This is a genomic window from Citreimonas salinaria (assembly GCF_900107235.1).
In the GTDB taxonomy this organism is placed as follows: domain Bacteria; phylum Pseudomonadota; class Alphaproteobacteria; order Rhodobacterales; family Rhodobacteraceae; genus Citreimonas; species Citreimonas salinaria.
In genome coordinates, this window is record NZ_FNPF01000020.1 from 1 (window position 1) to 53,757 (window position 53,757).

General features: G+C 68.2%; 40 protein-coding genes and 2 pseudogenes. 24 read left to right on the forward strand and 18 right to left on the reverse strand.

The annotated features are described in order from the left end of the window. Positions 1-144: pseudogene (locus BLW27_RS20905) on the reverse strand (IS5/IS1182 family transposase); the annotation flags it as partial. A gap of 228 nt (positions 145-372) precedes the next feature. Between BLW27_RS20905 and pelF the strand changes: the two are divergent. Next, a complete protein-coding gene (pelF, locus tag BLW27_RS17985; protein ID WP_218141149.1) occupies positions 373-1,899 on the forward strand; it encodes a GT4 family glycosyltransferase PelF in 1,527 nt (508 codons plus the stop codon). Between the two features lies 1 nt (position 1,900). Next, a complete protein-coding gene (gene pelG, locus BLW27_RS17990; protein ID WP_177177986.1) occupies positions 1,901-3,319 on the forward strand; it encodes an exopolysaccharide Pel transporter PelG in 1,419 nt (472 codons plus the stop codon). Here pelG and BLW27_RS17995 read toward each other — a convergent pair. The 7 genes from BLW27_RS17995 to BLW27_RS18025 form a co-directional block, all read right to left on the reverse strand. Then, positions 3,289-4,263, reverse strand: coding sequence for an MJ1477/TM1410 family putative glycoside hydrolase (locus BLW27_RS17995; RefSeq protein WP_089885539.1), 975 nt, complete (start codon positions 4,261-4,263; stop codon positions 3,289-3,291). The genes pelG and BLW27_RS17995 overlap by 31 nt on opposite strands. A gap of 323 nt (positions 4,264-4,586) precedes the next feature. After that, positions 4,587-5,246 (reverse strand): tetratricopeptide repeat protein, encoded by a 660-nt coding sequence (locus BLW27_RS18000; protein WP_143042339.1) that lies wholly within the window; start codon positions 5,244-5,246, stop codon positions 4,587-4,589. Positions 5,247-5,260: 14 nt separating this feature from the next. Continuing rightward, on the reverse strand, positions 5,261-7,531 hold the full coding sequence (locus tag BLW27_RS18005; RefSeq protein ID WP_143042340.1) for a polysaccharide deacetylase family protein: 2,271 nt from the start codon (positions 7,529-7,531) through the stop codon (positions 5,261-5,263). Further along, positions 7,528-8,163: a hypothetical protein gene (locus tag BLW27_RS18010; RefSeq protein WP_089885545.1), complete on the reverse strand. Its 636-nt coding sequence runs from the start codon at positions 8,161-8,163 to the stop codon at positions 7,528-7,530. The genes BLW27_RS18005 and BLW27_RS18010 overlap by 4 nt, the downstream gene beginning before the upstream one ends. Further along, on the reverse strand, positions 8,160-8,900 hold the full coding sequence (locus tag BLW27_RS18015) for a hypothetical protein (protein WP_143042341.1): 741 nt from the start codon (positions 8,898-8,900) through the stop codon (positions 8,160-8,162). The genes BLW27_RS18010 and BLW27_RS18015 overlap by 4 nt, the downstream gene beginning before the upstream one ends. Before the next feature lie 182 nt (positions 8,901-9,082). After that, a complete protein-coding gene (galE, locus tag BLW27_RS18020; RefSeq protein ID WP_089885549.1) occupies positions 9,083-10,180 on the reverse strand; it encodes a UDP-glucose 4-epimerase GalE in 1,098 nt (365 codons plus the stop codon). A gap of 794 nt (positions 10,181-10,974) precedes the next feature. After that, the gene (locus tag BLW27_RS18025; RefSeq protein WP_089885551.1) at positions 10,975-11,967 is read right to left on the reverse strand and encodes an IS30 family transposase; all 993 of its coding nucleotides are present in this window, start codon (positions 11,965-11,967) and stop codon (positions 10,975-10,977) included. Positions 11,968-12,216: 249 nt separating this feature from the next. Here BLW27_RS18025 and BLW27_RS18030 point away from each other — a divergent pair, with 249 nt between their 5' ends. Both BLW27_RS18030 and BLW27_RS18035 read left to right on the forward strand, forming a co-directional pair. Then, positions 12,217-15,621 carry a glycosyltransferase family 2 protein gene (locus tag BLW27_RS18030; protein ID WP_089885553.1) on the forward strand — a complete coding sequence of 1,135 codons (3,405 nt, stop codon included), beginning with the start codon at positions 12,217-12,219 and terminating at the stop codon, positions 15,619-15,621. Next, on the forward strand, positions 15,618-16,628 hold the full coding sequence (locus tag BLW27_RS18035; protein WP_089885555.1) for a glycosyltransferase: 1,011 nt from the start codon (positions 15,618-15,620) through the stop codon (positions 16,626-16,628). The genes BLW27_RS18030 and BLW27_RS18035 overlap by 4 nt, the downstream gene beginning before the upstream one ends. 43 nt (positions 16,629-16,671) lie before the next feature. Here the strand turns inward: BLW27_RS18035 and BLW27_RS18040 are convergent, their stop codons facing one another. Beyond that, entirely contained in the window at positions 16,672-17,526 is an 855-nt protein-coding gene (locus BLW27_RS18040; protein ID WP_245710940.1) for an ABC transporter permease, read from the reverse strand. A 371-nt stretch (positions 17,527-17,897) separates the two neighbouring features. Here BLW27_RS18040 and BLW27_RS18045 point away from each other — a divergent pair, with 371 nt between their 5' ends. From BLW27_RS18045 to BLW27_RS18060, 4 genes are all read left to right on the forward strand, one after another. Beyond that, positions 17,898-19,034 (forward strand): KpsE/RkpR family capsule polysaccharide export protein, encoded by a 1,137-nt coding sequence (locus BLW27_RS18045; protein WP_177177987.1) that lies wholly within the window; start codon positions 17,898-17,900, stop codon positions 19,032-19,034. 11 nt (positions 19,035-19,045) lie between these two features. Continuing rightward, the gene (locus tag BLW27_RS18050) at positions 19,046-19,759 is read left to right on the forward strand and encodes an ABC transporter ATP-binding protein (RefSeq protein WP_089885559.1); all 714 of its coding nucleotides are present in this window, start codon (positions 19,046-19,048) and stop codon (positions 19,757-19,759) included. A 133-nt stretch (positions 19,760-19,892) separates the two neighbouring features. Then, on the forward strand, positions 19,893-20,618 hold the full coding sequence (locus tag BLW27_RS18055) for a sulfotransferase (RefSeq protein WP_089885561.1): 726 nt from the start codon (positions 19,893-19,895) through the stop codon (positions 20,616-20,618). 1 nt (position 20,619) lies between these two features. Further along, positions 20,620-22,065 carry a glycosyltransferase gene (locus tag BLW27_RS18060; protein ID WP_089885563.1) on the forward strand — a complete coding sequence of 482 codons (1,446 nt, stop codon included), beginning with the start codon at positions 20,620-20,622 and terminating at the stop codon, positions 22,063-22,065. A gap of 87 nt (positions 22,066-22,152) precedes the next feature. Here BLW27_RS18060 and BLW27_RS18065 read toward each other — a convergent pair whose 3' ends face one another. Both BLW27_RS18065 and BLW27_RS18070 read right to left on the reverse strand, forming a co-directional pair. Then, on the reverse strand, positions 22,153-23,178 hold the full coding sequence (locus BLW27_RS18065) for a ParB/RepB/Spo0J family partition protein (protein WP_089885565.1): 1,026 nt from the start codon (positions 23,176-23,178) through the stop codon (positions 22,153-22,155). Positions 23,179-23,401: 223 nt separating this feature from the next. Next, on the reverse strand, positions 23,402-24,769 hold the full coding sequence (locus BLW27_RS18070) for an AAA family ATPase (protein ID WP_089885633.1): 1,368 nt from the start codon (positions 24,767-24,769) through the stop codon (positions 23,402-23,404). A gap of 661 nt (positions 24,770-25,430) precedes the next feature. Between BLW27_RS18070 and BLW27_RS18075 the strand changes: the two genes are divergently transcribed. The 9 genes from BLW27_RS18075 to BLW27_RS21350 all read left to right on the forward strand — a co-directional run bounded on the left by BLW27_RS18075 (position 25,431) and on the right by BLW27_RS21350 (position 38,074). Further along, positions 25,431-26,483 (forward strand): replication initiator protein A, encoded by a 1,053-nt coding sequence (locus BLW27_RS18075; RefSeq protein WP_089885568.1) that lies wholly within the window; start codon positions 25,431-25,433, stop codon positions 26,481-26,483. A gap of 128 nt (positions 26,484-26,611) precedes the next feature. Beyond that, positions 26,612-27,136, forward strand: coding sequence for a hypothetical protein (locus BLW27_RS18080; protein WP_089885570.1), 525 nt, complete (start codon positions 26,612-26,614; stop codon positions 27,134-27,136). A gap of 151 nt (positions 27,137-27,287) precedes the next feature. Then, complete coding sequence (locus tag BLW27_RS18085) at positions 27,288-29,669, forward strand: M10 family metallopeptidase C-terminal domain-containing protein (protein WP_089885573.1); 2,382 nt, start codon at positions 27,288-27,290, stop codon at positions 29,667-29,669. Positions 29,670-29,783: 114 nt separating this feature from the next. Beyond that, on the forward strand, positions 29,784-31,106 hold the full coding sequence (locus BLW27_RS18090) for a hypothetical protein (RefSeq protein ID WP_089885575.1): 1,323 nt from the start codon (positions 29,784-29,786) through the stop codon (positions 31,104-31,106). Continuing rightward, the gene (locus BLW27_RS18095) at positions 31,103-32,038 is read left to right on the forward strand and encodes a sulfotransferase (RefSeq protein WP_089885577.1); all 936 of its coding nucleotides are present in this window, start codon (positions 31,103-31,105) and stop codon (positions 32,036-32,038) included. The genes BLW27_RS18090 and BLW27_RS18095 overlap by 4 nt, the downstream gene beginning before the upstream one ends. Further along, a complete protein-coding gene (locus BLW27_RS18100) occupies positions 32,031-32,849 on the forward strand; it encodes a hypothetical protein (protein ID WP_089885579.1) in 819 nt (272 codons plus the stop codon). The genes BLW27_RS18095 and BLW27_RS18100 overlap by 8 nt, the downstream gene beginning before the upstream one ends. After that, the gene (locus tag BLW27_RS18105) at positions 32,849-35,002 is read left to right on the forward strand and encodes a glycosyltransferase (RefSeq protein ID WP_089885582.1); all 2,154 of its coding nucleotides are present in this window, start codon (positions 32,849-32,851) and stop codon (positions 35,000-35,002) included. Before BLW27_RS18100 ends, BLW27_RS18105 begins: the two co-directional genes overlap by 1 nt. A 3-nt stretch (positions 35,003-35,005) precedes the next feature. Next, complete coding sequence (locus BLW27_RS18110; RefSeq protein WP_089885584.1) at positions 35,006-36,820, forward strand: sulfotransferase family 2 domain-containing protein; 1,815 nt, start codon at positions 35,006-35,008, stop codon at positions 36,818-36,820. Continuing rightward, complete coding sequence (locus tag BLW27_RS21350) at positions 36,821-38,074, forward strand: hypothetical protein (RefSeq protein ID WP_089885587.1); 1,254 nt, start codon at positions 36,821-36,823, stop codon at positions 38,072-38,074. Positions 38,075-38,138: 64 nt separating this feature from the next. On the opposite strand, the gene BLW27_RS18120 is transcribed toward BLW27_RS21350, so the two are convergent. Together BLW27_RS18120 and BLW27_RS18125 are read right to left on the reverse strand one after the other, a co-directional pair. Beyond that, positions 38,139-39,455 carry a DUF2793 domain-containing protein gene (locus BLW27_RS18120; protein ID WP_089885590.1) on the reverse strand — a complete coding sequence of 439 codons (1,317 nt, stop codon included), beginning with the start codon at positions 39,453-39,455 and terminating at the stop codon, positions 38,139-38,141. 192 nt (positions 39,456-39,647) lie between these two features. Beyond that, complete coding sequence (locus BLW27_RS18125) at positions 39,648-40,745, reverse strand: UDP-galactopyranose/dTDP-fucopyranose mutase family protein (RefSeq protein ID WP_089885593.1); 1,098 nt, start codon at positions 40,743-40,745, stop codon at positions 39,648-39,650. 224 nt (positions 40,746-40,969) lie between these two features. Here BLW27_RS18125 and BLW27_RS20920 point away from each other — a divergent pair, with 224 nt between their 5' ends. Further along, a complete protein-coding gene (locus tag BLW27_RS20920) occupies positions 40,970-43,711 on the forward strand; it encodes a calcium-binding protein (protein ID WP_143042344.1) in 2,742 nt (913 codons plus the stop codon). Positions 43,712-43,767: 56 nt separating this feature from the next. Here the strand turns inward: BLW27_RS20920 and BLW27_RS18135 are convergent, their stop codons facing one another. From BLW27_RS18135 to BLW27_RS18145, 3 genes are read right to left on the reverse strand one after another with little or no spacing between them, the layout of a single operon-like run. Further along, positions 43,768-44,511 (reverse strand): site-specific integrase, encoded by a 744-nt coding sequence (locus tag BLW27_RS18135; RefSeq protein ID WP_089885596.1) that lies wholly within the window; start codon positions 44,509-44,511, stop codon positions 43,768-43,770. Further along, positions 44,460-46,637: a phage integrase family protein gene (locus BLW27_RS18140; protein ID WP_143042346.1), complete on the reverse strand. Its 2,178-nt coding sequence runs from the start codon at positions 46,635-46,637 to the stop codon at positions 44,460-44,462. Before BLW27_RS18140 ends, BLW27_RS18135 begins: the two co-directional genes overlap by 52 nt. A 12-nt stretch (positions 46,638-46,649) precedes the next feature. Continuing rightward, positions 46,650-46,958: a hypothetical protein gene (locus tag BLW27_RS18145; protein ID WP_218141150.1), complete on the reverse strand. Its 309-nt coding sequence runs from the start codon at positions 46,956-46,958 to the stop codon at positions 46,650-46,652. A gap of 532 nt (positions 46,959-47,490) precedes the next feature. On the opposite strand from BLW27_RS18145, the pseudogene BLW27_RS22025 reads away from it, so the two are divergent. Then, positions 47,491-47,679: pseudogene (locus tag BLW27_RS22025) on the forward strand (helix-turn-helix domain-containing protein); the annotation flags it as partial. A gap of 63 nt (positions 47,680-47,742) precedes the next feature. On the opposite strand, the gene BLW27_RS21500 reads toward BLW27_RS22025, so the two are convergent. Then, positions 47,743-48,243, reverse strand: a complete 501-nt coding sequence (locus BLW27_RS21500) for a UbiA prenyltransferase family protein (RefSeq protein ID WP_218141151.1) — start codon at positions 48,241-48,243, stop codon at positions 47,743-47,745. A gap of 33 nt (positions 48,244-48,276) precedes the next feature. After that, positions 48,277-48,816, reverse strand: coding sequence for an EF-hand domain-containing protein (locus BLW27_RS18155; RefSeq protein WP_089885608.1), 540 nt, complete (start codon positions 48,814-48,816; stop codon positions 48,277-48,279). Positions 48,817-49,261: 445 nt separating this feature from the next. Here BLW27_RS18155 and BLW27_RS18160 point away from each other — a divergent pair, with 445 nt between their 5' ends. The 5 genes from BLW27_RS18160 (at position 49,262) to BLW27_RS18180 (ending at position 53,465) form a co-directional block, all read left to right on the forward strand. Then, on the forward strand, positions 49,262-49,612 hold the full coding sequence (locus BLW27_RS18160) for a hypothetical protein (RefSeq protein WP_089885611.1): 351 nt from the start codon (positions 49,262-49,264) through the stop codon (positions 49,610-49,612). 140 nt (positions 49,613-49,752) lie between these two features. Beyond that, positions 49,753-50,121, forward strand: a complete 369-nt coding sequence (locus BLW27_RS18165) for a hypothetical protein (RefSeq protein WP_218141152.1) — start codon at positions 49,753-49,755, stop codon at positions 50,119-50,121. A gap of 151 nt (positions 50,122-50,272) precedes the next feature. Continuing rightward, the gene (csgH, locus tag BLW27_RS18170; protein ID WP_089885619.1) at positions 50,273-50,563 is read left to right on the forward strand and encodes a curli-like amyloid fiber formation chaperone CsgH; all 291 of its coding nucleotides are present in this window, start codon (positions 50,273-50,275) and stop codon (positions 50,561-50,563) included. Between the two features lie 290 nt (positions 50,564-50,853). Continuing rightward, on the forward strand, positions 50,854-52,017 hold the full coding sequence (locus BLW27_RS18175) for a helix-turn-helix transcriptional regulator (protein WP_218141153.1): 1,164 nt from the start codon (positions 50,854-50,856) through the stop codon (positions 52,015-52,017). Between the two features lie 239 nt (positions 52,018-52,256). Continuing rightward, positions 52,257-53,465, forward strand: coding sequence for a hypothetical protein (locus BLW27_RS18180; RefSeq protein WP_089885626.1), 1,209 nt, complete (start codon positions 52,257-52,259; stop codon positions 53,463-53,465). Positions 53,466-53,757: the final 292 nt, after the last annotated feature.

Here is a 53,757-nt window from a genome sequence, read left to right on the forward strand (position 1 = left end):
AGGGCGGCCGAGCCGACCTTCATGCGGCGCCAGCCAGGCCATTTCCTTGTCTACCCAGATCAGCATCGAGCCGCGCTTGCGCAACGCGGCGTTATAGCTGGACCAGTTCGTCGTGCGGTAGCGGGCGGGAGGAGGCTTGCTCATGCGACCCGTCTAACCGCATGGATTCGCGATGTGAATCGCCCGCAGTCAGAGTTACGCAACAACGCCATCCTATTGGGGTGGAAGCCCACTCGACCTGCCGAATCGCCAGCGGCCCTTGCCGATGGTGCGTTTTGTTTGGGCAGCAGCGCATAATGTGCAAATATGGGCTGTCCAGGCGTTGTCTGCGGCGCCTGGCAGGTTGGCTCGGCTTCGATGCGGGCGTTTTTTATGCGAGAGATTGTCCTGTCGTTTAACGATTTGCAGCGGAACGGCGTCGATGATGTGCAGCGAGATGTCGCTGACGTGTGCCTCATTCTTGAAGGTTGCTATCCGTTCGTTTTCGGAGGCGTAAGCAGTTGGAGCCACTCGCTGATCAAGTCGCTCCCGGAGACGACATTCCATATCATCTCCATCCAGCCAGGCGGCGTGGAACTGAAATCGAGATACGATCCCTTGCCGAACATCACCGGATACACAACGGTGGTCTTGGCAGGAGAGAAACGTCTTCCGAAAGCGACCTTCCGGGGCGACAAGCGGCCGGCGGAATTGCTGCGCAAGTCCCTGTTTGATGCATCAAAGGAGGATTTCGACCATCTAGTCGAGCTGCTTTCGCCAAATGGTCGCAAGAGCGCGGCCAGCGAGAGGGACTACTGGAATCTTACGCGTGACATGTATACAAGTCTCGCGCCGGCGACCTCTTTCCAGCAATTCTTCTGGGTCTGGCACACGCTGCTGAACAGCGTCGCGGAGGTTCTCAGTTGTGAGGCCCCGCATGCACGCGTTTATCACGCAATCTCCACCGGATACGCGGGATTGCTCGGAGCTGCTGCCCAAAAGCGCACGGGACGGCCTCTGCTTTTGACCGAGCACGGCATCTACACGAACGAACGCACGGTCGAGCTTATGGCGGCCAGCGCCCTTCACGACAGCTTCGAGAACGATCCCTACCTCTCTGATCCGCGGGGCGATGCGCGGGATGTCTGGGTTCGGGCCTTTGAGTGCATGGGCATACTCTGCTATGAAAGGAGTGACCGTATCATCAGCCTTTCTTGCAGCGGACGAACAGCACAGATCCGCCTTGGGGCTCCCGCCGAGAAGACGCAGGTGATCGCAAACGGAATCGACCTGCACCGGTTCAAGCGCATAGAGCTGAAGCCACCCGACGACCGCCAGATTGTCGCCTTTATCGGCCGCGTGGTGGCCATCAAGGACGTCGAGACGTTCATCCGCGCGATGGACATCGTCCTCAAATCTGATCCTGACGTCAGCGGATGGATTGTGGGCCCAGAGGACGAGGAGCCGCATTATGCCGAAAAATGCCGCCAACTGGTGTCCTCGCTCGGAATCGGAGATCGGCTCAAGTTTCTCGGGATGCGCGATGTGGTGCAGATCATCGGGCAGGTCGACATGGTTGTTTTGACAAGCCTGAGCGAAGCGCAACCGCTCACTCTTCTTGAGGCGGGCGCGGCCGGATTGCCGTGCGTAGCCAGCGATGTCGGAAGCTGTCGGGAAATCCTCCATGGCGACGAGGGGGACCCACCGGGGGGCTACGTGACCGAACTGATGTCGCCCACGGAAACCGCGACGGCGATCAGGAAACTGCTCGCTGATCCCGCGGAGGCCCGCGCGATGGGTGCCACGCTTCAGGCCCGGATATGCGCGAACTACGGGCTTCACATGATGCGCGAAGCCTATTCCGGTCTTTACCGAGCCCATGCCAGCGCCTCGACCGCGCAAGACCCGTCGGAGGCTTGACATGGCGGGAATCGGATTCCGGCTTGAACGGCTGGCGGTCGAAGGCGGACTGGCGGGCGGCATCATTGCCGTCTTCACCGGCGCCCTCCTTGCGTCCGGGTACTACCTCCTGACCATCTTCGGCGTTGGCGTCAGCGGCGCGGTCTCGCGCGCCGTCGGAGACCCGGCCGTGGCGGAGGATTTCCGCCTCATGACGATCTACGCTTTCGCCATCGCATCAATCGCAAGCGCGGCCGCGCTTCTGCCCGCGACTCGGCAATTCGCGGACGCGCTCTATGAGCGGAAGCCCGGGGTTGCGCCAGCTCTTCTGTTCGCCAGCTTCGTGGTCACCGGTGCGGCTGCAGCGCTTCTGGCCGCCATCGTCTTCGGTGCAGTCCTTCGCCAGCCGCCGGAAGTCACGGTCACCGGAGCCCTCTACGCTGCGCTGATCGCGATGATCTGGGCGGTCTCGACCTATTGCAGCGCCGTGTTCGCAATCCGCGCTGTGCTCATGAGCTACTTCGTAGGAACGCTGGCAGGCGTGCTCGGAACCATCGTCGTCAGTCTTATGGAAGGTGGGGCTCCTGCCATGGCGCTGGCCTATGCCGCCGGGCTCTCGATTAGCCTCGGCGCGCTCGTCTCGGTCTTTCTCGGCGCCTTCCCGTTTCCGATCAAGTCGGTCAGGACAGCGGTCGCGACTCTGCTTGGTAGCGTGTCTCAATTCCGGTTCCTGTCCGTTGGAGCCTTCATGGGCACCCTCGCGATCTGGGCGAGCACGCTGATGATCTGGCTGTCGGAGGATGGCGAGACCAATGCTTCTGGATTCCGGGCCGCCGAACTCTACGACACGCCCCATTTCTTCGGTCTCCTGTCGCTGGTCCCGGGCTTCGCGCTTCTGCTCGTCTTCTTCGAGACCTCGGTGTTCCGGTCGCTGAGGCGCCATCACGACCTGATCGAGAGCCATGCTGCCCTTGAGGAACTGGAGACGTCGGCGGAAGAGCTGCATTCGACGACGTTGCGGGGCATCACGATACTGACCGCCATTCAGGTCGTGATCGCGATCGTGTTCGTTTTCGCGGCTCCGATCGCGGCAGAGGCAAACTTCATCCAGTTGCGCCAGGTCTCGGTCATGCAGATCACCGCGCTGGGATCGGTGATGCACCTGCTCATCATCCTGTCGTCCATGGTGCTCATCTATCTGGACGCAAGCCGGCTGTTCTGTTTCGTGCAGGCGGTGTTCCTGTTCGGGACGATCACTGCGTCAGGTCTCGCGTTGCCGCTGGGTGAGCGCTTTTTTGGCATCGGCTATCTCGCCGGCGCGTCGGCGGGAGCGTTGGCAGGGCTGCTGTCGGCCCAGCATGTCCTCGGCCAGCTCAACGCGCACATCTTCATGGGCGCCGCGCGGCGCGTTCACTCGGCCTTGGGAAGGCTGCGGAGCTGATTCACGGCATTGGCGTCCGCCAGCACCGGGAGCGTCAGGCTCGCCAGGTCGCTCCGGCCGAAGGTTCCCAGCATACGGTTCTCCCTCAAGCGCTGAACGACAAGGCTCCTCTGCCCGGGATCCGTGACGTATTCGATCACGAGCACCGGAAGGCCGTCGTTCGTCGCAAGCCTGAGTTGCCGGAGTGACCAGCTCACCATGCCGGGGTCGTTCGGCTGCCCCTCGCCGGGGACGCCGAAGAAGAGATCCTCCTTCACGATGGCGTCGATGGTCGAGCGGTATCTGGCGCTGTCGAGGAGGTTCTCGGCATTATTGGGAATGATCAGGAAGCCCGGCGTACGCGCCCGCGCGTAGCTCGCGATCCGTTCCACCAGCGCATACATGTCCGACTGCGCCCGGGCCCCACGGCCCGGCCAGTCCATGTACTTGTCGACGCCGTCCATGAACACGCCATCGAAACCTGCCGCAAGAATGCGGTCGAGTTTGGCGCGCGGCGTCCCGAACAGGATGGCCTGCCATTCGGATGTCCAATACGCCGTGTAGAAGTGGTTTGCCCAGTTTGGGTTCGCGGGGCCTACCCAGCTCGGGGGATTGCTATTCCATTCGCTACGCCAGTAGTCGCGATAGGTCTCGGCCTCGCCGATGTTGATGTAGGCCACCACCGCCCGGCGCGACCCGTCTGGCTGGGTCCTGAGGCGCTCGACGTCCCTCCGGTCGACCCCTGTCGGGTCGATGATGACCAGATCCGTGTCCGACCGATTAATCGCCGCTAGGTTGGTACTGGTCAACTTGACCGAGAACCGCTGGATCTGAAGGGTCATGCTTTCAGCGTCCGTCGAGACGGCTTCGGCCGTCGGCTGCGCCGCCTGATTTCCCGAGACCTCGGATGCGCCCGGTGCGCTGACGCAGCCCGCGACGACGGCGACGGCAACGGCGGCGGGCATGCATCCCACCGGGATGCGCCTCCTTGCCCAGATGCGCTGGACTGAACTAACGGCATGCTTGTTCCAAGGCACGGGCGTGGCTCCTCTCGTTGTGGTAAGCGCGCTGCCCGGCCAAGGCGTGTCATCACGTGAGGACACTCTACGCGGGGAACATACGGGTTGCAGGCGTTCGTGCCAACGCTGTTCCCGTCGCAGAGGTCATCACGGCGGCCAATTCCGCGGGGCGCGGCTTCGACCAATGAGCGGCTCAATCCGCCGCGAGGCTTGGCGCAAGGTCGTCTCGACGGGGCGCCGCGCGACCCTATACCTTGCCATCCTGTAGCCTATCGCCACTCTGCCACCCTTCTGGCGGCTTCCTCAGTATGGCCGGCCTGCTGAAGAAGTGTCTGGAATTGCAGCCGCGCGACCGGGTCGAGCAGTGCGCCGTTGCCATCCAGCGTCCGATAGACGCTCACGCTCGTGCTGCGATCTCCGCTTGCGGCAAGAAGCGCCGCGTAACGATGCGCGCCGGCGCTGTCGAGGCCACCCTCCCTCCACAACTCTGAGAGGAAACCGAGTTCGCCGGCCACGTCCCTGTTCGCACGCAGCCAGCCTGCGACATACAGTTGCTCGTCGGGCGACAGGCTTATCGCGGGCAGCGTCAGAAACAGCTCGATCGCCTCGCGGGGCCTTCCCATCGAAACATGGTGCCGTGCGAGCTCATGGATCGCCCCAGGCGCGCCGCCCGAAATCTCCACCCGTTCCCGCAATGTCGACCCGGCGGCATCCATGTCGCCCAGGTGCATCTGGATCAGCGCCAGCACCCGCGCCGCCCGCTCATCCGATGGCGCCTCGGCGCGTGCCGCCTCCGCCGCAGAAAGGGCAGCCATGGGGTTGACATCGCGCATCAGGAACCATGCCTGATCGCTGCGGCTCGGCACCAGCATTACGGCGGCCACCGCGAGCACCACCGCGAGAGCCGCAACCGGATATCCGCTGCCCAAGCGCATTTCCGCCTCTAGTCCCAGCAGCTTATGTCGAGCGTGGTCATCTGCCCGACAGCCGACGGCAGCCGGATATCCAGTCGTCCGTCCCGGGTGGTCAGGACCTCGTCCAGCAGGACGCCGCCGTCCCGTCTTGCGACCACGCCGACGGTGCGGGCGCCGATGTCGGCGATCTGAAGTTGGCCCTCGCCGAAGCCCTCAGCCGTGAGCGCGACGTTGCACCCGTCGGCGGTGAAGCGGGTGACTTCCCAGCTGGCTTCGACCAGATGAGGAAACGGCCTTCGTGCCGCAGAAAGCTTCAGTCGCGGGCTCTCCACTGTAGGGTCGAGGCTCACATACAAGGCATCGCCGACCATGCGTTGCCCGATCACGCCCGAACTGGCCATGAAATCGACCCGGAGCGCCCCTGGCCGGTCGATGCGCAGCGTCTGAAGATCCCCCCGGTCGCGGATCGTCCATTCGCGCTCGTCCGTTCTGGTAATCTCGGCGGAGAAGAACCCGATCACGGTGTCGATGTAGCGCGACGGGAATACATGAATGAACTCGTCCGAGGCGGCCAGTTTATGAAGATGGACAAGCGCCTCCAGGCTCGCATGCCGTTCGCCGGTGAAGGTGTGATAGTAGAGGTTGAACGGTTTCAGCCGCCTTGGGGCGCCGGTGCGCTCGACCGTTTCCTCGACAAGACGCATGGCGTGGTAATTCCGCATCCAGCCATCGGTGTAGGTGTTGTCGTTGGCGTTGCCGGTGTAGACCTGCCAGTGTGCGCCAACCTGCCGGCCGAGGGGCGACAGATAGGCCATCGAAGGATAGACGCTGTCGAACCGGCTGTCGCCTCCGTTGATATTACGCACCCCGGCAGAGACCGTCGCTTCCATCGCGGCCGGGAAAGGCCGCGTGTCGCCGGTCCAGTAGAAGGCCTGCGCGGTCTTTCCCTCGGGCGCGAGCGAATTGGCGATCGCGATGGCCTCGTCGATTTCCTCATCGAGCGAAAAGGGTCTTTCGAGATACGCGCGCGGAAGAAAGATGTCGTAGCCGAGGAGCACGGGAAGGCTCAGGAGGTCCTGCTCGGCCCGGAGCCATCCGGCGAGCACGTCGATCGGGGCGTCCTGCAACTCCGCAATCTGCTCGTTGATGAGGTCCAGTTCGGCCTCACGATCATAATCCTCGAAATACCACCAGAAGAACGGGTGCGTGTATCCGTGCGCTGCGACTTCAACGTTCTGTAGCGCGAACGCCTCCCGCGCGAGGCGGGCCGCATCTTCGCTCGCTCCGAAGTCCGGATCTACATCGCCGCCGATCAGGCCGACACCGACCGGAAACTCGGGAAACGCCCGCAGGATGTGCTCGTTGATGATCTCGGCCGACAGCGGTTGCGCGTTCCACGGCAGCGGGATCTCGGACCGATTGTTCCAGCCGTCGCCATCTATGTGGCTGAAATACAGCCTGCGCCCCGACAGCGTCGTCGTGTCAGGCACGGGCCGAACCTCGAGCCCGAAGGCCCTTTCGAAGAAGGCGAAAGGATCTATGAGCCATTGGATCCAGTCGATCTCGGGCAGTGTACAGAGGGCGTAGTGTGCGTGCGCGAAAGCGCCCGCGTCGCTGATGGTGACAAGGCTGCTGTCCATCTCGGCTCCATCCAGGCGAGCGCGGATCGCCAGGTGGGTCGTGACGTCGTCCCGCGTCGGCAGGAGAACGGGGAACGCCGGCAGCACCGCGTCAGGCTCGCACTCGAAACCCACCAGATCCCGGTCGAAGACGACGACGGAGGCGTCGAAGGTTACGGGCACGAAGGTGCGCTCCTCCAAACCGTGGATGGCGTAGAGATCATCCACGACCTCGCCGCCTGACACTGGAAGGCCGGATGTGCCGATGGTCGCAATGGGGATGCCCCGACGCTGCGCCTCGCGCATCCACGAAAGAAAGGCCTCCGGTTCTGCCACAGGTTCCCGAAACCACGAGACGATGAAGTCGGCGCGGACCTCCGACCAGTCGGGCATGCCTGCCGCCACGTCCCGGTACGACACCCTCAGTCCGAGGTGGTTGAGTGGAAACTCGGCAAAACGATGGATGTGCGAGTTGGCGACGCTTTCCTCCTCGCGGCTGTCGTAGAGGGCGAGAACGTCCCTGTTCACAGGCTGGGCCAAGGCCGGAACCGTGAAACAGATCGACAGGAAAAAGCCGATCTGCCGCGCAAAACGGGTGCCGAAGCAACCAATTGAGAGACTTCGGCCCGACGAAAGGCGGGTCGGATGCGGCCTTGCCATGATTCTCTTGAACCCGATCATGTCGCGGATCGGATCGGCTGCTTCGACGCCCCGACGCGCTCCGCTCGGCCCCCCTTGGCCTCCAGGGCGCTGAGGGATCGCTCAGCAGCGTAGAAATGGACGATCAGGGATGCCGCCTGACTGCGGATGATTGTGTCGTCGCATCGTACCGCATCGTCCAGAAGTGACCTCAACAAGGCGTCCTTGCGCCGCGCGATCCAAAGCAGCACCCGCTGGCGATCCTTGAATGTTCCTTCACGGAAGATCTCGACCGCTGAGCGCATGCTGGCACCAGCCTGTGGGTTTATTCGGCCGAGGGTGACGTCGTTTGCAAGAGTCCGGTGGCGCGACGCATCCGTGGCACCTCGAAGTTCCTCGTACCATGCCTGCAGTTGTTCATCCCCAATCCGGTGATGCGCGCGCGTGACGTATGTCGTGGCTGCTGCGATGACGCCGAGCGGCCCGATAAGGCAGACCGGCAGGAGATACCAGTCGATGCTTTCCGTCCCCGCCGCGCAAGAGCGGACAAGGGCCGCAAAAACGACGATGCTGGCGTGCACAAGGACGATCTGAGCCATACCCTCCGCAAGGGCGAGGGTCGCCGTCCAGAGTGCTCCGCTCGCAAGCAAGAAGACCGGAAGCAGCGCGATCATGCGACCTCCCGGCTTGGCCACTTCCGGGGCCTCTTCGGCACGAGCTTGCGCGCCGTCTGACCAATCGCATCCCCGACCTCCGGAAGATAGTCCGCGATTTCTTCGGTTTCGTGGCTGCTCGCGCAGGTCACGCATAGGACGAGCCCGGGTTCGCCGGTGACGCGGAGGGTCAAGATTTTCCTCGCATCGGAATCGAGCGCTTTCCGAACCGCCGGGCTTACCTTGCTGCCGTTTTCCAGCGCGCCGAGGATGCAGCGTCGCATCTGGTCGAGGGTGCTTGTCCGAATGCTCCCGGAGGCTGCGATGGCTTCACCGTCCTCCGACAGAAGCGCGAAGTCCGCGGCAGGTGCGATGAGCCGGAGGACGTGGGCGAGGTCCCGGGCGAAGCTGGCCGGTTGGGATTTTCCGAGGCGATTGAGCGCCTTTATGACCATGAGAGGCGTGATGTCTCGGCGCATCGCGATCTCCGCCTCGTTGCGCTTGAGCGCGTCGAGCGCCGCATCTGCTGCCTTCTGCACAATCGCAAGCTCATCGCGAAGCCGCACGATCATCTGCCGGGCGACAGAAAGTTCGCCCTCACGGAGGTCCCGGGCGCTTCCGAAAAGCGCTACGGCGACCGCCGAAAACGCCGGCCAGGAAAGAACTTGCAGCGAATGGAGATGAAGCATCTCGTCACCGCTCCGGAGCGGGATATCGAATGCGGCGTATGGCCCGAGCGCGAGCGCAAGCGTGGTCAATCCAGCGACTACCCCGTGGTATGCTGCGATGACGGCGCACAGAATGAGCATGGGATGGAGGGGCGCGTCCGAAAAGCCTGTCGCACCCGAAAGCAGCCAAGGTGATCCATAAAGAACAATGAGCGCCGGAACAGTGTATGTCACGGCGCGCGCGGCTTGTTGGTAGCCGCACGTTAACTGAGTCATAACACTTTCTCCCCAATGCGTGATACCTTTGAGCAATTCGTTGGTCGGACGAGAGAGCGGTCTGAAGTTTTCGGTGCAGCCACGTCGACGCCGGCTTCCTTGCTGTAGAAACGCCAGCTGCTGCGGCACATTTCCGAAAGCCCATGCTGCGCCTCGAACCCGAGAACACGTCTCGCTTGTCGCGTGTCGGCAAACGACACCGCCGCATCGCCGATCCGACGGTCGACGATGCGATAACGCAAGGAATGGCCGACGGCGCGGCTGTAGGCTCCCAACACCTCCAGCACGCTGTATCCGCGCCCGGTGCCGAGGTTCACGACATGGCTCGTCCGCTCGCGCAGAAGCGCCTTGAGCGACAAGACATGGCCCCGGGCCAAGTCCATCACGTGAATGTAGTCGCGGATCGCCGTTCCGTCCTTCGTGGGATAGTCTCCACCGAAGATCAGGAGTTCGTCCAGCTGACCGCTCGCGACTCTCGCGAGCACCGGAACGAGGTTGCCCGGAGGCTGTGACGGTGCCTCGCCGATGATCCCTGAGGGATGCGCACCCACGGGATTGAAGTAGCGCAGGACCCCGAACCGCATTTCCGGATGGGCACGCGCGACACAGCGAATGAAGTCCTCGCCGACGCGCTTGGTCTCGGCGTAGGCGTTCAGCGGCGCCGGCGGGTCGGCCTCGGAAATCGGCACGGTCGACGGGGCGCCATAGACGGCCGCGCTCGACGAGAATACGAGGTTTGTCACGTTGGCGCCTCGCATGGCCTCGACAAGATTCACGAGGCCAATGACGTTGCTGCGAAAATAATCTCCGGGATTGCTCTCGCTTTCAGGAACGCTTTTGCGCGCCGCGAAATGAACGACAGCATCGAAGCAGCCTGAGGCCATCACCGACCGGATGCTGTCAACATTGCGCAGGTCGCAATGAATGACGTGAACCTTTTCGCCGATTAGGGACTCGATCCGGTCAGGAACGTCAATGCTCGCGTTTTCGAAGTTGTCTAGGATCCAAACCTCATAACCAGCTTCCACGAACTCTACGTAGGTGTGGGACCCGATGAACCCCGCACCGCCGGTCAACAGAATACGCTCCCGCATGATCATTTTTCCACGCGGGACGCTATATTCGTAAAAATTAGAGGATAATTTGGGGAGCGCCGTTTCATATGAATCCTCATCTGCAATCGAGAATGTTTCAAAAAACACTGAAACAAGAACCCGCTCACGTGCCGCGCCGCGGAGAAATTACATCAGCCTCGAAGGTAACAGAGACTGGAACGAATTTCGTTCAAATAAGGGGGCGCTTGCATGGTTGACCAAGGCAGAACATGCGCGTCTGCTCGCCCGGTTCCGCAAAACTCATTAGTATGCAGAACATGTGAGGTACCGTTTGGTACATTCAACCATATACGTTCATAACGTGCTTCTCCGGAAAAGTATTCGGCGCAGCCAGGGTGACATAAATCGGTTATAGTATTTGACATGACTGTCCATTGCTTTTTTAGAAGTAAAGATTGGTGCTTCGGATAATAAGTTTGATAAAATTCGGGCTGATTTTTAGCGTCAAATCAGCCAGTATAGATCTGGCTGAACAGCCAAATAAATCACCTTCCCGCACCGCAGAAATGCCAATCGCGCCGCAACCGAGCCCGGCTCAGAAGGCGGAACTCGCGCGCATAGTGCGCGAGAGTCCCGACCCTGCCGTGGACGGGGTGGTGCGCTGGCGGCGCCTCGACCTTCAGCGCAAGATTCCTCGTGGGCATCGATCAGCTGGCGCGCCTCTGGACCGGGCGGAGTGGTTCGGCCGGGACTGTGGCGTGCCACGTCCCCTACCGCCCGTGCGAACGCTATGATGTGTGCTGTAGGCTCAAGGGTCGTTGCGACAGGGTCCGCTACCTCAGCGTCATCATCTCGTCTCTGAAGGCCTCGGCCGGTGTTCTCCAGCCGAGACATTTCCTTGGGGTTCCGTTCAGGCGGTCGCAAATCGCCTTCATATTGCGATTTGAGAGCGCCGCCACGGGCGTGTCCCGTGGCAGATAGCGTCGGGCCCGTTTGTTCAGGTTCTCGACCGATCCCTTCTGCCAGGACGCCTGCGGATCGCAGAACCAGACCTCGGTACCGATCCCGGGCTTCAGCTTTCGCCAACTGCGAAACTCGATCCCGCGGTCGAAGGTGATCGAACGACGGGCAGGCTGGGGCAGGGGTTCCATGACTGTCATGAGTCGGTTCATCAGATGCGTCGTACTCCGGTCGTTGTTCCGGAACAGGACGGCAAAGCGGGTTTTGCGCTCGACCAGAGAGGCGATGTTGGCATTGCCTTGCGCGCGTTCGAAGTTCATCAGGTCACCCTCCCATTCGCCGAAGGTCTCACGGGTCTTCACATGGTCCGGCCGCTGATGGATCGAGCGGTCAGGCGGGAAAACAAGGCCCCGCGGCTTGCGGCCATAACGCGGGCGGCGCTTCTTCCGACGGCTGGGCAGATGGCGGGCGAGCTCGCTCGACTGACCCTCCGGGCCGTAGACATAGGCGTAGATCGTCTCGTGGCTTACGCGCTGAGGCTGGCACTCGAACACAAGACAACCGGCAATCTGCTCCGGTGACCAGCCCGCCTTCAGCTGCGCGATCACCGCCTCGCGCAAGTCCGGCAGCCGCACCAGCTTGCAGCGCCTGGCCCGCCGGTTCGAAGCGGGCTTCTGCGCGACCATCCCATAGTAGCCGTTCAGATACGGCAGCTCTTCGTCGACAAAGCGGTTGCGCTTGATCTCCCGGTAGACGCTCGACCTGTGCCGACCAAGCTCCGTGGCGATCCTGCTGACCGGCGTCTTCGCATTCAGCATGTCCTCGATCAGGCGACGTTCACGCAGATCCAGTTCGGTGTGGGCCATCTTCCTTCTCCTTGCTTTCCAGCAAGATAGGGGATTTGTCGCAACCCAGGTTAGAATGTGCCCTCTTGGCCCGAAGCGCGCCCATAATGAGTCTTATGGTGACGTCGGCGCCAATGGCGGTTCAGAGGCCATGCCCGGGCGCCGGCGACACCGGCACGTCCCGACGCCGAGATTGCCCTTTACTGGGCGACTCGGCTGGGTGAAGAACGGCCGCATGACCGCCCGTATTCGCCCACCGCATGGCCGCCGATGAACCCTCCGCTGATCACGGTCATCGTGCCGGCGCATGACGTCGCCGGCCACCTGGGCGCCTGTCTCGACAGCATCGCGCGGCAGAGCCTGGCCGATTTCGAATGCCTCGTGATCGACGACGGCTCGACCGACGGCACCGGGGCGATCGCCCACGCCGCCGCGGCGGCCGATCCGCGGTTCCGCGTCGTCGCGCAGGACAATCGCGGGCTGTCGGCCGCGCGCAACGCGGGGCTGGCCCGGGCCCGCGGCGCCTTCGTCGCCTTCGTCGACGGCGACGACCGGGTGATGCCCGACTACCTCGGCCGGCTGCACCACGCGATCGAGGCCGAGGGCGCGGACTGGGTGGCCTGCGCGCTGGCCTCGGTCCATCCCGACGGGCGCGGCTTCGCCCATCCCGCCCGCCATGACCGCGCCCGGCTGGACGCGGCCGACGCGCCGCAGCGTTGCGCGATCACCGGCTGGGACGATGCGATCGCGCATTTCCCCTCGGCCTGGAACAAGCTCTACCGGCGCGCGCTGATCGACGGGCTGACCTTCGACGAGGGCACCTGGTTCGAGGATCACGCCTTCTTCCTGCAGGCGGCGGCGCGCACCGACCACATCCTGTGGCTGCCGCAGGCGCTCTACCTGCAGACCCGCGGCCGCGTGGGCCAGATCACCGGCGCCGACGACGACCGCGCGCTGCAGCAGTTTCCCGTGCTCGACCGGGTTGCACAGATTCTGCGCGCCGGGCCGCATGACGGCGCCGAGACCGCGCTGGCCCGGCTGGCCTGCCGGCTGATCCAGGAGCGTTGCACCGCGCTGCACGATCCGGCCCGCCGGGCACGGTTCCTGACCGCGGCGCGCGCCTGGCTCGAGGCGCGCGGGCTGGCCTTCGTGCCGCAGGACGATGCCGGCCGGGCCATCGCGCTGGAACTGGAGGGCCGCCTGCCGCTGACGGTGGCGATCCTGTGGGACGGCCGCGACCCGGCCGCGCCGGCCGCGACGCGCGCCGCGCTGCCGGTGCCTGGCATGCCCGGCCACGAGGTCCTCGTCGCGGGGCCAGCCCGCCCGCACGCCGAGGCGCCCGGCGGCGGCGCGCGACATTTGCCCGACACCGCTACGGCGGTGGCGCAGGCCCGCGGCGCCGTGGTCGTGGTCCTCGCGGCGGGCGACGTTCCGGCCCCCACCGGGATCGGGGCCTTGGTGGCCGCCATGCTGCGCCACGATGCCGTGCTGGGACTGACGGCCGACGATCCCGATCCGGCGTTCGATCCAGGCGCCGGGCCGGGTGCACCGCGCAGGATCGACCCGGCCCGGGCCGACGCGCTTGGCGCCGGGCTTGCGGGCCGGGCCTTCGCGCGCGCCTTTCTCGACCGGCACGCCGACGCGGTGACGCAGGGAACCGCCGCCCTGGCCCGGCGCGCCGCGGCCGAGGGCGCGACGGCGATCCGCCTCGACTGGCCGGCGCTGCCGCGCCGCGCGCGCCGCGCACGGCTGCTCCGGGGGCTGCGCGACCGCCTGCTGGCCGGCGCCGACAGCCGCGCCGGCGCGCTGGCGCTGCGCGCGGCCTGGACGGCGTGGCGCATCATGGACGCCCGCGGCCGGGCCCCGCAGGGCGGATCTCGTGGCGCGGCCGCGCGATCCTTCCCCGATGACGATACCGCCGCCGCGCATCTCGCGCTGGCGCGGTTCGCCGACAGCCAGCGCCATGCCCCCGCCCCGGACCCGGTCGCGGTGCTGGACGCCCTGCCCCTGCCCTCGGACGCGGCGCGGCGCGCGGTGCTGCTGGGCCTGTCCGAGATCTTCTGCCGCGCCGATCACGACACCGACGCCTTCGCCGCGCGCGGCGCGGGGCTGGGCCTTGCGGCACTGGGCAATTCCGGTGGCGACGACCCCTGGGCGCGATCGGCGGCGCTTCCGTTCCTCTATCGCCTGACCGGGCCGGGGGCGGCGCTGGCGGCGCTGAGGCGGCTGGCCCGGCCAGGGTCCGGCGGCCTGACGACGCCGCCGCTAGCCGACCTGATGCGCTGCGCCGCGCGCCCCGATCCGCGGCGGTCGCGCCGGGTCCGGGCGGCGCTGCTGCGCACCGCCTTCGCGATCCTGCGCGCCCGCGCCGCCCAGGGATGCGAACGCACCGCCTGCGCCGAGCTGACGGCGGCGGCGGCCGACCTGCTGGTGTCGCGAGCCCTGCCGAGCGCCCTGTCGGACACCGTGACCGACGGCGCGCTTGCCGTCTACGGCCTGTCGCGGCGGTTCTGGGACCGGGTCGGGGATGCGCCGCTGCCGCCGCGCGCGGCGCGCGCCCGCACGGCCTTCGCCACCCTGCGCGCGGCGCTTGGCGCGCCCGGGGACGCGGGGAGGACGGCGGCACAGGGGGAAGACGCCGATGCCGCGCTGCGCGTGCTGGAGGGGCTGGGTGTACTGGGAACCGCGCGCTTCCGCGACGCCCTTGCCGCCGCGCGCGCCGCAGGGGATGCCGCGGCCCCTGCCCCCGCGCTCCGCCCGCATGGCGGCGGCATGCTCGAACTGGTGTCCCCGGCCGCGCGGCTGGACGCGGCGCGGCGGGCGCCGGTCGCGGTGGTGTCGGTGATGCGCAACGAACGCCGGATGCTGCCGCATTTCCTGGCGCATTACCGCGCGCTGGGGGTCGAGGGCTTCCTCGTCGCCGACAACGGCTCGGACGACGGCACCGCCGAGTACCTGGCCGCGCAGCCAGACGTGGCGCTGTTCTCGGCGCCCGGCTCCTACCGCGCCGCGCGCTACGGCGTCGCCTGGCAAGAGACGCTGTTGGCCTGCCGTCTCGGCCGCTGGTCGCTGGTGGCCGACGCGGACGAGCTGCTGGTCTGGCAGCACCCGCAGCGCGACACCCTGCCCGCCCTGCTGGCGCGCCCCGCCTTCGCCCGGGCCGAGGGCGTGCGCGTCTTCCTGCTGGACATGTATCCAGACGGCCCGCTGCACGACGCCACCTTCGAGGCCGGCACCCCCTTCGACGAGGCCGGGTTCGCCGACCGCGTGCCGTTCCTGACCGCGTCGCCGACGCGGGGGCCGTTCTCGGACGGGCCGGCCTGGACCTCGGCGCTGCGCCACCGGCTGTGCCCCGGCGCGCATCCGAACCTGTTCGCCGCGCAGAAGATCGCCCTGCTGCGCCATCATCCCTTCATGCGCCTGTCCGAGGGGCTGCATTTCGCCGCCGACATGCGCCTGGCGGCCCCCGAGCTGATCTTCGGGCATTTCAAGTACAATGCCGATTTCCACGTCCGCGCCCGGGCCGAGGCCACCCGCGCCGAGCACTGGGACGGCGCGGCCGAATACCACCGCTACGCCGCACTGGATCCCGGCGCGGGCCTCTTCGACCCGGCGCGGTCGGTGCCGTGGCACGCCGCCCCCTTCGTCGCCGCCCGGCTGGAGGGCGCGCCATGAGCAGCGGCGGCGCGGGGCGCTTGGTGGCCGTGGTGGTCACCCATGACCGGCTGGCGGCGCTGCGCGTCACGCTGGCGCGGCTCCTGGCGGCGCCAGCGGACGCGCTGCACGCGGTGGTGGTGGTCGACAACGCCAGCACCGACGGCACGGCGGCCTGGCTGGCCGCGCAGGACGATCCCCGGCTGAGGGTGCACCGGCTGGCGGTCAACGGCGGCGGCGCGGGCGGTTTCGCGGCGGGCATGGCGCTGGCGCGCGAGGCCTTCGACCCCGACTGGATCGTGGTGATGGACGACGACGCCCGCCCCGAACCCGGCGCGCTGGAGGCGTTCCACGCCGCCAACCCTGGCCGCTGGGACGCGGTGGCCGCGGCGGTCTACTTTCCCGACGGCCGCATCTGCGAGATGAACCGCCCGTCGCGCAACCCGTTCTGGCACGGGCGCGCATTCGCCGCCACGGCGCTGCGCGGGCGCGGCGGCTTCCACCTGCCCCCCGGGGCCTACGCCGCCCCGGACCCGGTCGAGATCGACGTCACCTCGTTCGTCGGCTTCTTCGTCTCGCGCGCCGGCATGGACCGTGCCGGGCTGCCCGATCCGGGGCTGTTCCTCTATGGCGACGACGGCATCTACACGCTGGAGCTGCGCCGCGCGGGCGGGCGCATGGCGTTCCTGCCGCAGGTCCGGTTCGAACATGCCTGCGGCACCTTCGGATCGGCGCAGCGCGGGCGGTTCTTGCCGCTGTGGAAGGTCTACTACTACCACCGCAACCTGCTGCTGCTCTACCGGCTGGCGGCGGGCCCGGTGCTGTTCTGGCCGGCGGCGGCGCTGGTGCTGCCCAAGTGGTTCGCCAAGGCCCGCCACCACCCGGCCTCCGAGCGCCGCGCCTTCGCCCGGCTGATGGCGCGCGCGGTGGCCCACGGGCTGGCACGCCGCACCGGCACGGCGCACGGACGGGTGCTGGGCTGGGCCCGCACGCCCGAACCCGGCGACCGGAAGCGGCCCGGCGGCTGACGGCCCAGGGGTGGGCGCCCCGGGTCCCCTGCGGGGGTTCGCCTCAGCTCCCCTCGTTCAGGATGTGGCGGTGGAAGCGCGACATCAGCAGCACGCCGAAGAACAGGCAGACCAGCCCCACCCCCGCGGCATAGGCCGGCGACAGGTAATTGCCCGCATAGGTCGGGTAGACCCCCGTCCGCATCAGCCCCACCGCATGGATCAGCGGGTTGAACCACAGCACGTCCTGCACCGCGGGCGGCAGGTCGTCGTAGATGAAGAAGATCCCCGAGGCCAGGAACAGCGGCCGCGTCAGGATAGACCAGATCTGCATCCAGGCCGGGAACAGGCCGAACAGCGCGCAGTTCAGCACCCCGACCCCCAGCCCGGTCAGCGCCGCGATCGCCAGCGAGCCCAGCATCGGCCCCGGCACCAGCGTCACCCGTGCCTCGATCGCCAGCAGGATGCCCGCCCCCACCAGCACCGTGGCCAGAAGCTCGGTCAGCAGGTTCAGCGTGAACCGCGCCGCCACCGCGTCGACCCAAGTCACCGCCGGGTACATCAGCAGTGCGCGCGAGAAGTTCACGCTGCGCCCCACCGTCAGCGCCAGGCTCTGGTACAGCTGGAACGGCAGGAAGCCGGTGGCGTAGAACAGCAGGAAGGACTTGCCCACCGGCGGGTTGGCCATCAGCAGCGAAAAGCCCAGCGACAGGATCAGGATCGCGCCCACCGGCTCGAGCACCGCCCAGGCATAGCCGCCGGGCGAGCGGCCGTAGCGCGTCGCCATCTCGCGGATCATCAGCGCCGACACCGCGCGCAGCGTCGCGAAGCGGCGGTTCACGCCGTCCCGCGGGCCGGAGGCGGGGCGATCGTCGGGCAGGCCGGGCACGGGATGCGCCGCGGCGTCGGGCGGGGTCACGGCGGCGTGCTCCTTCGCTGGTCAAGACCTGCGCCAGTATGCTAGAGCGCAAGGAAAGTTGAAACGGGCTTTGCGGATCTGACATGAGCGAAGACGCGCAGGGCACGGCCGACCGGACGCAGCGAAACAGGCCCGCCGACGCGGCCGGCGAGGCGCCCCGGCGCACCCCGCGGACGCCTGTGCAACAGCCCGCCCCGAAGCCCGCCCAAGCACCCGCACAGGACCAGGCCCGCCAGCCCGCCCAGAAGCCTGCACAGGGGCCCGCGCAGGCGCCGGTCCCGGCCGGCCTTTCGCCCGCGAAACAGGATCCTGGCCCCGCTCCTGCCCCGCCCCCCGCCGCGAACCCCGCGCCGCCCCAGGATCCGGCCCCCGTGCGCCCCACCGCCCGCCCCGCCCGCATGCGGCGGCGGCACTGGCGGCTGGTCGCGTCTTTCCAGGCGCTGGTGGGGCTGCCGCTGGCGGTGGTGATCTTCTACCTCTGGGGCATGGCCAGCGACCAGTACGCCTCGGTCACCGGCTTCGCCATCCGGCAGGAGGAAGGCGGCAACCCGACGCAGTTCCTGGGCGGGCTGACGCAGCTGACCGGCGTGCAGACCGGCTCGGACGGCGAGATCCTGTACGAGTTCATCCTGTCGCAAAGCCTGGTGCGCGAGATCCAGCGCACCGTGGGTCTGGTCGACCATTACAGCGCCCGCTTTCCCGCGGACCCGGTCTTCGCGCTGTGGCCCGATCCCTCGATCGAGGACCTGGAACGCTACTGGCGGCGGATCGTGCGCGTGTCCTACGACCCCGGCACGGGCCTGACCGAACTGCGCGTGCTGGCCTTCGACCCCGAAAAGGCCCGGTCGATCGCGCAGGCCATCGTCGGCGAAAGCCAGGACATGATCAACGCGCTGAACGAACGCGCCCGCGAGGACGCGATGCGCTATGCGCGCGCCGACCTGGAACAGGCCGTCGAGCGGCTGAAATCGGCGCGCGAGGCGCTGACCGCGTTCCGCACCCGCACCCAGATCGTCGACCCCGAGGCCGACATCCAGGGCCGCATGGGGGTGATGAACAACCTGCAGCAAAGCCTGGCCGAGGCGCTGATCGAATACGACCTGATCCGCGAGACCACCAACGCCAGCGATCCGCGCGTCAGCCAGGCCCGCCGGCGCATCGACGTGATCCGCGAACGCATCGCCGAGGAACGCGACGCCTTCGCCTCGGTCCCCGAGACGGGCGCCGAGGGGCAGGATTATCCCAGCCTGATCGCCGAGTACGAGGGCCTGGTGGTCGACCGCGAATTCGCCGAGGAAAGCTATCGCGCGGCGCTGGCCGGACTGGACGTGGCGCGCGCGCAGGCGCAGCGGCAAAGCCGCTATCTCGCCACCTATGTCGAGCCGACGCTGGCCGAGGAAAGCGCCTTTCCCCGCCGCTTCACCCTGGCCGGGCTGACCGGACTGCTGCTGCTGCTGACTTGGGCGGTGCTGGCGCTGGTCTACTACGCGGTCCGCGACCGCGCCTGAGGCCCGAAGCGATGCGCCCGCTCGAATCCGCCCCCCCTGCCCCGCCGCTTCGCCCCGCCGGCGCGACGATCCGGTTCCAGAACCTCACCAAGAGCTTTCCCGTGCGCGGCGAGCGCAAGGTGGTGATCGACGACCTGACCATGACGCTGCCGGCGGGGCGGTCGCTGGGCCTGCTGGGGCGCAACGGCGCGGGCAAGTCGACGCTGCTGCAGCTGGTCGCGGGCACCCTGCGGCCCGATTCCGGCCGGGTGATGCTGCGGGGCTCGATCTCGTGGCCGGTGGGCTTCGGCGGCTCGTTCCATCCCGATCTCAGCGGCGCGCAGAACGTCCGCTTCGTGGCGCGGGTCTACGGCGTCGACACCGACGAGCTGGTGGCCTTCGTCGAGGATTTCGCCGAGATCGGCGCGCATTTCCACATGCCGGTGCGCAGCTACTCGGCGGGCATGCGCTCGCGCCTGGCCTTCGGGACCTCGATGGGCATCCGCTTCGACACCTATCTGGTCGACGAGGTCACGTCGGTGGGCGACGCGGTCTTCCGGGCCAAGTCGCGCACGGTGTTCCAGCGCCGGATGGAGCAGAGCAGCGCCATCCTGGTCAGCCACGACATGGCGCAGATGCGCGAGTTCTGCGACGCGGGCATCGTGCTGTCGGGCGGCCGGCTGGAATATTTCGACGACATCGAATCCGCCATCGCCCGGCATTACGAGCTGGTCGGCGGGCGCTGAACGGCCCCGCGCCGGGGGTTCCCCGGCGCGCAGCCCGGTCGCGCAGACGTGGGGGCGCGCCGGTTGCGCCGCCCTGCCCGGTCGCGGATAAGCGCACAGCCCGCCCGCCGCCACGCCGCCCTACGAGAGCCCGATGCCCAACCGCCGTTTCCTGATCCTCGGCCAGCCGCGCAGCGGCTCGACATACCTCATGACGCTGCTCGATTCGCATCGCGCGATCGCCTGTTCGGGCGAGCAGTTCAATCCCTACGCCATCGTCGGCACGACCGGGCGCAGCAGCCGCCCGGCCGACCTGCTGGAGCGCGACCGCGACCCGGTGGGCTTCCTGCGCCGCTTCTTCGACGAGGCCGAGGCCGCCGAGGTCGACCGCGTGGGCTTCAAGTTCATGATCGGCCACGACGCCCGCGTGCTGGCCGCCCTGCCCGAGATGACCGACCTGACCCTGATCCATGTCTGGCGCGAGAACCGGCTGGCGCAGGTCTCGTCGTTCCTCAAGGCGGTGGAAACCCGCCGCTGGACCCAGAACCGCGAGGACGGGGACCTGGCGCGCAAGGTCGCGGTCGGGCCGCGCCGGGTCTACCACCAGTGGCACGAATTCGAGACCCGCGAACTGCTGTTCCGGTCCTGGTTCGACGCCCTGCCCCATCGCCGGATCTCGCTGGAATACCGCGAACTCTTCGCCCCGGACTTCCCCGCGCGGATCTGCGACTTCCTGCAGGTGGCGCCCGATCCGGCCATGCGCAGCCCGCTGGTCAAGCAGGGCGCGAACCGCATCCTCGACCGGTTCGAGGAACCCGGCCCCGTCGTCGACTACATGCGCGCGCTGGGGTTCGAACGCTGGCTCGGTCCCGAACTCTGACATGCGGGTGCTGTTCTACAACTGGGTCGATTACCGCGACCCGCAGGGCCGCGGCGGCGGCGTGGCGGTCTACCAGCGCAACCTGATCGCCGCGCTTTCGCAGCGAAACGACGTCGAGACGGGGTTCTTCTGCGCTGGCCTCGCCCACGACCTCGCGCCGCGCGCGCCCCGCTGGGCCGCGATGGGGGCCGACCGGCCCCGCCACTGGGAGATCGTGAACTCGGCCGCGCTGGCGCCCGCGCAGCACGGCTTCGGGCAGGCCGCGCAGGTCTCGGACCCGGAGACCGAGGCGGCGGTCTGCGACCTGGTGGCGGCGACGGGGCCGTGGGACGTGCTGCATCTCGACAATCTCGAGGGCCTGCCGGCGGGCGTGCTGGCCGCGCTGAAGGCGCGCTTTCCCAGCCTGCGCATCGTCTACGTGATGCACAACTACTACCCGATCTGCCCGCAGGTGAACCTGTGGCACCGCGAGGCCCGGACCTGCCCCGGCTTCGACGCCGGGCGGGCCTGCGCGACCTGCCTGCCCGTGCGCCCCGAAACGCGGCTGCTGCGGCTGTCGCACGCGCTGTCCTGGCGGCTGGCCCGCGCCGGGCTGCGCCCCGGCGGACGGGCCTGGAAGGCGGGCTTCGGCACCCTGCGGCTGGGCGCCCGCAGGCTGCGGGCCCTGCGCGCACGGCGCGCGCCGGCGCAGGCCATCCCCGCCCCCGTCGACGGCGCCCCGTTCGCCGCGCGCCGCGCCGCCATGCTCGAGGCGGTGAACACGCAGTGCGACGCGGTGCTGTGCGTGTCCGACGCGGTGCGGCGGCTGGCGGTGGATTATGGCGTCGATCCCGCGCGCACCCACGTGGCCCGCATCGGCACCGCCGAGGCCGCCGCCTTCGCCCGGACCGCGCCGCGGCCGGTGCCGCGCAGCCCCGACGCCCCGCTGGTGCTGGGCTACCTCGGCTACATGCGCCGCGACAAGGGATTCTACTTCCTGCTCGACGCGCTCGAGGCGCTGCCAGACGCGCAGGCCGCCCGTATCGGGCTGATGGTGGCGGCAAAGGGCATCGATGCCGCCACCGCCGCCCGGCTGGACCGGCTGAAGGCGCGGCTGGCGGGGCTGACCCTGCACGACGGCTATCGCCACGCCGATCTCGACCGGCTGCTGGCGGACGTCGACGTGGGCGTGGTCCCGGTGCTGTGGCACGACAACCTGCCGCAGGTCGCGATCGAGATGCATGCCCGGCACGTCCCGCTGCTGTGCTCGGACCGGGGCGGCGCGCAGGAGCTGGGCAACGCCCCCACCATGGTCTTTCCCGCCGGCGACGCGGGCGCGTTCCACGACCGGCTGCGCGCCATCCTCGAGGGCCGGGTGGACTTTGCCCGTTACTGGCAAGGCGCCCGCCCGCCGATGGACATGGCCCGCCACGTGGAGACGCTGCTCGGGCATTACCGCCCGGGCTGAGCCCGTTTCGCGGCGAACGCCCCCCGCTCGGGGATCCCGCAGGCCGGCCCCTTCTGGTTGAAGACCGCCCGGGGAAACCCGCAGTCCCTACTGCCCCCGCAGCCAGGCCACCAGCCGGGCCTTGAGCGTGGCATCCACGCGGTTGCCTTCCAGCACCAGCCGTCCCTCGGAATCCTCGTGCAGCGCGATGCCGGTCACCACGTTGATCGCGCGCCGCGGCGTCGCCGCCGGTTCGGGGACGGGCTCGGGTGTCCGCTCCACCTTCGCGGCAGCCTTGGACGCGGGCGCAGCCGATGCGGCGCGCAGGGCGTTGTCCAGCACGGCGGTCTCGGCCTCGGGGGTGTCGGGCGCGGCCGTTCGCAGCGCGTCCCGCACGCGGTCGGCCAGCCCGTCATCCTCGGCCAGCGCGCGCGACAGGGCCAGCCCCTGCCGTTCGCTCAGAGCGTGGGGAAAGCGCAGCACGCCGTCGAAGGCGCGCACCAGCGGCAGGAACGAGCCGATCTTCGACCGTTTCGCCCGGCTGGCCGCGTCGAACAGCGTCTGCAGGCCCTCGCGGTCGCTGTCGAACACGCCCTGCTCGACCGCCTTGGCGACGATGCGCGCGCGCTCGAAATAGCTCAGGCCCACGCGGATCTCGTTTTCCTCGACCATCGCCACGTAGGCGTCGGCGCGCTCGGCCGGGCGGCGGATCAGGCCCAGCACCTGCGCGAAACGCTCCTCGCCGGTGCGGGCGTGCAGCGCCGCCAGCGCCTTGATGCGCCGCCAGCCCGAGATCAGCCCGTAGCGCCCGGCGCCGAGGTCGGCCAATTCCACCGGCGTCTGCTGGCCGCGCGCCGCGATCGAGCGTTCCAGCGCGGCCATGTCCTCGTCGTCGGCCACCACGCGGTCGCGCACCAGGTGGTCGAGCTGCACGGCGCCCAGCGGCACGCGCACCACCATGCGGCCTTCCTCGCGCGCCTCGGACAGGGTGCGGGCCATCTCCTCGACGGCGGCGGTGGCGGATGTCTCGCGCGCCACCTCGGCGATCGGGGCGCGCATCGGCGTGGGCGTGCGGGCGGGGTCGCCGCCCAGGAAGGCGGGGTTGGCGGGGGTCAGGCGGCGACGCTTGGCCATGGGGTACCTCCGGTTGCGGGTCTGGACGGGCGGCAGGAAAGGGCAGGGGGCCTGACAAAGGGTAAGCCCACCGCGCGGCGCCCCTGGCCGGCTTCGGGCCGCGCCCCGCGAACCGTTTCGCACGCGAAACAATGGGGCCGATCCGGACCTTTTTCGCGGCCCGCGGCGCCAGACGTTTCGCACGCGAAACATTGCGTCCGGATCGGATCTTTTTCGCAGGATCTCATTGCGCGGCAGCCCCGGGTGCCGCACCTTCCGCCTCGATCTCGGCCGCCTCGGCCTCGTCGCGGCGCCAGGCGCCCAGGATCAGCGATTTCACCGCGGCCCAGGTCTCGTCGAAGGTCTCGCGGCCGCGGGCATAGGTCTCGCGGTTGAAATCGCGGTAATCGGCCTCGTAGATGCCCTGCACCTGCTCGCCCGCCTGCCCGATCAACGCGGTGAAGCCCTGCCGGTGCGGCGACAGCGTGGGGCCGAGATAGGACTGCATCAGCGCCGCGAGCTCGGCCTGCTGGCCGCCGTCGTAGCGGGTGATCAGCGCGCGTACCGCGTCCCATTGAAAGGCTAGCCCCTCGCGGCCCAGGGCGCGCGCGGTCATGGTCTCGGCCTCCTCGATCGAGCCGAAGGTGGCGTGCAGCATGTCGAAGAACCGGCCCGTCGAGTCGAACTCGAGGAAGGACGCCCCCAGCGGCACCAGCAGGATGTCGGCCGCCGCCAGCCCGTTGATCGTGAGGTAGCCCAGGGCCGGGGGCGTATCGAGGAACACCAGGTCGTAGTCCCGCAGCACCCCGTCGGCCGACAGCGAGTCGGTCAGCGCGTCCCACAGCTTCCAGCCGCGGCCCTGCATCCGCCAGACCGGGATCTGGAATTCCGCCCAGTAGAGGTTCAGCTGCGCGCCGATCAGGTCGATGTTGGGCCAGTGCGTCTTCTGGATCAGCTGGTTGGCGGTGACGTCCAGCGCCTCGGACAGCGTGTCGTCGAGCGGCTGGGGATTTTCGCCGCGGTCCATCCGGCGCTGGTTCTCGGCCTGCAGGTGGCGGGCGTGGTGGCGCGCCAGCAACGGGAAGACCGTCTGCCATTCGTCCGCCACCTGCCCGCCGAAGATCGAGGTCATGGACCCTTGGGAATCCAGGTCGATCACTAGCACCTTGTAGCCGTCGAGCGCGGCCGACATCGCCAGGTGCGCGGCCGTGCTGGTCTTGCCCACGCCGCCCTTGAAGTTCGCCACCGCCACCATCTTGGCGGGCAGCCCCTTGGGCCGGTAGGGCAGGTAGCTTTTCGCCTTGGACCCTTCGGCGCCGAAATGCGCGCGCAGGCGCAGCACCTCGTCGAGCGTGAACCACTTGGCCCCGCCCTCGGTTTCGGACCGGCCCTGCGGCAGGTCGGGGTTCTGCTTCATCACGCGGCGGAAATGGCCCGGCGCGACCGGGATCAGGTAGCGCGTGATCTCCCAGGTCGAGAACATCCGCAGCCGCCGCCCACCGTCCTCGGCCATGCCGCGGCTGGCCAGGTCGTCGCGTCCCGCCGCGCAGGCCCGGGCGATCGCCGCGAAATCATCCGTGGCGCAGGGCTTGCCCAGGGCGCGCGCCGCCATGTCGGGGTCGAGCGCCAGGTAGGGCGGGGCGGCCTGATCGGACCTGCGCTCCGCTTTCTGTGCGATTTTCGGCACGGCTTTCGAGGCGGTCTTCTGCCCGGTCCTCGCACTGGCCTTCGCATGGCCCCGCGGGCCCGTTCCGGTGTCGGTCTTCATGCCAGCCCCTTTCGCAGCCTTGCGCCGCGCCATGCCCGATGTTGTGCGCTTCGTTCCGAAGGATGCATGGAATGTGCGCGTTTTTTTCCAGGGTAGCACGAAACCGCGAACATGGAAGCGTTTTGCGAACACTCCGGGTTTTTCCCTGCAGGATTCGGCCTCTGGCAGGGCCGGATCGCCTGCGGAATCGGGACCATCGGGGGCGGCCGGGGCGCATCCGGCCCCGCTGCATAGTTATTTGTTGTTAGATTTATAGTTACGGGGTCAGGGCGTTGCGGGTAAAGGGCTGATTGCGCTGCGACTTCAGCGCCCTGCCGGGATCCGGGCGACTCTGATCCCACGTTGCGGCGACTCCGATCCCACGGACAGGCGATTCCGATCCGCCGTTGCGGCATGGACGCGGGTTGTGGACAACTTTACGCTGGGCGTCACTGAAACCCCGAATCCGGAAACCGCCCCGCAGATGGGCGGAGGAACGCGGGGGCGGGCAGCAGGCGGGCAGGCCATGAACAGCATTGACGGCGCGGCGGGCTCACGCGGCGGAGTCCCGGGCGGGGCAGGGGGGCTGTCCGGCGGGCTCGGCCCCGACAGGCATCCCCAGGCCGACTTCTTCGTCTGCGACTTCTCCGGCGCCTCGCCCAAGGACGATCTGGGCAGCATGGAGCACCCGATCTTCTCGCTGTCGACCCGGCCCGACCGGCGCGTGCTGGACTACGAGCACAACGGCACGCGGATCACCGTCACCCCCAGCGTCAAGGGCCGCGCGACGATCCACGACAAGGACATCGTGATCTACTGCGTCAGCCAGCTGGTGGCCGCGCTCAATGCCGGCCGGGCGGTGTCGCGGCACCTGACGCTGACCGCGCACGACCTGCTGGTGGCCACCAACCGCGACACGTCCGGAGACGCCTATGCCCGCCTGCGCGAGGCGTTCGAGCGGCTGGCCGGCACGCGGATCACCACCAACATCGCGACGGGGGGCTACGAGACCACGCGCGGCTTCGGCCTGATCGAGGCCTGGGAGATCGTGCGCCGCACCCGCGGCGGGCGCATGGTGTCGGTCGCGGTCACGCTGCCCGACTGGCTGTTCCGCGCGGTGCTGGCGAAATCGGTCCTGACGCTGAGCCGCGACTATTTCCGCCTGCGCAAGCCGCTGGAGCGCCGGGTCTACGAGCTGGCGCGCAAGCATTGCGGCCGGCAGGCGGAATGGCAGGTGGGCATGGCCGTGCTGCACAAGAAGGCCGGCAGCGCCGCCCCCCTGCGCGTGTTCCGCGCCGCGATCCGCCGGATGATCGAGGCCGACGCGCTGCCCGGCTACGCGCTGGCCGAGCGCCCCGGCGACATCCTCGCGGTCACCCGCCGCGCGGGCGCGCGCGGCGCCGGAACCGCGCCCGCGCTGAGCGAGCGCGCGCTGGATGCCGCGCGGATCCTGCGGCCCGGCGCGGACGTGCACGCGCTGGCCGCCGCCTGGCGCGACCACTGGGAGACACGCGGCCGCGCGCGGCTGGACGATCCCGATGCCGTCTTCCTGGGCTGGCTGCGCAAGACCCCGGGATGAGGCGGCCTGCCGTCGCCCGTTCCGAGCCCCGTCCGCCTGCCTGGCCTCATTGCCCGCTTGATCGAAGCCGCCGGATTGCGGACAGTGCCGGTATCGGCAGCGGCCGACCTGGTCAGGAAGATCATCCCATGCAAGGTCCCATTCAGACGCGTCTCCCCGTCCTGACCCGCCGCGCGCTGCTGGCGCTGGCGGCGCTGGTTCCCGGCCTGCGGAGCGCGCGCGCGGGCACGCCCGCGAATGCGAAGGAGGACGCGCGCCGCCCGCGGCCCGTGATCCGCCTGTCCTGCCCCGACGATGCGCCCGACCCGCTCTGTCTCGAACTGGTCCAGGCGCTGGCGGGCCAGGCGCCGGGCCACGTGATCCGCCGGGTGGAGGCCGCCGGCCTGCGCCCGGCGCGGCCCGAGGACCTGGGCGTGGCGCTGGTGATGCTCGCTGCGGCCGGGAACGGGGTCCGGGCCCGGCTCGACCTGCAGCCCGCCGCGGGGTCGCGACGGACCGGGCCGGCGGTGACGGACCCGGCCCTGCCGGCCGCCGAACCGCCGGGCCAGCCGGCGGCCTGGCGCGGCTTCGCCCGCGCGCTGGCGCAGACCCTGGCGCCGGGCCTCGAGGACGCGCCGGATTCCGGTCCCGCCCCCGGCGCATCCAAACCCTGACGCGGCGGCAATTGGCGCCCCGATATAAGAAATTTTTGCTGATATCGGATCTAACTCGTTCTAGGGTCGCGGTATTCTGCCGGCCTGGATTGACGCGCAGCGGCGTCGGCACCAGCCATTTCCGCCAGTCGAGTTTTTCGGGAGTTCCCCCATGTGCATTGCCTGTTCCCTGACCCAGAGCTTCGATCCCGCGCGCCATGACGGCGTCACCTATGCCGCCCTGTCCGAGGGGGTCGATGCCGTCGCAGGCACCGGCACGCTGTATTCGATAGGCGTGGGCGACACGTTCGACGGCTCGCTGGGCAGCGGCGACAGCGCAGACTGGGTCGCGGTCACGCTGGAGGCGGGCACCACTTACCAGATCGACCTGAACGGCGCCGGCAGCGGCGTCGGCACGCTGAATGACCCGCTCGTCCGGCTGTATGATTCGACCGGCACGCAGATCGCCAGCGACGACGACGGCGGCCCCGCCCTCGATTCGAGTCTCGGCTTCACCGCGGCCACCACCGGGACCTATTACATCGCCGCCTCGTCCTTCGGCGGCACCGGTTCGGGCACCTACCGGATCACGCTCACCGAGCCGACCCCGCTTTCTGACGGCACGCTGGACGACATGGCGCTCTATCTGACCGAAGGCTACTGGGGCAGCGAGCGGTCCTGGAACACCAGCAGTTCGAACGTGATCACGGTCAACATCTCGGGGCTGACCGCCGAGGGCCAGCAGCTGGCCCTCTGGGCCTTCGAGGCCTGGGAGGCGGTCGCCGACATCGACTTCCAGGTCACCACCGGCAGCGCGAACATCACCTTCGACGACAACGACAGCGGCGCCTATGCCTCCTCGTACGTCTCCGGCAGCACGATCACCTCGTCGACTATCAACGTCGGCGCGGACTGGCTGACCGCCTACGGCACAACGATCGACAGCTACAGCTTCTCGACCTACGTCCACGAGATCGGCCATGCGCTGGGTCTGGGCCACCAGGGCAATTACAACGGATCGGGCAATTTCGACACCGAGGCGGTGTTCGGGAACGACAGCTGGCAGCTGTCGGTCATGTCGTATTTCAACCAGGTCGAGAACCCGAACTCCATCGCCTCCTATGCCGAACTGGTCACGCCGATGATGGTCGACATCCTGGCGATCCAGAACCTGTACGGCGCGCCCGACGCCGCCACCAGTGCCACCGCCGGGGCAACCATCTGGGGCAACGGCTCGAACCTGGGCACCTATCTCGACCTGCTGGCGCAGGGGCAGAACTACGGCGGCGCGCCCGTCGCCATGACGATCTACGACGTGGGCGGGATCGACACGCTGAACCTGACCCACCATGGCACCTACGGCAGCCGGGTCGACATGAACGACGAGACCTTCTCGGACGTGGGCGGGCTGATCGGCAACCTGGGCATCGCCCGCGGCACGGTGATCGAGAACCTGATCACCGGCAACGGCAACGACACCGTGACCGGCAACGCCGTGGCCAACGACATCAACGTGGGCGCGGGCGCGGATTCCGTCCATGGCGGGCTGGGCGCCGACACGATCGAGGGCGGCGCGGGCAACGACACCCTGAGCGGCGGCGACGACGCCGACGAGGTCTGGGGCGGGCTCGGCGCGGACGTGCTTTCGGGCGGTGCGGCGAACGACCTTCTCGGCGGCGGGTCCGAGGCCGACACCCTGACGGGCGACGGTGGCGCGGACACGCTCTACGGCGGGTCCGGGGCGGACATGATGGACGGCGGCATCGGTGACGACGTGCTGGGCGGTGGCCAGGGCGCGGACACGCTCTACGGGCGCGACGGCAACGACGTGCTCTGGGCCGGCACCGAGGACGACCTGATCTACGGCGCGGCGGGCACCGACCGCATGGGCGGCGGCGAGGGGGCCGACACGCTCTGGGGCGGGACCGAGAACGACACGCTCTACGGCGGCGAACTGGACGATTTCCTCTACGGCGAAGAGCACAACGACATCCTCGGGAGCGGGTCGGGCCATGACAGCCTCGATGGCGGTGCCGGGGCGGACAACCTGTGGGGCGCGGGCGGCAACGACACGCTGATCGGCGGCGACGGCGTCGACACGCTGGGCGGCGGCGCCGGGGCCGACCTGCTCGACGGCGGCACCGGCAGCGACACGCTGCGCGGCGGGGCGGGCAACGACACGCTCTATGCCGGCGGCGCCAACGACGTGCTGTTCGGCGAGGGGGACGACGACCTGCTGGCCGGCGGCTCGGGGGTCGACTGGCTCGACGGCGGGACGGGCAACGACACGCTGATCGGCGGGGCGGATGCGGACCGGTTCGTGTTCCGTGCGGGCGACGGGCTGGACACGGTGTCGGACCTGCTGATCGGTACCGACCGGCTGCTGCTGGACGACGCGCTGTGGACCGGCACGCTGAGCGCCACGCAGGTGCTGTCGACCTACGGTGCGGATGTGGGCGCGGATTTCGTGCTGAGCTTCGACGGTGGCGAGCAGATCGTGTTCACCGGTCTGGCCGGCAGCACCACGCTCGATACCGCGGTCGACATCTTCTGAGCCACCGCCGGCGTGCGCGGCCGCGCACGCCGGCCCGCGGCGTCCGCGGGACGCCGCGTGGACAAGCGCATCGGGATATGGCTTAACGGCCACGGCCGCCAGAATGGAGCCCGGATGCCCGACGACACCGCCGCCGATCTCGTGATCCTGACCGCCGCGCCCGGCGACGGGATGCCGGACGATCCGGCGCGCGTCGTGATCCTCGAGCCACGCGCCGCCTCTGCGCGCGCGCTGGTGCAGGCCCATCCCGACGCCACCGTGATCGCCGCCGCACTGGCCGGCCGGGTAGGGCGGGCGTCGTTGACCTCCTGGAACCTGCCGGGGCTGCGCAGCCTGCGCGCGCCGCTTGCCGCGCTGCACGCGTTGTTCCCCGGCCTGCGCGAGACCGCCCGCGAAGAGGTGGACTGCATCGACCTGCCCGGCCTGCTGGCGCGCACCGGGCCCTGGCCCGACCGCGTGGCGCTGCATCTCGACGCGCCGGGCGAAGAGGCCGCGATCCTCGAGGCGCTGGCCGCCTCGGACGCGCTGGACCGGCTGTGCGCGCTGACGTTGCGCTGCGGCGCCGAGCCGTTCTTCGAGGGCGGCGAGGGCGCGCAGGCGCTGGCCGACCGGCTGGACCGCGCTGGCCTGCGCGCGGTCGCGCGGGACGATTCCGATCCCGACTGGCCGGTGCTGCGCTTCGTGCGCGACCCGGCCCGCGCGGCGCTGCGCGCCCGTGCCGAGACCGCCGAGGCCCGCGCCGCCGATCTCGAGGACCGGCTGAAGGCGGCGCGGGACCACGCGGCAGCGCTGCAGGAGCGGATCGAGGCCGCCGAGGCCCGCACGGCCGAACTCGGGGACGGGCTGAAGGCGGCGCAGGACCGCGAAACGGCGCTGCAGGCCCGGCTCGAAGCGGCTGAGGCCCGCGCCGCGGATCTCGAGGCCGAACGGCTCGGCGCCGAGACCGCGGCCAATGCCGCCAAGACCAGGGCCGCCGGTCTGCAATCCCGCCTGGACGAGGTCGGCGGGCAACTGGCCGCGCTGCAGGCCGACGCCGCCGCCCGCGCCGAGGCCGAGGCCGCGCGCGCCCGGGCCGAGGCGGCGCTGGCGCAGGCGACCGGCACGGCCGAGCGCGCGCGCGAGGACCTGGGGCTCGCGCTGCGGATGCAGGACCTGCTGCAGGGCGATCTCGAGGCGATGCGCGCGCGCTACGCCGAGGCCGAGGCCGCCCGCGCGCGCCAGGCCGCCCTGCTGGCCGAGCTCGCCCCGCGGCTGCGCCAGGCCGCGCAGGAACTGGGCCTGACCGAGACCGCGCCTGCGCTGGCCGAGCCCCCGGCAGAGGCGGCGCCCGAGGCGCTGCCGGGAACGGCCGACGCGACACAGGCCCGGCTGACCGGCGCGCGCCGCAAGAGCGGCAAGAAGAAGGACAGGAAGGCCCGGAGGGAGGCCGCGCAATGAGCCGCGCGCTGCTCGACGCGCTGGCCCTGGTCGAGGCCGCCGGGACCGCCGCGCCCGATGCCCCGGCGCTGCCCGCGGCACCATTGCCCTCGCTGATGCGGCGCTGCGCCGACGAGGTCGCCGCCGCGCCGGCGCCCGAACCGGTGCGCCTGCTGCATCACCTGGCCTGCACCGGCGGCACGGTGATCGCCCGCGCGCTGGCGGTGATGCCCGGCGTCACCCTGCTGAGCGAGATCGACCCGCTGTCGCCGCTGGGCCTGCCCGCCCGCGACGAGACCCCGCCGTTCCGGCCGCACGACCTGATCTTTGCCGGCCGGGTGGCGGTGCGGCCGATCTCGGACCGGCAGGCCTCGGCGATCTTCACCGCCGGGCTGAAGGTCCTGCAGGCCGACATGGTGGCCGAGGGCCGCCACCTGGTGCTGCGCGACCATGCCCATTCGCGGTTCTGCACCGATGCCGCCCCGGCCGCCCGACCGGGCGTCGAGACGCTGGCCGCGCAGGTGGCCCCGGTGCGTCGCGCGGTCACCGTGCGGCATCCGATGGATTCCTTCCTGTCGCTGCAGGCCAATGGCTGGATGCATTTCGACCCGCCCACGCTCGACGCCTACGCGGCGCGATACCACGCGTTCCTCGATGCCCACGAAGGCGTGACGCGGCTGCGCTACGAGGATTTCGCCGCCGATCCCGAAGCGGTGCTGAAGCGGCTTTGTGCCACGCTGGAGCTGCCCTACCGCCCCGGCGCCGATGCGCGGCTGGCGCTGGCGCGGGTTTCGGGCGATAGCGGTCGCCGCGGCGACCGGATCGCGCCGCGCCCGCCCAAGCCGGTGCCCGACACGCTGGCCGAGGCGGCGCGCGACAGCGCCGGCTACGCCGCGCTGCTGGCGCGGCTGGGCTACGACGACGGGGATCGGGAGGGGGATCGACATGGATGACGGCGCAAGGCGGCTGTGGGTGATCGGCGGGGCCGGATTCGGAGCCGGGGCCGAGGCGCTGGCCGCCCGGATCGCCGCCGCGTCCGGCGGCACGATGCGGCCGGGCCCGGTCGAGGGGGCGCCGCCGCCCGGCGGGCTGTGCCTGCTGTGGGACCGCCCCGAACGCGCGGCCGAGGCGGCGCTGGCCGCCGACGGCGACCCGCAGGAGGCGCTGGCGCGCTGGTGCGACGCGGCCGAGGCGGCGCTGGCGGTGCAGGCCCGCGACCGCCGCGGCACACTGGTCTTCGAAGGCGGCGCCGCGGCCGCCGCCCTGCCGCTGGTCCTGGGCCGGCTGGGCCTGGATTCCGCGGCCGATACCGACCCTGCGGATCCGGACGGCGACGCGGGCCGCGACCCGATCCTGGCGCTGGTCGCCGCGCACGCGCTCGAGCGTCACCCCCGCGCCCGGCATCTGGCCGGCGCGCTGGAGGCCGCCAGCCAGCCGCTGGGCAACGGCGCCGCGCCCGAGGACACGCTGCCGCCGGCCGAGGTGGTCGCGGCGTTCCGCGGCAACCGTGCGGAACTGGCCCGGCTGCGCGCCGAGCGCGACGCGGCGCAGCAGGCGCGCGAGACGCTCGAGGCCTCGACCGCCGCGATGCTGGCCGAGATGGACCTCGTCGAGCGCGAGGCCCACGCCATCGCCGCCGAGCGCGACGCGGCACAGGTCCGTGCCCGCGCCGCGACCGACGAGGCCGCGCGGCTGATGGGCTCGCGCTCGATGCGGCTGACCGCGCCGCTGCGCGGCTTCGCGGCCCGGCTGAGGGGGCACTGATGCGCTACGCCGCGTTCTGGGCCGCGCTCGATGCCGGCCGCCGGGCGCTGGAGGCCGGCGACACGCACACCGCCGCGGCGCGGCTGGACGAGGCGCGCGGCTTCTCGGCGGGCCTGCCGGCGGAGATGCGCGCCGCACGCCGCGCGCTGGTCGACGGGCTGGCCGCCCGGCTGGAGGGGAGACAGCCTTCCGGAAAACCGGCCACCGGCGACCCGGCGCCCGAGGCGCACGAAATCGAGGCGCCCGCGGCCGACATGCCGGTCCCGGACCCCGCGCCCCCGGCGGCCCCGGATGCACCGCTGCTGGGGCCGATCGCGGCGCAGGGGGTGCCGGGCACCAGCCTGGTGACCTGCGCGATGAACCGCACCGACAACCTGAAACGCGCGCTGGCCTCGTGGATCGCCTGCGACGGCATCGACGAGATCGTCGTGATCGACTGGTCCTCGGACGAGCCGGTGGCGCCGGCGCTGGAAGCGGCCGGGCTGGACGATCCGCGCCTGCGCGTCGTCCGCGTCGAGGGCGAGCCGCGCTGGATCCTGTCCTACGCCTTCAACGCGGGTTTCCGGCTGGCGCGGCACGACCGCATCCTGAAGGCCGACGCCGACATCGTGCTCGCGCCCGATTTCCCGGCGCGCAACCCGCTGCCCGAGGGCACCTTCGTGGCCGGCAACTGGCGCACCGCCACGCCGGACCAGGCCTATGTCAACGGCTTCTTCCTGGCCCATCGCGCCGACCTGGCCGCGGTGGGGGGCTTCAACGAGTTCATCACCACCTACGGCTGGGACGACGACGACCTCTATCATCGGCTGGTGCTGAACGGGGTGCGGCGCATCGACGTCGCCCCGGGCAGCCTGCGCCATCTCGACCACGACAACGATGCGCGGCTCGGCCACGACGACGATGCGCGGTCGGGCCGGGTCCCGGCCCCGGTGCGCAGCGCCGCCGAGGAGATCCGCGCCACCACCCAGTGGCGCATCCGCCGCAACCACTACATCGCCGCGGTGATGCCGGTCTGGGATGCCGCCAAGATCCCGCTGCCGCTGGCCGTCGAGGCGCCGGACCGGCTGCGCCGCGCGGCGCCCCCGGTCCACGCCGTGCCCGCCCGCATCAAGGCCGCCGCCGACGCCCACGCCCTGGCCGAGATCGCGTCGTGGCATATCGGCCCCGAGGTACTGGCGCTCGAGCCCGCGCGGGTCGGGATGCTGCTCTCGGCGCCGCTGGCCGGGATCGGCCGCGCCGATCTGGACGCCGCGCTGGCGGTCCAGAAGGCGGCGCCGCGTCTCGCCGCGCCGCATCTCGCGCCGGCGCGGCCGCGGCTGTTCATCGACGCGCAGCACGGGCTGGGCAACCGGATGCGCGCCATCGGCTCGGCCGCCGCCATCGCCGAGGCCACCGGGCGCGAGCTGGTGATCGTCTGGGACCCCGACCACCATTGCCAGGCCCGCCTGGCCGACCTGTTCCACCACCTGGGCGCGATCGTCGAGGAAAGCTTCGTCGCCGAGGCCGCGGGCATGGGCTGCGCGGTCTACAACTACATGGAGATCGAGCCCGGCGCGCATAAGGACGCAGCCCTGGACCTGTCGCATGGCGGCGACATCTACGCCCGCTCTGCCTACGCGCTGAACGCCGCGCCGTCGCACTGGGCGGCCGAGAACCGCTTTCTGCACACGCTGCGCCCGACCGAGCCGGTGCAGGCGCTGGTGGACGGCGCGGGCGGGCCCTTCGACGTCAGCCTGCACGTGCGCATGGTGGGCGCGCCCGGCACCGACACCGCCAGCTACGACCGCGCCGAGAACTGGACCGGCGAGGGCCACGCCGCGATCAACCACTGGCGCGAACAGAGCCACTATTCGCGCTTCATGAAGCGGCTCGACGCGCTGATCGCCGCGGGCGCCGCGGACCGGGTGTTCCTGGCCGCCGACGCGCCCGAGACCTACGCCGCCTTCGCCGAGACCTACGGCGACCGGGTGCGTCGGCTGGAGCGGACGGCCTACGACCGCTCGACCGCGCAACTGGTCCACGCCCTGGCCGACGCGATCCTGCTGGGGCGCGCGCCGCTGCTTCTGGGGTCGACCTGGAGCTCGTTCTCGGAACTGGCGATGCGGCTGTCGCGGCAGGACATCAAGTCCGAGATGAGCGGGACGGATTTCTGAGCCATGAAATACGCCAACTTCATCCTCGAGCCGTCGCGCGGCTTCGTCTTCGCCTACGTTCCCAAGGTCGCCTGCACCAACTGGAAGGCGCTGATGCGCTACATGGCCGGGCACGAGGACTGGCTGGACAACCGCCTGGCGCATGACCGCGCCCGCGGCGGGCTGCGCTACCTCGACCCCGACGGCGCCGACGCGGCACTGCTGCGGCGCGACGACATCCCGAAATACGCCATGGTGCGCGACCCCTACGGGCGCACCCTGTCGGCCTATCTCAACAAGGTGGAAAAGCGCCTGCCCCCCGGTCCGCCCGAGACGGGCGAGGACCCGTTCCGCGCGGTGGTGCGCAACATCGAGGCCTTCCGCGCCGCGCGGCTGTCGGACACCCACCCCTCGATCGACTTCGAGGTCTTCCTGCACTGGCTGCGCGACAGCAAATCGCCCTTCACCGGCGACGAGCACTGGACGCCGCAATCTGTCCTGCTGCGCCAGCCCGACATGCACTTCGACATGATCGGCCGCTTCGAGGACCTGGAGCGCGACGCCCCGCGCCTGCTGCGCGCCATGGGCTGCGACCGCGGCTTTCCCACCCAGCGGGACGTGAACTTCGCCCCCTCGGGGGCGCAGTCGAAGCTGGCGCGCTACTACACCCCCGCCGCCCGCGCGCTGGTCGAAGAGCTGTTCGCCGCGGATTTCGACACGTTCGGCTATCCCCGCCGCGACCCGGCGGCGGAAGACCCCGCCGATGCGCCCGCGGATGCCCCTGCGGCCCGCCCCGGAAACGCCCCCGACATTGCCCATGACGGCCCCCGAAACAGCCCCGGCACGCCCGGCCCCGCCTCATCCACGAAAGCAGACATCATGACCGACCATTCCGACATCCTCTCCCGCAACTGGTACTACATCGCCGAGCTGTCGCCGGGGGTGTTCACGCCGGGCCGGGGCTTCAAGAACATCTCGGTCGCGCGCCGCGCGCTCGAGGCGATCACCGTCAAGGACGCCGGCTGCCTCGACATGAGCACGATGGAGGGGATGTTCTCGATCCTGCTGTCGCGCCGCGGCGCGCGGGTCACCGCCACCGACACGATCGACAACCGCGAGAAGCTGGAATACCTGCAGAAGATCTACGACGCGCCCTTCGACTACGTGCCGCACGCGCCGGTGGCGAACTACGTCGACTTCATGCTGAACATGCAGGCCTCGCGCAATTTCGCGCCCACCCGCGCGATCGAGCTGGGCGAGAACACCCCCTACGGCTACGACCTGGTGCTGTCCTCGGGGGTGATCTACCACGTCCACAACCCGATCGAGCACATCGTGAACTTCCGCCGGCTGTGCAAGACCGGCGGCCTGGTGGTGCTGGAAACCGCGGCGCTGATGTCGGACGAGATCGAGATGGTCCACGACTGGCGCGGCGAGCGGCAGATCTACGGCGGCAACGCCACCTGGTATCCCTCGACGCGGGCGCTCGAGATCTTCATGCGCGCGGCCTTCCTCGAACCGCTGGGCTTCACCTACATCAACTCGGCCGGGCAGACCGACCTGAAGCTCGCGCGCATCGCCATCGTCGCGCGCGCGGTGACCGAGCGGCCCTTCCTGCCCGAACACGAGGCGATCATCCGCGGCAGCGAGCTGTACAGGAACTACGATTTCAAGCCGATCTACCCCAGCGCGCGGCTGACCGGGCGCAGCCAGGTCGCGCCGGCGGTCGACACGTCGCGCCTGCTGCCGGCCGACGACCTGCGCGCCAGCGCGATCCGCGAACACCCGCCGCTGGAATACCCCGAGGATTACCTGACGCTGAAGCTGGACGACCGCTGAATGCTTTCGCTCGACGCCCACCGGATCGAGGGCCAATCCGATGCGGGCCTGATCAACCACTGGATCGCCCGGCTGGCCGAGGCGGGCGGCGGCGACATCGCGCTGGCGCCGCGGCGCCACGTCATCGACGAGACCGTGGTGCTGCGTTCGGGCGTGCGGCTGGTGGGGCAGGGCACGGCCACGGTGCTGGCCGCGGCACCGGGGCTGGCCGGCCCGGTCGTGGCCTCGGCCGACGCGCGGGCGCTCGAGGCGGCCGACGCGTGGTTCCACGAGGACGGCGTGCCGGTGCGCTTCGCGCTGCGCGACCTGATGATCGACGGCGCCGACGGCGCGGCCGAGGACGGCTGGGGCGCGGGCTGCGGGCTGATGCTCTACGGCAAGGGCTTCGAGATCGCCGGCGTCCAGATCAGCCACATGAAGGCGCACGGGATCGTCTCGACCGGCTCGGCCAAGGGCGGGCAGAAGACCTGGCAGGACGAACCCGAGGCGATGTTCGACCTGCGCGTGTCGCGCTGCGGCGGCGACGGGTTCGTGATGCGCGGGCCGCATGACAGCATCATCCGCCAGGCGATCATCGCGATCTGCAAGGGCCGCGGCCTGTCAGTGGAACAGAACGGCGTCTACAACGGCGCCTGCGACATCGAGTTCTGCCACGCCTACGCCACCGACGGCATCGCCATCGACCTGCAGGCCAAGGTCAAGGCGGGCTTCCTGCAGGGCGATACCGGGCGCGGGGCGGGGGTGCGCATCGGCGGGTCGAACAAAACCTACGTGGACCGGATCGAGTGCTTCAAGACGCGCGGCACCGCCGAGGATTACGCGCTCGAGATCGCGGCGCCCTTCACCCAGGTCGGGCTGGCGCGGGTGCGTGCCGACTGGGGCGCGGGCGGCGTGCACGTGCGCGCTCCGGGCTGCCAGATCGGCCTGCTGGACGTCGAGGGCACGCGCAACACCGGCGGGCCGCTGGCCGACACGCCCAACGCCACCACCGGGCTTTACGTCGAGGGGGCGCATACCCGCATCAACGCCGTCAACGTGCGCAACTTCGACGCCGGCACCGGCATCCGGATCGCGCCGGGGCGCGCCGGGATCGACATGGCCGCCACCACCGCGCGCTGCGCCACGCACCTGGTGGCGCGGGGCTTGAACGGCTGCGACCTGCGCGTGACCATGCAGATGGCCAGGGGCGAGACCCACGACGCGAAACCCGGCCGGCAGGACAACTTCGCCCTGCGCGTGCTGAAGGCGCCCTGAAGCCGCGCCCGCCGGCCGGGGCCGTCGCGGCACGCATCCCTCCGGTCCCCCGGCCGGGCGACGCTCAGGTGTAGACCCCGATCACCCGCACGATTCCGATCGCGATATCCGTGGCCGTGTTGGTCCGTTCCTCGACGAACAGCAGGTTCGAGTTCGAAACGGGCGACGGAACCGGGGTGGGGATCGGCGCGGCCATCGTCCCGGGATGGCCGCCGGAAGACGCGAAGGCATCCAGCAGCGTCCCGTCCCCCCCGGTGGGCGAGACCCCCACCTTGCACGGACCGTCCGTGGACGAGCAATAGGTGTAGAGCGAAAGCGCGGATTGCGGGAACACCACGCCGAACGTCGCCATCAGGAAGGGCGACACGTCCAGCGCGATCATGCCGCGCGTGCTGGCCCCGGTCGGGTTGGGGTCGCCCAGGCTCAGGATGTCGCCGGCGGCCCAGGCCGAAACCGACGCGGGGTCCAGGACCGACAGCGTCTGGTCCGAGACCGCCACGACCCAGGCGGATTCGGCCGGAACCCTGGACGTGTTCCAGACCCGGACCATCGAATTCCCCATCATCGGCCACACGAAGATCGTTTCCGCGCCGGACGAGACGGTCACGGTATCACCGGACACCGCCGCGATGGAATAGGCGCGGGGCGTGGACCCGCGGGACGTCAGGGAAAACCAGAGGTTCGACACCGGGGCCGGCACGTAGGAGGGGACGCGCCGGGACACCGTCGCGTCGTAGACGCCATTGGGAAAGCGGACCCGGCCGGTCGCGGCCTCGACCACGAAGCCCTGGTGAAAGGTCGAGCCGTCATCGGAAACCTTGATCGAGAAATCGTCGTCGCCCGTGGTGCCCATCTCGGCGCGACCGCTGAACCCGGTCTGGAACAGCAGGCTGGCGGTGTCGCCGGGGGCGGCCTTGTTGACCTTGACCTGGTGGCCGCTGCCCGCATGGCTCAGCAGAACCGCGTCCGAAGCCACGGACAGCCGGTTGGTGTCGTCCGAGGCCGCCCCGATGCCGACGCCCTCGAGGTTGTCGAGGTCCAGCACGGGCGCCACCCATGCGGCGCCGTCGAAGCGCAGCAGCCGGCCGGTGGCGATCTCCAGCGCGACCCAGCCCTGTTGCGGGGCGACGAAGAACCAAGCCACGCCGTCCCAGGCCGCCAGCTGCCCGGCCTGTCCGGCCCAGGCGCCCGAGGGCGCGTCCCCCAGCGCCCAGATCTGGCCCGCCGCGGGGGCGGGGGGCGGGATGTCCGCGCCGCTGGCCTGCAGTGCCAGCTGCACCAGCAGGTCGAGCCGGGCAAGCGCCTCGTTGTGGGTGACGTGCTTCTGCGCCTGCGAGGGGGCGAGGAAGGGCAGGCCAAGACGGGCCGAGAGGTCGGACATGGGGCGCGCTCCGGAAACCAGGGATCGATGCGATCCTTGGAACCGCAGGGTTGCGGAGGGATGAAGGCAGCGGGCGTTGCGCCGCAGGCGCAGGGCGAACGCCCAAGGGCAGCACACCGGGAGCTGCCGCGTCAGTCCATCGCGGAACAAGGCCGGGCGAACGCCGAAAGGCGGTCCCCGCGAATGGATCGCCTATCCCGCCAGCCGCGCGCCTGCGGCGTCCAGCGCCTCGCGGATGGTGACGTCCATGTCGAGGTAGCGGTAGGTGCCCAGCCTCCCGAGGAAGGTCACGCCGGTCTCGGCCGCGGCCAGCGCCTCGTATTCGGCCAGCAGCGCCTTCTCGCCGGCCAGCCGCACCGGGTAATAGGGGATGTCGTCCGGCCCGGCCTCGCGCGAGGTCTCGCGATAGAGGACCGAGCCCTCGTGGCTCTCCCAGGGGGCGAAGTGCTTGTGCTCGGTGATGCGGGTATGCGGCACCTCCGGGTCGGGATGGTTCATCACCGCGCAGCCCTGCCAGTCGCCCTGCGTGGTGAATCGCTCGAAATCCAGCGTGCGGTAACCCAGCCGCCCCAGCCGGTGGCCGAACCAGGCGTCCAGCGGCCCGGTCCAGACCAGGTGGTCGGCGCGCGGATCGTCGCCGGGCACGAAGGCCGCGTCGAGGTGCACGTCGATGCCGGGATGGTCCAGGATCGCCTCGACCATCGCGGTATAGCCGGCCTCGGGGATGCCCTGGAACCGGTGGAAGAAGTAGTTGTCGTCGTAGTTGAAGCGCAGCGGCAGGCGCTTGAGCAGCGCCGCCGGCAGGTCGCGAGGATCGCGGCCCCATTGCTTGCGGGTGTAGCCCTCGAAGAACGCCGCATAGAGCCGGCTTCCCACCATCGACAGCGCCTGTTCCTCGAAGTTCCGCGGCTCGGCGATCGTCTCGGCCTGGGAGGCCACGAAGGCACGGGCCTCGTCGGGGCGCATGGCGGTGCCGAAGAACTGGTTGATCGTCAGCAGCGTGACCGGCAGCGCGTAGACCCGGCCTTCATGGGTGGCGCGCACCTGGTGGCGGTAGGGGCGGAAGGTGGCGAAGCGGTTGACGTAGGCCCAGACCCCGGCATCGTCGGTGTGGAAGATGTGCGGGCCGTAACGGTGTTCCATCACGCCGGTCTGCGCGCAGCGCTCGGTGTGGCAGTTGCCCGCCACGTGGCCGCGCGCCTCGGTCACCGTGACGCGGTGGCCCGCCTGCGCCAGTTCGCGCGCCATCACCGCGCCGGACAGCCCGGCGCCAACGATCCTGACCTGCATCGCTCTGCCCCCGCCTGCTTCGCCCCGGTCTTGGCAGCCGCCCCGGCCTGCCGGCCCCGTCGGCCTGCCCCGCAAGCATCCTACGGATGCGGATCGCCGCGCACAACCAGAGGGCATTCTACTCGAATTGCAGGCGAACGGCGCCGTTTCGCCCGAATTGCGCGCCCGGCCCCGCCACGCCGCGGCGCCAGCATGCCCGGCGGTGAGCGACGAGCGGGGCGGTCATGCGACTGCGACTGGAAAGCCGGATCGCCACGGGCGACTGGACGCTGGATATCGGGATCGGCACGCTCGCCATCGGCGCGGCGTCCGGCGGCATGTCCGGCGACGGAGCCGTGCTCTATGCCTCGACCGGGGGCTCGGGCGGGATCACCGCCTGGCAGGTGGGCACAACCGGCGCCACGCTGCTCGACACGCAGTATTTTCCCGACGGGATGATGCATTCCGCCGCCGGATCGCTGGGTCTTGCGGACGGGATGGTGGTGATCGGCGGACAGGGTGGCTCGGACATGCTGGGCTACGCGCTCGGCGCGGATGGCGGCATCGGCGACATGGTCCGGCCCGGCACGCTGGCCTGGGGCACCGGGCAGATCTCGGACATCGTCGCGCTCGGGGGCAATCTCTACGTCGCCGATGCCGGCTCGGGGATGCTGACCGCCTATGCGTCCCTGGGGGGCGGCTACACCGTCCTGAACGGGGCGGCGGCGGTGGCCGGGCCGTCGGACCTGGCCACGCTGTCGCTGGGGTCGGCGCATTACGTGCTGGCCACCGACGCGGCCACCGACGGTGTCGCCGCCTTCCGCGTGATGGCCGGCGGCGGGCTGGAACTGACCGGGACGGCCGGCATGGCCGAGGGTCTGGGCATCGCCGCGCCCACGGCGCTGGAAACCGTCACCGCCTTCGGGCAGGGCTGGGCGATCGTCGCCGCCGCGGGCACCAATTCGCTCAGCGTGCTGCACGTGGACGGGCTGGGCGCGCTGACCCCCACCGACCACGTGCTCGACACCCGCGAAACGCGCTTCGGCGGGGTGCAGGCGCTGGCCGTGGCACAGGACGGCGACCGCGTCTTCGTGGTCGCCGGCGGCGCCGATGACGGGCTGAGCCTGTTCACCCTGCTGCCCGGCGGCCGCCTGCTGCACCTGCACAGCCTGGAACACGCGATCGGCGCGGGGCTGCAGGACGTCACCGCCCTGAGCGCCGTGATCGTCGGCGACACGCTGCAGGTCTTCGCCGCCTCCGAGGGCGACGGCGGGCTGACGCGGCTGACCGTCCCGCTGGACGGGCTGGGCCTGACGATGCTCGACGCCGGCCCCGGCGCGCAGTGGTTGACGGGCGGGGCCGGCGACGACCTGCTGGCGTCGCGGGCCGGATTCGACACGCTGGAGGGCGGCGCGGGCGACGACATCCTGGTGACCGGCGCCGATGGCGGCGTGATGACCGGCGGGGCGGGCGCCGACCGCTTCGTGGTGGACGGCGCGGCACTCCGCACCCGGATCGAGGATTTCGAGGCCGGGCAGGACGCGCTCGACCTGTCGACCTGGCGGATGCTGCGCAGCCCCGACCAGATCGAACTGACCACCACCGCCTGGGGGGCAGAACTGCGCTTCGGCGCCACGCTGCTCGAAATCGTCAGCGCGGATGGCGGCGGGCTGACCCTGGAGGATCTCTTCGGGCCGGCCTTCTCGTGGCCCGACCGGATCACGCTGACGGCCAGCGTCGGCGGCACCGCGATGCGCGGCAGCAGCGGCGACGACCGGCTCGACGGTACCGCCGAGAACGACACGCTGATCGGCGATGCGGGCGACGACGTCATCTACGGCGGGGACGGCGACGACCGGCTCGACGGCGGGACGGATCACGATGTCCTCGTGGGCGGGGCGGGCGCCGATACGCTGCTCGGCGGCGCGGGAAACGATACCCTGCACGGAAGCGACGGCGACGACAGCCTGGCGGGCGACGACGGCAACGACTCGCTCGAAGGCGGCCTCGGCGCCGACACGCTGGCCGGCGGCGGCGGCGCGGACACGCTGTGGGGCGGGGCCGACGCGGACCTTCTGGCGGGCGGGGGCGGCAACGACCTTCTGGGCGGCGGGCTGGGCGATGACAGCCTGACCGGGGACGACGGCCACGACACGCTGTATGGCGGGGCGGGGCGCGACACGCTGGATGGCGGGCTGGGCGACGACGTGCTGGGCTCGGGGACGGGGGATGACGTGCTGTATGGCGGCGCGGGCGGCGATACGCTGTGGTCGGGCACCGAGAACGACCTGCTCATGGGCGAAGCGGGCAACGACCGGATGGGCGGCGGCGCGGGCGCCGACACGCTGTGGGGCGGCACCGAGAACGACACGCTCTACGGCGGCGACCAGGCCGACCTGCTCTACGGGGAGGACGGCAACGACATCCTGGGCTCGGGGGCGGGCGACGACAGCCTCGACGGCGGGGCCGGCGCGGACAACCTGTGGGGCGCGGGCGGCGACGACACGCTGATCGGCGGCGACGGGGTCGACACGCTGGGCGGCGGCGACGGCGCCGACTGGCTGGACGGCGGCACCGGCAGCGACACGCTGCGCGGCGGGGCGGGCAACGACACGCTGCTGGCCGGCGGCGCCAACGACGCGCTCTACGGCGAGGCGGGCAACGATCTGCTGGCCGGCGGGTCGGGGGCGGACTGGCTGGACGGGGGGGCGGGCGACGACACGCTGGCCGGCGGGGCCGACGCCGATTCGCTGATCTTCCGGACGGGCTGCGGCATAGACACGGTGACCGATTTCGACACCGCCGCGGACCGGCTGCTGCTGGACGACGCGCTGTGGTCGGGCACGCTGAGCGCGACGCAGGTGCTGTCGACCTATGGCAGCGTCTCGGGCTCCGATTTCGTGCTGTCCTTCGACGGCGGAGAGCAGGTGATCCTGTCGGGCCTCGCCGGCGCGACCGATCTCGACCTGGCGCTGTTCATCGTCTGACGGCCCTGTAGGCTCAAGGGTCGTTGCGACAGGGTCCGCAGTCTCAAACAAAGCACTTAGCCTTGCCAGGCGGCGATAGTGCGATGATAGCTTTGAATTGAAGCCGTCATCCGGAAGTCGCTCTGATAGATACGCTGCATCCAGCGGCTGGAATGCCCCAGCATTTGCTGAGCCGCCCAGGCTGCATCTGGCCGCTCATTGCTGATCAGATCCGTGATCAATGTACGGATGAGATGGCCCGAAATCCCGAACTCTTCCTGAAGAACAGCCGTCGCGTAGTACGCGTGGAGCGGCTGCTGCGCGAGGCTGAGCAGGTTCCGTCCTCTCACCTTTTGGACGCAGTCCTCCAGCATGGGTAGCGGCCGACCGGCCAGAACATGGTCATCGATGAGCGCGCTGGTCAGTGGCCAGAGCGGCCCCAGTTCCTTTCGGCGTCCGGTCTTCGACTGGCGGATCTGGATTTCCCAGAGGCCACCCGGGAGGCGCTGGATCGTGTCTCCGATCACCAGCTGTGAGACGTCGGCCTGGCGGTCGGCAGTATTGAGCAGCAGCGCGAGGATCATCGCGGCGCGGCGCTTCCGCTCCGCCTCGAACGATCCATCCGGTGCATTCGCCGCCTGGTCGGCCAGCGCCAGCGCACGCTGCAGCACGTCCGCGAGCGTGAAGCTTTCTCTGAACGCGCGGAGCTTGGCGCGCTTCCCCGGCTCTTGGTCATTCGCATCGTCTCGCAGAGCGCCGACGAGGTCGCTCAGCACTGCCCGCCCGCTCTCTTCCAGAAGCAGCGCCCGCTGGGCGAACATCTGAACCCGCTCCAGGTAATCTGCGGTCGTGCGGGAACTGGCTTTCCGCTCAAGCAGCATGAACCGCGCGAACACATCCAGGAGATCTCCGGATATGGCGGTGCCTGCCGAGACACCCCGCGCCTCGGCCCAGAGCCGCGAGGCGGCCAACATGCCCATTGCCTGCACGACGTTGTCCCGGGTCTTGGGCCGAAGCCTTCGCAGACGCGAGCCGTCGACGCGCACGACGCGGTCGAGAAGGGGAACGCCTGCCTGCCATGCCGAAGGCCAGTCCTGGGGCAGCAGCGCCGTTCTTCGAGGACCTCGGCAAAGATCCGCGCCGCTGCGTGCCCGGCGCCGCGGGCATAGAAAGCCTCGACGGTTTCCGGACGGTCGCCGAGCAGATCAGCCACGGTCCCGTATTGCCCGGGATGGCGCGCGAGGAAGATCGTGGCGGCGACGTGCCGCATCATGTGCGGCGTCATCCCCGTAAGTCCCAGGCAGTCCATGCCGCGGTTCCAGGCCTTGATCTGGCGGCAGACCGTCCCGCCCCGGGTCCCCGGAAGCAGGTAATCGTTGTCGTGCGCACCGCGATCGGCGTGGAGCGCGATCCAGCGCGGGCGCCCTTCGTCGATCCAGATCCGCAGTGCGTCCCAGGCGCTGCGCGGCAGCGGGCTCTCGATACTCCGCCTGTTCTTGACGTGCCCGCGAGCAATGTCGATCCAGGCTTGGGAATCCGCGCCACGCGGCGAGTGGAGTTCCGGGAGCGTCCCGGCGATCGTCAGCTCATGCACGTTCTTCGTGCGGAGCGGCCGGCCGAGCTGTAACCCGAACATCGCGGTCGCCATGCAAAGGTGCAGACAGCGGTATCTGGCATGCGGAGACAGATCGTCCCAGCGCGCCAGATCCCGCTGCGCTTCGCGCATCAGGGTACGTGGAGCGCTCAGGATCACGTGCACGATACCCGGGTCGCGGTCGAGCTTCTTGATGAACGCCGCGCGGATCGACGACATCTCGTTCATCTGATGGGTGACATGCTCCCACCGCGTATCCTCGATCGCATCGAGCACCGCTGCATCAAGTTCATTGGTGCGGACAAGGCTCGACAGGGACGCAAGGTAGGTGCCGAGGGACGAGGTCTGCGGCACGTCGATCAGCGCAGGATCCTGCGCGGCGCGGGCGACGAAGTGCTGCACCGCGCGTTCGATGTTCTCCGCCGAAAGCAGGTGCCGGATGTCCGTGAGACCGTAGGCATCGTTGCAGTCAGGGTAGGTGTGGCGGACGAGCCAGGAGAGCGCCGAACGGTACCCCTTCTCGGCCATTACGGGGTTCCCGACGGGTTTGCGGCGGTGCCTGCGGGCGGCGCGGCGGGCGGCGAGGGGATCGTCTCCCAGTCTGCCGTCGAAGATGTCGCGGGTCGGCGCACGGCCCCTGATCCCCACAGCGATCAGACGATCCAGCGAGTTCTGGAACGACGGCAGGAACCGCTCCCAGTCCACCGGGGCGTCGCGCAAGGTTCGCAGCGGGCCGACGGCTGACGCCGGCAGCAGGGCTGTGATGGGCGGGTGACGGTCGCGTTGCGCGATCAGCTTGTCGAAGAACCGAATCGACCGCCTGAAGGTGGATGCCTTGTCGGCAGGCAACGCACGCAACGTGTCTTCGGCAATTTTTCGGGTGACTTCTGTCGGCCGCACGTGGCCGAGTCGCGCCCGCAGGTTGGAGACCGAGAGCGACGACATGTTCGGCAGGATCCGTGCGCCGGCGGCATCGTGGCTGTTCTCGGCCTCCTTGATGTAACGCAGGAGCAGCGCCCATGCGTCCGCCGCGCTGCTGTCGGTATCCTGCGGCACCGCCTGGTCCTGCGCGCGTCTGATCGCGGCGGAGATCTTGCCGCACCAGGTGTCGAAGGCTCGAGCGGCGGCCTGCTGTGTCCGCCCCTTGAAATGGCCCGCCCAGACGATCTGCCCGGCGAGTTCGGACCAGACCTTCGGGTCGGCGGGGATCGTCGCCAGCCGCTGCCCGGTCAGCTTCTCGACGCGATGGAAGGCCGCCTGGTAGGCTTTGGCGGAGCTGTCGGAATACAGGTGCGGCAGCAGCAGCAGGACGTCCTGCAGGGTGTTCACCCGCGGCATGGACTGATCATTCATGGAATCGTCTCCTCATCCGTGCCGGCGGCTGCGCATCCGCAGCGTCTGAACGAGACGGTCGCGCAGCCTTGGACCGTAAGGCTGCGTGGCCGTTCCGTTCACGGGAGGCTGTCCTCCCTCGAAATCCCAGACGTCGTGCCAGCGGTAGGCGGGCCGGCCGGCATTGCGGCGCGCGACGAGCAGGCCATCGGCCTCAGCACGCTGGAAGAAGGCATGGCTGCCGCAGCGCCAGCGCCGCAGGAGGTCGGCACGGGACAGAAGTGCTGCTGCCGTCATATGATGGATGGGTGCGGAACATTCCGCGCAGCTTTCGGAAATCAATGTGGTTTCTCTCAACGTGACGAAAGAAGTCCTAGGCCAGCGCAATTAAAACGGCGTTCATAGAAAATTAGGGACTTGCCGCGGCTCGCAAAGGCGGACGGATCGGGGGCAGACCTTCCGCCTCGAGCAGACAGCAGAAGGGGCGCCTTCGGCACGAGGAGGGACGGCGGATCGCGCGGTATGCACTCGTGCCGAGGATCTCGGGCCAACCCGCTGCACGATCGCCAGCAGCGCACCTCACGGTCGGGCACCGAGCGCTCGGAAAATGCCGGACCCGCGATCGGATCAAATCGGATTGGCTGACCGGACGTTATCTGAATGCGTGACCGGATGATCTTGGTGCGCGCAATCTTGTTCTGTCGGCGCTGGAGGACGATGAGCTCGAGACGGTCTTCGCACCTCTGGTCGTGTGTGCCACTGCGCCTCCGGTTCGTGATGTCGAAGGCACCCGCACATAGGCCCATGTAACCGCCGGACGTAATCTTCCCAAAACCGCCGTTTGAATTTTCCCCAGTCGCGGAACGCAGGCCTGATGCTCCGGACAGGAAGCGACAGGGGCAGGCAGGTGAAGGGACTGAGGGAGATCGTCTTGATCCAGGACTTGAAGAACCAGGGTCTCAGCATCACCGCGATCGCGCGGAAGGTTGGCTGTGATTGAAAGACGGTGCGGAAGTATCTTGATCTGGGGCTGGAAGTTCCGGTCTACGGTCCGCGCCAGCCGCGGGCGTGCCCTTCTCGGCGTCCCACACAGCCATGCTGTGGCTTTGCGGCTCATCGGGCGCGATCAGTGAGCACCGGAACCGCCTTCCGGCTTCGCCCTGTCCTGGCCTGGATGTACCCACCGCTTTTCAGCCGTGTCGCTCGCCTGAACGTCGCTGTTCTGAGAAGCGCGCTTCTGGGTGTTCGTCCCGGAGCTCCTCGCCAAGCCGAGAACTATGAGGCCGCAGAAAGTAGTAGTTTGCAACGCAAGCGAGATTAGAAGCGCTGCGCCAAGCGAAAAGCCGGCCAACAGCAAGGCGATCATCGCGATGATCAGGACCGGGATGCTGAAAATTCCGCCGGCAAGCGCCATGTTGGATGGAGTGGATTTCGTGGGAACTTGGCGAAACTGCCGTGCTTCCGCGACAGATGTATCCCTGCAATCCACGACCCAATCTTCAGGATTTTCACTCTTGGACACCCCCGGCGAATCGAAACACCTCCTCCAACTTGCCGCGGGGTCCGCAATTTCATCCTCATGCGGAGTTCGTTCATTTCTTCGCTGCACCGCACCGCTCCTGCTCATCACTCCCCGAGGCGATGAAGAAAGCAATGTCTTTCAGTCCGACTGAACGGTGACGGAAAGGTTCGAACCGCCATCCTGCATCACGCTGGAAACGTGCTTCCCTGAGCCGGTCTGAACGCTGACGATCCTGTTCTGACCGCCATCACTGCTCGAGTAGGACGTCATGGCCCCTCGGGCGGTCTGCTCGCTCGCGGCAAGTTCCCGTGCCTTCGCACGCGCCTCTGCCAAGGTTATGACCCCATCACCATTCAAATCCCATTCCAAGAACGTTTCGGCTGCGGCGGTATCCTGAAGAATCCTTGTCTCGAACAGTTCCCGATCTTCCAAGTTCGCTCGGCGCTCGGCCGCACGGATGCGTGCTTCATCGCGCGAGACATATCCATCTCCATCCAGGTCCATTTGGTTCAGATTGGAAGCCGCAGCATCTCCGAAAGCCGACGCGATTTCGGCCAACTCGAGAACACCGTCACCATTTAGATCAATGGAATCGAATGAGCGCGTATGACTGTCGGCTGATGCGGTGGAGCACGTCAGCAGTGCGGAAATCACGATCAGGGGGGGCCGAAGTTTCATTGGCGTCGTCCTTATCTAAAATGGTCGAAATCGGCCCATCGCCGAGTGCACGATCAGCACAAGCGGAGCAAATATTTCAGTCTCGAAGGTAACAGCGACTGGGAAGCATACTGTTGAAATAAGTGGCCGCCTGCATGGTTAGCCAAGGCAGAACATTGCACGTCTGCTCTCCCCGTTTCGCAAACCTCAGTATAATGCATGGCATGTGAGGTGCCTGTTTGGTACATTCAACCATATATTTTACAACGTGCTTCTCCGGAGAGAGCATCCGGCGCAGTCAGTGTGACATAAATCGGTTATGGGGGCTGAAATGACTGTCCATTGGTTTTAGAAGTGAAGATTGGTGGTTCGGATGATATATTTGAGAAAAGCGGGCTGGTTTGTAGCGTCAACTTAGCCAGTGCAGATCTGGCTGAACAGCTAACTTCCAGGAAGGAATTAGGAAATGAAAAGTATTCTTATCGCTGCCGTCGCCCTGCCGCTTTCCGTCAGCGGCGCCTTCGCCCAGAACCTCTCGGTTGTGGACCAGTTTGGTTACTGGAACGAACAGGTCACCGCTCAATCCGGTGCAAACACCTCAGTCACGTTTCAGGATGGGTGGCACAACGATGCCGCGACACTTCAGGTTGGCGAAAACACTTCAGTCACGACTCAGGTCGGGGCCTTCAACAACTCGCTCACCGAGCAGTATGGCGCGAACTTCTCTGCGACGGTTCAGGCTGGCGCTGCCGGTCATATTTCGGACACTCGACAGGTCGGAGGTGGGAATGCCTCGATGACGGTGCAGACGGACTGAGAAAAAGGGGAGGCGCAACTCTTCCCAGATGAGTTGACCTTCTCCCTTGTCCTCTGGCGACGGAAAATATTGTCGCCCCGGGCGCCCATATCCGCCGCCAGAGGAGTTTTTTTAACCCGCTTTCTCGAAAAGGTAGTTCAATGAAAATGCATATGCATATCGCGGCGGCGCTGGTCGCCATTGCGCCAGGCCTGTCTAACGCCCAGAACTATTCCGAAGTCATCCAGAGCGGATACGGCAACTCCCAGGCGACTGTTCAGGAGGGGAGTTCGCGTTCGATAACCATACAGATTGGGTCGGACAACTCTGCCAATACAACCCAGAGTGGAAAACAGAATCTATCGGCTATCGTTCAAGTTGGCGAAGGTCATGAACGTCAGCACAGCCAGAGCGGGAATTACAATTTCGATGTCAGCACACAAGTCAGCTCATCGATCGCACAAAGCTCCGCGCAGCGTGAGATCGGCGGGTCGCAGTGGCGGGGGAGCATCAACCTGGAGATCAAGTAGACGTGAGAAGCGCCACTCCAGAGAGCCTGAAACAGCCATGTTGAAGCTTGCTTCACGCGTTGGTGCCGTCCGGTTCCGCCCGATCGGCCCCGCTGCATTGTGCCTTCTTATAGGACTGATCGCAGGCGCGTCTGCAGCGAAAGAGACCAAAATGAACGGGCTGAAGTGCGAAATCAAGAGCCGGAGCGTCGGAAGCACCGTCGAATTGACGGGCGTGGTATGGGCGGATCAAAGCGCGCACGGCATCTACCGCATGACGGTAGACAAGAGCGGGCCAAGTGGGCGGTCGAGCGTCGCGCAACAAGGCAACTTTGACTTAGGTTCAGGCCGGCCCGAGATACTCGGGCTTGTTCGCGTGAATACGACTGAAGGCGACCGGTACGTGGCGCGCCTTGTAGTCCAAACGGAATCGGGCGAGGAGGTCTGCGCATTCGAATTTTGACCGTAACAACCTGATGATACTGAATGAATCGAATTTTCCTCGACATCGCCATCTTCAGGTAGGCGGCAGTAAAAGGGCTGACTCCCGCCCAGAGTGAACCGGGTAGGCGATGTGGCGAAGCGGCGGAAATATTATTGCCTGACCCGGCCGCTTGACGTAAAATGATTCTAGTTATCGTTGATTATCCGATTCTGGTGAGTCTGCCTCGGGCCAGGACCGCTTTCCTTGCTTGGCGAAAATTCTGACCCGGCGAGATGATCTCGGAGCGCGATTATGCTCTGGAGGTAATAATGCGCCATTCAAGTCACTGCGATGAAGTATCCAATTTAGACTTTGGCTTATTATACGAAGCAGCGGTCATGGGGGATTGTCATGAAGCCATTTTGGACATGGCGGAGGCGCTTTTTCCCAATGTGACGATTTTTCTATACGGTCAGGACGCGGACCGGATAAACGGAAATTTCTTATTGTACCGCGGCTTGAAAGAGGAAGCATCGCGAACATACGGAACAGGGGTTTCTGCCGCAAACGGCTGGTTCAAGAAGCACTGGCAGCAGGAGATTGGACGGGTCTGGCACGGCGACGAGCTTTTGAAAGCGGAAGACCTGAAAAAAACCAGGTTCTATCGCGACTGGCTGACGCAGTTTGGCGATCTCCAGTGCTCAACGGGGGTTGTCATACGTCGGCAGGGAAACCGACAAGTCGTGCTTGAGGTCCGTTATCCAAAATTCCTGGAGAACTCGCATTCGCCAATGGTGAAGATGAACCTCACCCGCCTCGCACCACACCTGTTGCGGGCGGAGCGTATCTCGGCTCATTACGCGCAGGCCCGCGAAGTCGAAGCTGAACGCGACAACATGCTCGAGTTAATCAGCTTCCCAGTCATGATTATCGATGACGACTGTCGTGTCTACAACATGAATGGGCATGCCCAAGCCCTTTGCGGCGAAATGAAGTCCATCTTTACCAGCGCAGATGGTTTTTTGCACGCCGTCGAACTGCAGTCGGAGGAAAACCTGCGTGGAGTTCTTCGGGATCTGAGCCGCGACCGGGCGCGCAGGAGCAGCTCGGTTGTCCTGCCTGCGAGCGAACGTCAGGAGAGGTTGTTCCTGACCATCGTCAAGGTGAGCTCGGAGCACAGATTTTGTAAAATCTTGCCGGAGCATGCCGTTGCTGGACAGTGCAAGTTCGCAATCATCGCGCAAAGCGGCACCGAGAAATTCCGGCTTGGCCGGTTCCTGCTCTGGGAGGCCTACGGGCTGACTGCCAGTGAAGCCGAGGTGGCTTTGTGCCTGCTGGAAGGGCGCTCACTCGGCGAACTGGCGGCAAGGAAAAAGTTGTCCAAGCAAACGGTGCGTAACCAGATGGGGTCCGTCCTGCGCAAGACAGGAACCCGCCGGCAACCGCAGCTTGTGTCCTTGCTGACACGCCTAGCGATTACGGCATCGTCTTGAACTGGTTGGGTTTGGCATCCACCCTAGCCTGAGCGACCATCCCACATGCTGTCGAGACTGCATTTTTGAAGTCGGTCGGGTATGGAGATTAGGTTTTGAGGGCTGTCGCACTGTTTTCCGCGTCGATGTTGGCTTCATCTTGGGCTTGGGCTGGAGGTCTCGAATTTACAGACGGGATCCGGGGCCGTTCTATTCCCATGGAGTTTTCGCTTCCGCCGGCCGGGACCGGATGGACATTGATGGTCGGGAAGATCGGGTTTCCGCCCCCAGAAGCCGACAGTTTCACTCCGTCCGGCCGCAGCGCAAATTTTGACGACGCCCTGAGCGGGGGCAGGTTTACCCTCTCGCATGGTTGGCAGATCCGGGGGCCTTGGGACAGGCCGCTATTCTTGGCTCTGAATACTGGATTGAGCTTGGCTCAGTCCGAAGAAAAAGTCCTGAATTCGGTGTCCAGCGGGGTTTCGTCCATGCTGGTGACCAGCAGCGGCGACCCGGTGGGGCGCATCGATCTGGAGACGGCCTCGGACCTCAGCAGTTCTTCGGCATCGGGTACAGTAAGATTGGGCGACGCCGGCCCGACGATTTCAAGCACCGCGATCTCAACCGGCGGTTTGCCGGGCGGGATTTCTCAGTTTGCGGTAAGTTCGGGAGATGACGGTATGGCATTTCTCGCCCTCACCACAGAGGGCCAGAGCGGGGCTGCAGCGGCATATGGCGCGCTTGTCGATGACCGGGGGTTCACGTTTCTCGGCACCGGCGATACCCGTGGAACCAGCATCACCAGCCGTCGAAGCGCTCGGTTCCGCGCCTTTGAGCAGGACGCTATTTTTGCAACTAGAGTTTCGCTCGAGGGCGACTGGGGGATGACGGCCGGCGTGGGGCCGATGTACAGCCAGACTAAATATGCAGTCAGGCGGTCGATCTCTATCGACATTGACGAAGGCGCCGTCGATCGGGAAGTTCCCGATCTGGCCCTTCTCCATCACGACCGCATCGATACCCGATATGCCGGTCTCACCGGCGCGGCTTCGGTTTCGCGTTCGATCACCCGGAATTGGACCATGCGGCTCGGCGGCGGCCTCGGCGTCTCGCGGTACTGGAGCGAGTACACGGGTAGCTCCCAAGCGCTTGTCGAAGGATTCGGCCTCACCGATTTGGAGGCGCAGAGCGATACGCTTTCCGGGATATCCTTCAACACGCAAGCCTCGCTGGAGTTCGTGCGCCCCTTGTCCAAAGGCGCGAGTCTCTCCTTGGGCGTTTCGGCTCAGTATAGCGGGGCAGTCCCTACATTGGAGAACAGGCGCAGCCACGGGCGCCGGGACAATCTTGCCTCCAGCGGCACAAATAGCCGCTATGAGGCGCGTGGCGAGAGAAACTTTGCGCCCGAACTGACAACGCGCGACAGCTGGACCTACGGCCTTCAGCTGGGCCTGACGCAGGTTTTTTGAAATTGATTCGGAAAACCTCCATCGTCGGTCCCGGCGATTGGTAAGCGCCGTCTGGAATCCGCCTTCCAGGCGCTCTGAAAAGTTGCTGATCTGCCATTAAAGTTTCACCCAGCCGCGACTGGAGCCAATCGGTGTTTACGCCGTTTGGCGCACCCAAGTTCACCACCTAATCGCGTAAGTTATTGATCCTATTTGGCATTGTTGCGTAACTCACGCCTAAGGCGTGACTTCCCCTTTCCCCGCTGATGTCATGCCACGCGAACGATCTCGGCGGTGCCGAGGGCTGAGAAGC

Coding starts and splice junctions, on each gene's coding strand:
- pelF (WP_218141149.1), top strand. CDS start 373: ATGCGAGAGATTGTCCTGTCGTTTAACGATTTGCAGCGGAACGGCGTC.
- pelG (WP_177177986.1), top strand. CDS start 1,901: ATGGCGGGAATCGGATTCCGGCTTGAACGGCTGGCGGTCGAAGGCGGA.
- BLW27_RS17995 (WP_089885539.1), bottom strand. CDS start 4,263: ATGCCCGCCGCCGTTGCCGTCGCCGTCGTCGCGGGCTGCGTCAGCGCA.
- BLW27_RS18005 (WP_143042340.1), bottom strand. CDS start 7,531: ATGATCGGGTTCAAGAGAATCATGGCAAGGCCGCATCCGACCCGCCTT.
- BLW27_RS18010 (WP_089885545.1), bottom strand. CDS start 8,163: ATGATCGCGCTGCTTCCGGTCTTCTTGCTTGCGAGCGGAGCACTCTGG.
- galE (WP_089885549.1), bottom strand. CDS start 10,180: ATGCGGGAGCGTATTCTGTTGACCGGCGGTGCGGGGTTCATCGGGTCC.
- BLW27_RS18025 (WP_089885551.1), bottom strand. CDS start 11,967: ATGGCCCACACCGAACTGGATCTGCGTGAACGTCGCCTGATCGAGGAC.
- BLW27_RS18030 (WP_089885553.1), top strand. CDS start 12,217: ATGAACCCTCCGCTGATCACGGTCATCGTGCCGGCGCATGACGTCGCC.
- BLW27_RS18035 (WP_089885555.1), top strand. CDS start 15,618: ATGAGCAGCGGCGGCGCGGGGCGCTTGGTGGCCGTGGTGGTCACCCAT.
- BLW27_RS18050 (WP_089885559.1), top strand. CDS start 19,046: ATGCGCCCGCTCGAATCCGCCCCCCCTGCCCCGCCGCTTCGCCCCGCC.
- BLW27_RS18055 (WP_089885561.1), top strand. CDS start 19,893: ATGCCCAACCGCCGTTTCCTGATCCTCGGCCAGCCGCGCAGCGGCTCG.
- BLW27_RS18060 (WP_089885563.1), top strand. CDS start 20,620: ATGCGGGTGCTGTTCTACAACTGGGTCGATTACCGCGACCCGCAGGGC.
- BLW27_RS18065 (WP_089885565.1), bottom strand. CDS start 23,178: ATGGCCAAGCGTCGCCGCCTGACCCCCGCCAACCCCGCCTTCCTGGGC.
- BLW27_RS18070 (WP_089885633.1), bottom strand. CDS start 24,769: ATGGCGGCGCGCGCCCTGGGCAAGCCCTGCGCCACGGATGATTTCGCG.
- BLW27_RS18075 (WP_089885568.1), top strand. CDS start 25,431: ATGAACAGCATTGACGGCGCGGCGGGCTCACGCGGCGGAGTCCCGGGC.
- BLW27_RS18080 (WP_089885570.1), top strand. CDS start 26,612: ATGCAAGGTCCCATTCAGACGCGTCTCCCCGTCCTGACCCGCCGCGCG.
- BLW27_RS18085 (WP_089885573.1), top strand. CDS start 27,288: ATGTGCATTGCCTGTTCCCTGACCCAGAGCTTCGATCCCGCGCGCCAT.
- BLW27_RS18090 (WP_089885575.1), top strand. CDS start 29,784: ATGCCCGACGACACCGCCGCCGATCTCGTGATCCTGACCGCCGCGCCC.
- BLW27_RS18095 (WP_089885577.1), top strand. CDS start 31,103: ATGAGCCGCGCGCTGCTCGACGCGCTGGCCCTGGTCGAGGCCGCCGGG.
- BLW27_RS18100 (WP_089885579.1), top strand. CDS start 32,031: ATGGATGACGGCGCAAGGCGGCTGTGGGTGATCGGCGGGGCCGGATTC.
- BLW27_RS18105 (WP_089885582.1), top strand. CDS start 32,849: ATGCGCTACGCCGCGTTCTGGGCCGCGCTCGATGCCGGCCGCCGGGCG.
- BLW27_RS18110 (WP_089885584.1), top strand. CDS start 35,006: ATGAAATACGCCAACTTCATCCTCGAGCCGTCGCGCGGCTTCGTCTTC.
- BLW27_RS21350 (WP_089885587.1), top strand. CDS start 36,821: ATGCTTTCGCTCGACGCCCACCGGATCGAGGGCCAATCCGATGCGGGC.
- BLW27_RS18120 (WP_089885590.1), bottom strand. CDS start 39,455: ATGTCCGACCTCTCGGCCCGTCTTGGCCTGCCCTTCCTCGCCCCCTCG.
- BLW27_RS18125 (WP_089885593.1), bottom strand. CDS start 40,745: ATGCAGGTCAGGATCGTTGGCGCCGGGCTGTCCGGCGCGGTGATGGCG.
- BLW27_RS20920 (WP_143042344.1), top strand. CDS start 40,970: ATGCGACTGCGACTGGAAAGCCGGATCGCCACGGGCGACTGGACGCTG.
- BLW27_RS18135 (WP_089885596.1), bottom strand. CDS start 44,511: ATGTTCGCCCAGCGGGCGCTGCTTCTGGAAGAGAGCGGGCGGGCAGTG.
- BLW27_RS18140 (WP_143042346.1), bottom strand. CDS start 46,637: ATGAATGATCAGTCCATGCCGCGGGTGAACACCCTGCAGGACGTCCTG.
- BLW27_RS21500 (WP_218141151.1), bottom strand. CDS start 48,243: ATGAGCAGGAGCGGTGCGGTGCAGCGAAGAAATGAACGAACTCCGCAT.
- BLW27_RS18155 (WP_089885608.1), bottom strand. CDS start 48,816: ATGAAACTTCGGCCCCCCCTGATCGTGATTTCCGCACTGCTGACGTGC.
- BLW27_RS18160 (WP_089885611.1), top strand. CDS start 49,262: ATGAAAAGTATTCTTATCGCTGCCGTCGCCCTGCCGCTTTCCGTCAGC.
- BLW27_RS18165 (WP_218141152.1), top strand. CDS start 49,753: ATGAAAATGCATATGCATATCGCGGCGGCGCTGGTCGCCATTGCGCCA.
- csgH (WP_089885619.1), top strand. CDS start 50,273: ATGAACGGGCTGAAGTGCGAAATCAAGAGCCGGAGCGTCGGAAGCACC.
- BLW27_RS18175 (WP_218141153.1), top strand. CDS start 50,854: ATGCGCCATTCAAGTCACTGCGATGAAGTATCCAATTTAGACTTTGGC.
- BLW27_RS18180 (WP_089885626.1), top strand. CDS start 52,257: ATGGTCGGGAAGATCGGGTTTCCGCCCCCAGAAGCCGACAGTTTCACT.